At 70.2% G+C, this 55,016-nt stretch carries 54 protein-coding genes (2 of these 54 only partly in view); 28 read left to right on the top strand and 26 right to left on the bottom strand.

The window, feature by feature from the left end:
- Nucleotides 1-1,111 carry the 5' portion of a type I polyketide synthase gene (locus MCBMB27_RS02375; RefSeq protein ID WP_170861887.1) on the bottom strand. The gene continues 6,332 nt to the left of window position 1, outside the view, so 1,111 of the gene's 7,443 nt are visible here — the first part of the coding sequence; it begins with the start codon at nt 1,109-1,111; its stop codon lies off the left edge, out of view.
- A 368-nt stretch (nt 1,112-1,479) separates the two neighbouring features.
- Entirely contained in the window at nt 1,480-2,823 is a 1,344-nt protein-coding gene (locus tag MCBMB27_RS02380) for a UDP-glucose dehydrogenase family protein (RefSeq protein WP_043351052.1), read from the bottom strand.
- A 311-nt stretch (nt 2,824-3,134) separates the two neighbouring features.
- On the opposite strand from MCBMB27_RS02380, the gene argB reads away from it, so the two are divergent.
- The 3 genes from argB (at nt 3,135) to rplS (ending at nt 5,511) form a co-directional block, all read left to right on the top strand.
- On the top strand, nt 3,135-4,028 hold the full coding sequence (gene argB / locus MCBMB27_RS02385; RefSeq protein ID WP_043351054.1) for an acetylglutamate kinase: 894 nt from the start codon (nt 3,135-3,137) through the stop codon (nt 4,026-4,028).
- Between the two features lie 188 nt (nt 4,029-4,216).
- On the top strand, nt 4,217-4,978 hold the full coding sequence (locus tag MCBMB27_RS02390) for a pyrimidine 5'-nucleotidase (protein ID WP_043351056.1): 762 nt from the start codon (nt 4,217-4,219) through the stop codon (nt 4,976-4,978).
- A 131-nt stretch (nt 4,979-5,109) separates the two neighbouring features.
- Nucleotides 5,110-5,511 (top strand): 50S ribosomal protein L19, encoded by a 402-nt coding sequence (gene rplS, locus MCBMB27_RS02395; RefSeq protein ID WP_043351057.1) that lies wholly within the window; start codon nt 5,110-5,112, stop codon nt 5,509-5,511.
- Nucleotides 5,512-5,626: 115 nt separating this feature from the next.
- Here rplS and MCBMB27_RS02400 read toward each other — a convergent pair whose 3' ends face one another.
- The 3 genes from MCBMB27_RS02400 to MCBMB27_RS02410 form a co-directional block, all read right to left on the bottom strand.
- A complete protein-coding gene (locus MCBMB27_RS02400; RefSeq protein WP_236952871.1) occupies nt 5,627-7,213 on the bottom strand; it encodes a methyl-accepting chemotaxis protein in 1,587 nt (528 codons plus the stop codon).
- A gap of 496 nt (nt 7,214-7,709) precedes the next feature.
- The gene (locus tag MCBMB27_RS02405) at nt 7,710-8,093 is read right to left on the bottom strand and encodes a RidA family protein (RefSeq protein WP_043353789.1); all 384 of its coding nucleotides are present in this window, start codon (nt 8,091-8,093) and stop codon (nt 7,710-7,712) included.
- A complete protein-coding gene (locus tag MCBMB27_RS02410) occupies nt 8,090-9,304 on the bottom strand; it encodes a lytic murein transglycosylase (protein ID WP_091955384.1) in 1,215 nt (404 codons plus the stop codon). Before MCBMB27_RS02410 ends, MCBMB27_RS02405 begins: the two co-directional genes overlap by 4 nt.
- 171 nt (nt 9,305-9,475) lie before the next feature.
- On the opposite strand from MCBMB27_RS02410, the gene MCBMB27_RS02415 reads away from it, so the two are divergent.
- Nucleotides 9,476-9,817, top strand: a complete 342-nt coding sequence (locus MCBMB27_RS02415) for a carboxymuconolactone decarboxylase family protein (RefSeq protein WP_078947260.1) — start codon at nt 9,476-9,478, stop codon at nt 9,815-9,817.
- Nucleotides 9,818-9,867: 50 nt separating this feature from the next.
- Here the strand turns inward: MCBMB27_RS02415 and MCBMB27_RS02420 are convergent, their stop codons facing one another.
- Complete coding sequence (locus MCBMB27_RS02420; RefSeq protein ID WP_075379779.1) at nt 9,868-10,521, bottom strand: TetR/AcrR family transcriptional regulator; 654 nt, start codon at nt 10,519-10,521, stop codon at nt 9,868-9,870.
- 94 nt (nt 10,522-10,615) lie between these two features.
- Between MCBMB27_RS02420 and MCBMB27_RS02425 the strand changes: the two genes are divergently transcribed.
- Complete coding sequence (locus MCBMB27_RS02425; protein ID WP_043350544.1) at nt 10,616-11,287, top strand: O-methyltransferase; 672 nt, start codon at nt 10,616-10,618, stop codon at nt 11,285-11,287.
- A 73-nt stretch (nt 11,288-11,360) separates the two neighbouring features.
- Here MCBMB27_RS02425 and leuD read toward each other — a convergent pair whose 3' ends face one another.
- Entirely contained in the window at nt 11,361-11,963 is a 603-nt protein-coding gene (gene leuD, locus MCBMB27_RS02430; RefSeq protein WP_043350546.1) for a 3-isopropylmalate dehydratase small subunit, read from the bottom strand.
- A 69-nt stretch (nt 11,964-12,032) separates the two neighbouring features.
- Nucleotides 12,033-12,764, bottom strand: a complete 732-nt coding sequence (locus MCBMB27_RS02435) for a HisA/HisF-related TIM barrel protein (RefSeq protein WP_083683324.1) — start codon at nt 12,762-12,764, stop codon at nt 12,033-12,035.
- A 9-nt stretch (nt 12,765-12,773) separates the two neighbouring features.
- Between MCBMB27_RS02435 and MCBMB27_RS02440 the strand changes: the two genes are divergently transcribed.
- The 4 genes from MCBMB27_RS02440 to MCBMB27_RS02455 are packed head-to-tail and all read left to right on the top strand — an operon-like array spanning nt 12,774 to nt 15,481.
- Nucleotides 12,774-13,823, top strand: coding sequence for a hydantoinase/oxoprolinase family protein (locus MCBMB27_RS02440; protein WP_075379780.1), 1,050 nt, complete (start codon nt 12,774-12,776; stop codon nt 13,821-13,823).
- Nucleotides 13,820-14,020, top strand: coding sequence for a hypothetical protein (locus MCBMB27_RS02445; RefSeq protein WP_043350558.1), 201 nt, complete (start codon nt 13,820-13,822; stop codon nt 14,018-14,020). The genes MCBMB27_RS02440 and MCBMB27_RS02445 overlap by 4 nt, the downstream gene beginning before the upstream one ends.
- A 23-nt stretch (nt 14,021-14,043) precedes the next feature.
- Nucleotides 14,044-14,826 carry a hypothetical protein gene (locus MCBMB27_RS02450; RefSeq protein ID WP_075379781.1) on the top strand — a complete coding sequence of 261 codons (783 nt, stop codon included), beginning with the start codon at nt 14,044-14,046 and terminating at the stop codon, nt 14,824-14,826.
- Between the two features lie 34 nt (nt 14,827-14,860).
- Nucleotides 14,861-15,481: a GNAT family N-acetyltransferase gene (locus tag MCBMB27_RS02455; RefSeq protein WP_075379782.1), complete on the top strand. Its 621-nt coding sequence runs from the start codon at nt 14,861-14,863 to the stop codon at nt 15,479-15,481.
- Between the two features lie 78 nt (nt 15,482-15,559).
- On the opposite strand, the gene hpnH is transcribed toward MCBMB27_RS02455, so the two are convergent.
- Complete coding sequence (gene hpnH / locus MCBMB27_RS02460; RefSeq protein ID WP_043386340.1) at nt 15,560-16,723, bottom strand: adenosyl-hopene transferase HpnH; 1,164 nt, start codon at nt 16,721-16,723, stop codon at nt 15,560-15,562.
- Between the two features lie 620 nt (nt 16,724-17,343).
- Here hpnH and MCBMB27_RS02465 point away from each other — a divergent pair.
- The gene (locus MCBMB27_RS02465) at nt 17,344-20,010 is read left to right on the top strand and encodes an MMPL family transporter (protein WP_043386381.1); all 2,667 of its coding nucleotides are present in this window, start codon (nt 17,344-17,346) and stop codon (nt 20,008-20,010) included.
- A gap of 48 nt (nt 20,011-20,058) precedes the next feature.
- Here MCBMB27_RS02465 and MCBMB27_RS02470 read toward each other — a convergent pair whose 3' ends face one another.
- The 6 genes from MCBMB27_RS02470 to MCBMB27_RS02495 all read right to left on the bottom strand — a co-directional run bounded on the left by MCBMB27_RS02470 (nt 20,059) and on the right by MCBMB27_RS02495 (nt 26,473).
- Nucleotides 20,059-20,934 (bottom strand): bifunctional helix-turn-helix transcriptional regulator/GNAT family N-acetyltransferase, encoded by an 876-nt coding sequence (locus tag MCBMB27_RS02470; protein WP_075379783.1) that lies wholly within the window; start codon nt 20,932-20,934, stop codon nt 20,059-20,061.
- A 32-nt stretch (nt 20,935-20,966) separates the two neighbouring features.
- Entirely contained in the window at nt 20,967-21,809 is an 843-nt protein-coding gene (gene hpnK / locus MCBMB27_RS02475; protein ID WP_075379784.1) for a hopanoid biosynthesis-associated protein HpnK, read from the bottom strand.
- 120 nt (nt 21,810-21,929) lie between these two features.
- Nucleotides 21,930-23,363, bottom strand: coding sequence for a hopanoid biosynthesis associated radical SAM protein HpnJ (gene hpnJ, locus MCBMB27_RS02480; protein WP_043386333.1), 1,434 nt, complete (start codon nt 23,361-23,363; stop codon nt 21,930-21,932).
- Nucleotides 23,364-23,420: 57 nt separating this feature from the next.
- On the bottom strand, nt 23,421-24,629 hold the full coding sequence (gene hpnI, locus MCBMB27_RS02485; protein ID WP_043350573.1) for a bacteriohopanetetrol glucosamine biosynthesis glycosyltransferase HpnI: 1,209 nt from the start codon (nt 24,627-24,629) through the stop codon (nt 23,421-23,423).
- An 87-nt stretch (nt 24,630-24,716) separates the two neighbouring features.
- Nucleotides 24,717-25,370, bottom strand: a complete 654-nt coding sequence (locus MCBMB27_RS02490; RefSeq protein WP_043350575.1) for an MlaC/ttg2D family ABC transporter substrate-binding protein — start codon at nt 25,368-25,370, stop codon at nt 24,717-24,719.
- On the bottom strand, nt 25,361-26,473 hold the full coding sequence (locus MCBMB27_RS02495) for a flippase-like domain-containing protein (protein ID WP_043350577.1): 1,113 nt from the start codon (nt 26,471-26,473) through the stop codon (nt 25,361-25,363). Before MCBMB27_RS02495 ends, MCBMB27_RS02490 begins: the two co-directional genes overlap by 10 nt.
- A gap of 209 nt (nt 26,474-26,682) precedes the next feature.
- Here MCBMB27_RS02495 and MCBMB27_RS02500 point away from each other — a divergent pair, with 209 nt between their 5' ends.
- On the top strand, nt 26,683-27,858 hold the full coding sequence (locus MCBMB27_RS02500) for an amidinotransferase (RefSeq protein ID WP_043350578.1): 1,176 nt from the start codon (nt 26,683-26,685) through the stop codon (nt 27,856-27,858).
- Nucleotides 27,859-28,046: 188 nt separating this feature from the next.
- On the opposite strand, the gene MCBMB27_RS02505 is transcribed toward MCBMB27_RS02500, so the two are convergent.
- A complete protein-coding gene (locus MCBMB27_RS02505; protein ID WP_075379785.1) occupies nt 28,047-29,057 on the bottom strand; it encodes an alpha/beta fold hydrolase in 1,011 nt (336 codons plus the stop codon).
- Nucleotides 29,058-29,230: 173 nt separating this feature from the next.
- On the opposite strand from MCBMB27_RS02505, the gene MCBMB27_RS02510 reads away from it, so the two are divergent.
- Entirely contained in the window at nt 29,231-29,719 is a 489-nt protein-coding gene (locus MCBMB27_RS02510; protein ID WP_075379786.1) for a hypothetical protein, read from the top strand.
- 10 nt (nt 29,720-29,729) lie between these two features.
- Nucleotides 29,730-30,584, top strand: a complete 855-nt coding sequence (kdsA, locus tag MCBMB27_RS02515) for a 3-deoxy-8-phosphooctulonate synthase (RefSeq protein WP_043756093.1) — start codon at nt 29,730-29,732, stop codon at nt 30,582-30,584.
- 5 nt (nt 30,585-30,589) lie between these two features.
- Here kdsA and MCBMB27_RS02520 read toward each other — a convergent pair whose 3' ends face one another.
- Nucleotides 30,590-31,264: a class I SAM-dependent methyltransferase gene (locus MCBMB27_RS02520; protein WP_075379787.1), complete on the bottom strand. Its 675-nt coding sequence runs from the start codon at nt 31,262-31,264 to the stop codon at nt 30,590-30,592.
- Between the two features lie 333 nt (nt 31,265-31,597).
- Here MCBMB27_RS02520 and MCBMB27_RS02525 point away from each other — a divergent pair, with 333 nt between their 5' ends.
- Complete coding sequence (locus MCBMB27_RS02525; RefSeq protein ID WP_043756095.1) at nt 31,598-31,936, top strand: hypothetical protein; 339 nt, start codon at nt 31,598-31,600, stop codon at nt 31,934-31,936.
- Nucleotides 31,937-32,000: 64 nt separating this feature from the next.
- Here MCBMB27_RS02525 and queF read toward each other — a convergent pair whose 3' ends face one another.
- Complete coding sequence (gene queF / locus MCBMB27_RS02530; RefSeq protein WP_043386379.1) at nt 32,001-32,453, bottom strand: preQ(1) synthase; 453 nt, start codon at nt 32,451-32,453, stop codon at nt 32,001-32,003.
- A 194-nt stretch (nt 32,454-32,647) separates the two neighbouring features.
- On the opposite strand from queF, the gene eno reads away from it, so the two are divergent.
- Nucleotides 32,648-33,937 (top strand): phosphopyruvate hydratase, encoded by a 1,290-nt coding sequence (gene eno, locus MCBMB27_RS02535; protein ID WP_075379788.1) that lies wholly within the window; start codon nt 32,648-32,650, stop codon nt 33,935-33,937.
- Between the two features lie 104 nt (nt 33,938-34,041).
- Nucleotides 34,042-34,338 carry a DUF3574 domain-containing protein gene (locus tag MCBMB27_RS30445; protein WP_257787424.1) on the top strand — a complete coding sequence of 99 codons (297 nt, stop codon included), beginning with the start codon at nt 34,042-34,044 and terminating at the stop codon, nt 34,336-34,338.
- A gap of 56 nt (nt 34,339-34,394) precedes the next feature.
- On the opposite strand, the gene MCBMB27_RS02545 is transcribed toward MCBMB27_RS30445, so the two are convergent.
- Nucleotides 34,395-35,597 carry an adenylate/guanylate cyclase domain-containing protein gene (locus MCBMB27_RS02545; protein WP_075379789.1) on the bottom strand — a complete coding sequence of 401 codons (1,203 nt, stop codon included), beginning with the start codon at nt 35,595-35,597 and terminating at the stop codon, nt 34,395-34,397.
- Between the two features lie 95 nt (nt 35,598-35,692).
- Here MCBMB27_RS02545 and MCBMB27_RS02550 point away from each other — a divergent pair, with 95 nt between their 5' ends.
- The 7 genes from MCBMB27_RS02550 (at nt 35,693) to lpdA (ending at nt 42,559) form a co-directional block, all read left to right on the top strand.
- Nucleotides 35,693-36,004 (top strand): FtsB family cell division protein, encoded by a 312-nt coding sequence (locus MCBMB27_RS02550; RefSeq protein WP_043356265.1) that lies wholly within the window; start codon nt 35,693-35,695, stop codon nt 36,002-36,004.
- 137 nt (nt 36,005-36,141) lie between these two features.
- On the top strand, nt 36,142-37,215 hold the full coding sequence (gene pdhA / locus MCBMB27_RS02555; protein ID WP_043356263.1) for a pyruvate dehydrogenase (acetyl-transferring) E1 component subunit alpha: 1,074 nt from the start codon (nt 36,142-36,144) through the stop codon (nt 37,213-37,215).
- Nucleotides 37,216-37,273: 58 nt separating this feature from the next.
- Nucleotides 37,274-38,716: a pyruvate dehydrogenase complex E1 component subunit beta gene (locus MCBMB27_RS02560; protein WP_043356260.1), complete on the top strand. Its 1,443-nt coding sequence runs from the start codon at nt 37,274-37,276 to the stop codon at nt 38,714-38,716.
- 70 nt (nt 38,717-38,786) lie between these two features.
- Nucleotides 38,787-39,074 carry a DUF5076 domain-containing protein gene (locus MCBMB27_RS02565; RefSeq protein WP_043356258.1) on the top strand — a complete coding sequence of 96 codons (288 nt, stop codon included), beginning with the start codon at nt 38,787-38,789 and terminating at the stop codon, nt 39,072-39,074.
- 15 nt (nt 39,075-39,089) lie between these two features.
- Nucleotides 39,090-39,683 carry a Uma2 family endonuclease gene (locus tag MCBMB27_RS02570; protein WP_075379790.1) on the top strand — a complete coding sequence of 198 codons (594 nt, stop codon included), beginning with the start codon at nt 39,090-39,092 and terminating at the stop codon, nt 39,681-39,683.
- A 4-nt stretch (nt 39,684-39,687) separates the two neighbouring features.
- Nucleotides 39,688-41,106, top strand: a complete 1,419-nt coding sequence (locus tag MCBMB27_RS02575; RefSeq protein ID WP_053610583.1) for a pyruvate dehydrogenase complex dihydrolipoamide acetyltransferase — start codon at nt 39,688-39,690, stop codon at nt 41,104-41,106.
- A gap of 13 nt (nt 41,107-41,119) precedes the next feature.
- Nucleotides 41,120-42,559, top strand: a complete 1,440-nt coding sequence (lpdA, locus tag MCBMB27_RS02580) for a dihydrolipoyl dehydrogenase (protein ID WP_043756104.1) — start codon at nt 41,120-41,122, stop codon at nt 42,557-42,559.
- A gap of 67 nt (nt 42,560-42,626) precedes the next feature.
- Here the strand turns inward: lpdA and MCBMB27_RS02585 are convergent, their stop codons facing one another.
- Both MCBMB27_RS02585 and MCBMB27_RS02590 read right to left on the bottom strand, forming a co-directional pair.
- Nucleotides 42,627-42,830 carry a hypothetical protein gene (locus tag MCBMB27_RS02585; RefSeq protein ID WP_043356243.1) on the bottom strand — a complete coding sequence of 68 codons (204 nt, stop codon included), beginning with the start codon at nt 42,828-42,830 and terminating at the stop codon, nt 42,627-42,629.
- Between the two features lie 133 nt (nt 42,831-42,963).
- A complete protein-coding gene (locus tag MCBMB27_RS02590; protein WP_051045078.1) occupies nt 42,964-43,182 on the bottom strand; it encodes a hypothetical protein in 219 nt (72 codons plus the stop codon).
- Nucleotides 43,183-43,391: 209 nt separating this feature from the next.
- Here MCBMB27_RS02590 and MCBMB27_RS02595 point away from each other — a divergent pair, with 209 nt between their 5' ends.
- Both MCBMB27_RS02595 and MCBMB27_RS02600 read left to right on the top strand, forming a co-directional pair.
- Complete coding sequence (locus tag MCBMB27_RS02595) at nt 43,392-44,408, top strand: threo-3-hydroxy-L-aspartate ammonia-lyase (protein ID WP_043386375.1); 1,017 nt, start codon at nt 43,392-43,394, stop codon at nt 44,406-44,408.
- A gap of 122 nt (nt 44,409-44,530) precedes the next feature.
- Nucleotides 44,531-44,908, top strand: coding sequence for a HesB/IscA family protein (locus MCBMB27_RS02600; protein WP_043356239.1), 378 nt, complete (start codon nt 44,531-44,533; stop codon nt 44,906-44,908).
- Nucleotides 44,909-45,020: 112 nt separating this feature from the next.
- On the opposite strand, the gene MCBMB27_RS02605 is transcribed toward MCBMB27_RS02600, so the two are convergent.
- The 3 genes from MCBMB27_RS02605 to MCBMB27_RS30450 form a co-directional block, all read right to left on the bottom strand.
- Nucleotides 45,021-46,079 (bottom strand): GGDEF domain-containing protein, encoded by a 1,059-nt coding sequence (locus MCBMB27_RS02605; RefSeq protein WP_043356236.1) that lies wholly within the window; start codon nt 46,077-46,079, stop codon nt 45,021-45,023.
- A 101-nt stretch (nt 46,080-46,180) separates the two neighbouring features.
- Nucleotides 46,181-47,773, bottom strand: a complete 1,593-nt coding sequence (locus MCBMB27_RS02610) for a DEAD/DEAH box helicase (RefSeq protein ID WP_043756109.1) — start codon at nt 47,771-47,773, stop codon at nt 46,181-46,183.
- Between the two features lie 209 nt (nt 47,774-47,982).
- Entirely contained in the window at nt 47,983-48,210 is a 228-nt protein-coding gene (locus tag MCBMB27_RS30450; RefSeq protein WP_236952872.1) for a hypothetical protein, read from the bottom strand.
- A 623-nt stretch (nt 48,211-48,833) separates the two neighbouring features.
- On the opposite strand from MCBMB27_RS30450, the gene MCBMB27_RS02620 reads away from it, so the two are divergent.
- Nucleotides 48,834-49,700, top strand: a complete 867-nt coding sequence (locus MCBMB27_RS02620; RefSeq protein WP_043349412.1) for an outer membrane protein — start codon at nt 48,834-48,836, stop codon at nt 49,698-49,700.
- 228 nt (nt 49,701-49,928) lie between these two features.
- On the top strand, nt 49,929-50,420 hold the full coding sequence (locus MCBMB27_RS02625) for a PRC-barrel domain-containing protein (RefSeq protein ID WP_075379792.1): 492 nt from the start codon (nt 49,929-49,931) through the stop codon (nt 50,418-50,420).
- A gap of 45 nt (nt 50,421-50,465) precedes the next feature.
- On the opposite strand, the gene parE is transcribed toward MCBMB27_RS02625, so the two are convergent.
- Complete coding sequence (gene parE / locus MCBMB27_RS02630; RefSeq protein WP_043349421.1) at nt 50,466-52,538, bottom strand: DNA topoisomerase IV subunit B; 2,073 nt, start codon at nt 52,536-52,538, stop codon at nt 50,466-50,468.
- A 359-nt stretch (nt 52,539-52,897) separates the two neighbouring features.
- On the opposite strand from parE, the gene MCBMB27_RS02635 reads away from it, so the two are divergent.
- Entirely contained in the window at nt 52,898-53,086 is a 189-nt protein-coding gene (locus MCBMB27_RS02635) for a hypothetical protein (protein ID WP_043349406.1), read from the top strand.
- A 180-nt stretch (nt 53,087-53,266) separates the two neighbouring features.
- Here the strand turns inward: MCBMB27_RS02635 and topA are convergent, their stop codons facing one another.
- Nucleotides 53,267-55,016, bottom strand: the 3' portion of a protein-coding gene (gene topA, locus MCBMB27_RS02640; RefSeq protein WP_075379793.1) for a type I DNA topoisomerase. 935 nt of this gene lie beyond the right edge of the window; only the last 1,750 of its 2,685 coding nucleotides appear in the window; the start codon falls outside the window, past its right edge; its stop codon occupies nt 53,267-53,269.

Genomic DNA, 55,016 nt, shown 5'->3' on the forward strand with positions numbered 1-55,016 from the left:
GCACGAGGTCGTGCTCCAGCGCCAGCGTCGCCTTCATCAGGCCGGCAAGGCCCGAGACAGGCTCGGTGTGGCCGATATTGGTCTTGATCGAGCCGATCGGCAGCGGCGCCTGCCGGCCGCGGCCGAGCTTCGAGCCGATGGCCGAGGCCTCGATCGGATCGCCCACCGGCGTGCCGGTGCCGTGCGCCTCCATGAAGGCGAGGTCGTCGAGACCGATCTCGGCCTCGCGGTAGACCTTCTCCAAGAGGGCGCCCTGGGCGTAGCCCGAGGGCAGCGAGATGCCGGTGGTGCGCCCGTCGGAATTGATGCCCGAGGCCGCCACCACGGCGCGGACCGTGGCGCCGTTGCGCCGCGCGGCCTCGGCCGATTGCAACACGAACACCACGCCGCCCTCCGAGCGCACGTAGCCGTCGGCGTTCTTCGAGAACGCCTGGCACAGGCCGGTGCGCGAGAGCATCTGCGCGGTGGAGAAGCAGATGAAGTTGAACGGGCTCGCCAGCACGTTGACGCCCGCGACGACGGCGGTGTCCACCCGGCCCGACCGGATCGCCTGGACGGCGTTGTCGAAGGCGACGAGGGAGGACGAGCAGGCCGTGTCGACCGTGAAGCTCGGGCCCTTCAGGTCGAAGATGTAGGAGATGCGGTTCGAGATGATCGAGAGCGTGTTGCCGGTGGCCGCATAGGCGTCGCCCGACGGCGCGTCGAGGATGCGCAGGTTGCCGTAATCGAGCGACGAGGCGCCGACGAACACGCCGATATTGCTGCCGGCCACGCTGGACGGGCGCAGGCCCGCATCCTCCAGAGCCTCCCAGGTCAGTTCCAGCAGCATCCGCTGCTGCGGATCCATCTGCTCCGCCTCGCGGGGCGAGATGCCGAACACCGCAGGGTCGAACGACCACACGTCGTCGATGACACCGGCGGCCCAGGTGTAGCTCTTGCCGCGCTCATGGGCGCGCGGGTGCGCGAACCGCTCCAGGGAGAACCGGTCGGCCGGCACCTTGCTGACGGCGCAGCGCCCCTCGGACAGGAGTGACCACAGCCCGTCGACGCTGGGGGCTCCGGGCAGTCGGCATGCGCGTCCGACGATCGCAATGTCTGTACGTTGTGTCACGTTCGGTTCGCACACGCTCGTTATCGGAAGTCGGCTCGGCTCTCGACGAGTGAGTACCCTCTCACCCCTTACTGTGGCACCATTGCGGTGTCCAACCAGCCCCAACGCGAGGTCATCCCTCTGCGGCGAAATTGCCAGAGGCTGTGACATGTATTCATCAGCGGCTTATCCAATCCCTGCGCCCAAAACGCCAAGATTGAACCGCTGGACCGCCTGTCGAGACGCGAACTCGACCACGAGAAAGCCACAGTTGCCCCTCGGGGGCGGCAGCCCGTCTAGCGGCATCGGGCCCGATTCCGGAAGAAATCTTCGCGCGCCGGCGCAGATCCCGCACAGGAATTCAGGCCCGTCGGTCGCCACCGCGATGATCAAGACCCGTTCCGCGCGACGCTCTCCTTGGTTCGTCCGACGCCGCAATAGGTGAAACCGTGTCGCGCCGCGCTCGCGGGGTCGTAGATGTTGCGCAGGTCGATCAGCACGGGGGCCGATCCGTCGGAGGACATGATCTGACGCAGCCGGTCGAGGTCCAGCGCCCGGAACGCGTTCCACTCGGTGACGATCACCAGGGCGTCCGCACCCTCCGCGCAGGCATAGGCGTTCTCGGCGTAATCCACAGCCGGCATCAGGATCCGGGCCTGCTCCATGCCCTCCGGATCGTAGGCGCGCACCTTCGCCCCCGCATCCTGAAGCCCGGCGATGATCGCCAGCGAGGGCGCATCGCGCATGTCGTCGGTGTTCGGCTTGAAGGTCAGGCCGAGCAGCGCCACCGTCTTGCCGCGTACGCTGCCGCCGCAGGCCTTGATCACCTTGCGGGCCATGGCGCGCTTGCGCTGGTCGTTGACCGCCACCACCGTCTCGACCATCCGCAGCGGGGTGCCGGCATCCTGGGCGGTCTTGACCAGCGCCAGCGTGTCCTTGGGAAAGCACGAGCCGCCGTAGCCCGGCCCGGCATGCAGGAACTTCGACCCGATCCGGTTGTCCAACCCGATGCCGCGGGCCACCGCCTGAACGTCGGCGCCGACCGCCTCGCACAGGTCCGCGATCTCGTTGATGAAGGTGATCTTGGCCGCCAGGAACGCGTTCGCCGCGTATTTGGTCAGTTCGGCGGTGCGCCGCGCGGTGACCATGATCGGGGCCTGATTGAGATAGAGCGGCCGGTAGACCTCGCGCATCACGGCCTCTGCCCGCGCCTCCTCGGCGCCGACCACGATGCGGTCGGGACGCTTGAAGTCGGCGATGGCCGCGCCCTCGCGCAGGAACTCGGGATTGGACACCACCGCGACGTCCGCGCCGGCATTGGTCTCGCGGATGATGCGCTCGACCTCGTCGCCGGTGCCCACCGGCACGGTCGACTTCGTCACCACCACGGTGAAGCCCGAGAGCGCCCCGGCGATCTCCCGGGCGGCATCGAACACGAAGCTCAGGTCGGCGAAACCGTCGCCGCGGCGGGACGGCGTGCCCACCGCGATGAACACCGCGTCGGCCTCGGCCACGGCCTCCCGCATCGATGTGCTGAATGCGAGCCGGCCCTGGCGGACATTCTCGGTCACCAGCGCGTCGAGGCCGGGCTCGTAGATCGGCATGCGGCCGGCATTCAGGCTCGCGATCTTGTCGGGATCCCGGTCGATGCAGACGACCGCGTGGCCGAAATCGGCGAGGCATGCCCCGGAGACCAGGCCGACATACCCGGCCCCAATCATCGCAATCCGCATCGGGCCCTCCCGGCAGCTCGCCCAGCGGCTTGCTGCGATGCAACATGATCCCGGCCGCCAGACGATGCAAGCCGGGCCAGCCTGGATCAGGTCCAGTCTGTCACGGGAATGCAACACCCGCGAAGGATGACTGTAGTTTGACAGCCACCGGGGCGCCGCGCGCCGGCGGCCGCGCCGCGCGCCGCCGATCCGCGAATGGAGGCGGGGCGGCTTCGCAGCGCGGACGGCTTCCTGTAGAAGCGCCACCGCCCGAAGGGGAGGCCGCAGATCCGCCCCCGAGGACCCGACCCAAGGATCGGCGAAGGACCGCGATGACCGAATTGCCCAACGTGCACGTGCGTGCCGAGGTCCTGGCTCAGGCGCTGCCCCACATGCAGCGCTACGACCAGGAGATCGTGGTCATCAAGTACGGCGGCCACGCCATGGGCGACCGGGCCGCGGCCGAGGATTTCGCCGAGGACATCGTCCTCCTGGAACAGTCCGGGCTGAAGCCGATCGTCGTGCACGGCGGCGGGCCGCAGATCGGCAAGATGCTCGACCGGCTCGGCATCCAGTCTGAGTTCCGCGGCGGCCTGCGCGTCACCGACGAGGCCACCGTCGAGGTGGTCGAGATGGTCCTGGCGGGCCTGATCAACAAGCAGATCGTCGGCTGGATCTCCGCCGAGGGCGGCCGGGCGGTCGGCCTGTGCGGCAAGGACGGCAACATGGTCCGGGCCAAGCGGGCCATGAAGACCGTCGTCGATCCCGAGAGCCACGTGGAGCAGACCGTCGATCTAGGCCTCGTCGGCGAGCCGGATCACGTCGAGCGCGGCGTCCTCGACGCGGTGCTGAAGGCCGAGCTGATCCCGGTCCTGGCGCCCGTCGCCTACGGCGCTGACGGCCAGACCTACAACGTCAACGCCGACACCTTCGCGGGGGCGATCGCCGGGGCGCTTCGGGCCAAGCGCCTGCTGCTGCTCACGGACGTGCCGGGCGTGCTCGACAAGGACAAGAAGCTGATCCCGGAACTCACCGTGGAGGATTGCCGGCGCCTGATCGCGGACGGCACCATCACGGGCGGGATGATCCCGAAGATCGAGACCTGCATGTATGCGCTCGAGCGCGGTGTCGAGGCGGTGGTCATCCTCGACGGCAAGGTCAACCATGCGGTGCTCCTCGAGCTGTTCACCGATTACGGCGCCGGCACCCTGATCCGTCGGGGCTGAGAATCGGACCGACCCGCACCGCGCCGCCTCCCGGCGCGGTGCCGCCCGCATCGGTGGCGGCAACATCTGCGCCCGCCGCGCATTGTCGTACCCCGCCCACCAGACCAGCCCCGGACAAGCATCAAACTTGCGAGCTTGACCGTTCCGGTCCACAGATTCCGTGGGTATCAGCAACCTGAGGGGTTCCGGTGCACCACCCCGGCAAGGCCCAGTTCACCACCCCCGCGGCGCGCGGCTTCGCCGACGTCGACACCTGGGTGTTCGACCTCGACAATACCCTTTACCCGAGCGATGCCGCGGTCTGGCCGAAGGTCGACGAGCGCATCACCCTGTACGTGATGCAGCTCTACGGACTCGACGGGATCTCGGCGCGCGCGCTGCAGAAGCATTTCTATCACCGCTACGGCACGACGCTGTCGGCGCTGATGGTGGAGGCGGGCGTCGATCCCCACGATTTCCTCGACTTCGCCCACGACATCGACCACTCGTCGATCAAGCTCGACAAGAGCCTCGGCGACGCGATCGAGCGGCTGCCCGGGCGCAAGCTGATCCTGACCAACGGGTCGCGCCGGCACGCCGAGACCGTCGCCGCCAAGCTCGGCATCCTCGATCATTTCGAGGACGTGTTCGACATCGCCGCCGCCGACTTCGTCCCGAAGCCGGAACGCACGACTTACGAGCGGTTCCTGGAGAAGCACGCCGTCGAGCCGACCCGCGCGGCCCTGTTCGAGGACATCGCCCGGAACCTCGCGGTGCCGCACGACCTCGGCATGGCCACCGTGCTGGTGGTGCCGAGGGTCACCGATCCCTATCGCGAGGCCTTCGAGCAGGAGGCGGTGCGCGAGCCGCATATCGACCACATCACGGACGACCTCGCCGCCTTCCTGGCCGCCTGCGTGCTGCCCGAGGCCGAGGCGGCGCGAGAGCCGGTCGACCGGGACCGTCGCTGAACCGCGTCCAACGGCAATCGACAAGCCGGCAACGATCCTGTAGAGAGCCGCCCAACTCACAACAGGATCGCCGAAATCCTGGCGCCGATCGCCCATGAGGGGCGAAGCGGCGCGACGGCCGGAGCTATGCCATGAACATCATCGAGCAGCTGGAGCGCGAGGAAGTCGCGCGCCTCGCCAAGACCATCCCGGATTTCGAGCCGGGCGATACGCTGATCGTCAACGTCCGCGTGAAGGAAGGCGAGCGCACCCGCGTTCAGGCCTACGAGGGCGTCTGCATCGCCCGCTCGGGCGGCGGCCTCAACGAGAGCTTCACGGTCCGCAAGATCTCCTACGGCGAGGGCGTGGAGCGCGTCTTCCCGGTGCACTCGCCGATGATCGATTCGATCAAGGTGGCCCGTCGCGGCAAGGTGCGTCGCGCCAAGCTGTACTACCTGCGCGACCGCCGCGGGAAGTCGGCCCGCATCGTCGAGCGCACCGACCGCTACAAGACCAAGGACGCCCCGGCCGCCGCGCCCACCGCCGCCGAGTAAGCTGTCCGAATCGCTCCGCAGGCCGGAGCGATCGCCCGGTTTCAGACCGGCCCGGCTCAGCCGGGCCGGTTTTTTCTTGGCCGGCCGCCCCGTCCCGGCCGCCGATACGATCCGCTCAGGCGGCCCGGATCCCGTCCAGGAACCGGCGGATCTCGGCGGCGAGTTGCTCGGACCTGCGCGACATGTCGATCGCGGCGTCGAGAACGCGCTCGGCCGCCCCGCCCGTCTCCTCGGCGCCCTGCGAGACGTCGGCGATGTTGCCGGTGACCGCCTCGGTGGCCGCCGCGGCGCGCCCGACGCTGCGCACGATCTCTTCGGTTGTCGCGCCCTGCTGCTCGATCGCCGCAGCGACCGTGGCGGCGAGGGTGCTGACCTCCCCCATGGTGCGGCCGATCCCCTGGATCGCCTCCACGGCCTGGCAGGTCGACGCCTGGACCGCGCCGATCCGTAGGGCGATCTCCTCGGTGGCGGTGGCGGTCTGCTGGGCCAGCGCCTTGACCTCGGCCGCCACGACGGCGAAGCCCCGGCCCGCCTCGCCGGCCCGGGCCGCCTCGATCGTGGCGTTGAGGGCCAGGAGGTTGGTCTGACGGGCGATGCCGGCAATCATGCTGGCGACGGCACCGATCTGCTCGGCCCCGTTCGCGAGGTCGCCCACGAGGGCGTCGGTGCGCTGCGCTTCGGTCGCGGCCTGCGCCGTCTTGGCCGAGGATTGCGCCATCTGTCCGGAGATGTCCTGGATGGTGACCGCCATCTCCTCGGTGGCGGCGGCGACGCTCTGCACGCTCCCGGCGGTCTCATGCGCGGCCCCCGCCACATGCGTGGCCCGGACACTCGTGCGGGAGGCCCGCCGTGCCATGGCCTCGGCGGTCGCCTGCATCTGCGCAGCGGCCGCGGAGACGCCCGTCATGAGGGCCCCGGCATCGGCCTCGAACGCCCGGGTGAGCACGTCGAGCCTCTGCACGTGCTGGGCCTTGGCCGCCGCTTCCTGCGCCGCCGTCCGATCCATCTCGGCCTTGACGATCAGCGCTTGGCGGAAGACCTCCACGGTTCGGGCCATCTGCCCGATCTCATCCGTCCGATCGAGCCCGGGAATCGAGCCCGTCACGTCGCCCTGGGCGAGGGCCTGCATCCGGCGGCCGAGCCGGTCGAGCGGACGCGTGATGCCGCGCCCGATCAGGACCGAGCCGAGCACGCCGAGGGCGCCGACCCCGAGAAGCAGGCCGCTTGCCGCCAGAGCGAGCGACAGGAAAGCGTCCTTGATGTCGTCGGTATAGGTCCCGGCCGCGATCATGATGTTCCAGGGCGTGAACCTGACGGCGCGTGTGGTCTTCAGGTACAGACCCTCGCGGCCGGGTCGCGGATACTGATACGTCGTCAGGGCCGTGTCGGAGGTCTTCAGCAGATCGATCAGCGTCCCGGCCACGCGCACCCCGTTGACCCGGGCGTCCAGCTGGTTGCTGCCGACAAGCCTGCGGTCGGGAACCGCCAGAGCCGTACCGTCCATCGCGTAGATGGCGACGTAGTTCGTGCCGTTGTCGAAGCGCATGGCCATGGCCGTCTCGGCAAGTTCCGCCAGGGCGGCTTCGCGAGTCAGGGCGCCGCTTCTGACCCGGGACTCAAGGTTTTGTGCGTAGGTGGTGAACAGCTCCGTGATCGCGCGCAGGGATTGAAGCCGCTCGGACAGCATTTCCTCGTAATACAATCGCAATCCGCCAGCGCCAATGGCTGAAACGATCAATACGGTGAGTACAATTTGCGCTATCATACGACGAAACAGACTTACGCTGAAAAATCGAATGCGCATAATAAATTCCCGCAGATCGCCAAATCCAGCGATACCGCGGCATGATCTGATAAATTCGATTGCTCATGTCAACAGAAGCGCGCAGATCAAGATCATGGCCTACAAGTTGAACGACCGAGATCTGCAGATGAGGCGACGATGCCGTTGCTTTTGACATGGCGCATGCCGGCCGCACGGATGGGCTGCCGCCAGCGACGACAGAACCTGAGATCGCCCCGGCGAACCGCACCTGCACCCCAGCAATGGACGGGTCGAATGCCCCCGGCACCCGGGACGGGCGCGGCCGCAATGCGGGCGCGGCGGAGATGATCGGGTCGGAGGATCGGATGGCGCTGCGGCCCGGCGGAACGGCATGCGGGGGCCGCTCGCCGTCGTCGGCGCGATCGGGGCGCCGCTACCGGGTCCGCGCGGTGACCTCGATCTCGACGCGCATCTCGGGGCGTAGAAGACCCGCCACGACCAGGATCGTGGCGGCCGGCCGGACATCGGCCAGCACCCGGCCGCAGACCGCCAGCACGGCCTCGGCGTCGTCCCGGTCGATGACGTAATAGGTGGCGCGCACGATGCCGGCGAGATCTGTTCCGGCCTCCGCGAGCACCGAGCGGATCGTGCGCCAGCAGGCCTCGGCCTGCGCGGCGGCCCCCTCGGGCATGGTCATCGTGGCGTAGTCGTAGCCGGTCGTCCCGGACAGGTAGACGGTGTCCCCGTCGACCACCGCCCGGGAGTAGCCGTAGTCCCGCTCGAACGGGGAGCCCGACGTGATCAGCCGCCGTCTCACCCGCCGCGCAGCGCCTCCAGCACCTTGCCGCCGGGACGGCCCGTGGGCGTCATCCCGAGCCGGCGCTCCACGTCCTTGATGGCATCGCGCGTCTTCTGGCCGACCTTGCCGTCCGGCTCACCGACATCGTAGCCGCGGGCGGCCAGCCGGGTCTGGAGATCGCGCCGCTCGGCCCGGGACAGAGGCGGGTCGTCGGTCGGCCAAGCGGCCTGGACGCCGGGCTTACCGCGCAGCCGGTCGGAGAGGACCGCGATGGCGAGACCGTACGACTCGGCGGCGTTGTAGGAGTAGATCGCGTCGAAGTTCTTGGTCACCAGGAAGGCCGGGCCGTCGATGCCGGCGGGTGCGATGATCCCGGCCGGGCCCTCGCCCGAGAGCGGGCGCCCGTCCACGCGGGTCACGCCGAGCGAGGCCCAGTGGGCGACCGGTTTCTTGTTCTTGCGTCCGGCGGCTCCGACGTTGAAGCCCCGGGGCAGCTTCACCTCGTAACCCCAGACCTGGCCGTTCTGCCACTTCGCGACGTGCAGGAAGTTGGCGGTGGACCCGACGGCGTCGGCCACCGAATCGACCACGTCGCGCCGTCCGTCGCCATCGCCGTCAACGGCGAGGCGGTGATAGGTGGTGGGCATGAACTGGGTCTGGCCGAAGGCGCCCGCCCAGGAGCCGGTGAGCCGCTCCGGCGCGATGTCGCCGCGCTCGATGATTCGGAGCGTGGCGATCAGCTCGCCGCGGAAGAAGTCCCGGCGGCGGTTGTTCGAGCAGGCCAGCGTCGCCAGCGACTGGACCAGCGGCATCTTGCCGAGGTTCTTGCCGAAATTCGACTCGACGCCCCAGACCGCCGCGATCGTGTAGCGGTCGACCCCGTAGCGCGCCTCGGCCTGGGCCAGGGCCGCCGCGTGCTGGCGCATGGCGGCCCGCCCGTCCTCGACCCGCTCGTCGTCGACCAGCGCCGCCATGTAGTCCCAGATCGGCGTCTTGAACTCGGGCTGCGCCTGAGACAGCTCGATCACCTTGTCGTCGTAACTGATGCCGCTCGTGGCGGACCGGAAGGTCTGCGCCGAGACGCCCGCCGCGGCGGCCTGCCCTTGGATGCCGGCGAGGCAGCTGTCGAAATCGGCCCGTGCGGGCAGGACTGCCAGCGGCACGACCGCGATCCCGGCGAGCAGCCCGAGCGCGCGCGCTTTCCTCGGTCCCGTCGGGTGCTTCGGCATGCTGGCGATCCTCACGATGCGGGGCGGAGTCTGGGCGCGGATTCAGGCGACATGTGGGTTAACGAAGGGTGAGGAAATCCGCGTCGTCTTGACCACCGCGCCTACCAATCGATAGGTTGGCTCGGAGCCCGCCAGCGAGCGGCGGGCCCTCCAAGGCGGGAGACGAAACGCATGATGAAGGATTGGAATCAGTACGGCGCCGAGCTGGTGAGCACGCTCGGGCGCATCGGCGCGGTGAGCCCGGACCTGCTCAAGGCTCATGACCAGCTCGCCGCGGCGGCGCCGACCGAGCGCAAGCTCGACGCGAAGACCCGCGAGCTGATCGCCCTCGCGGTGGCGGTGACGACCCGGTGCGACGGCTGTATCGCCGTCCATTCCGAGGCCGCCCGTAAGGCCGGGGCGAGCAAGGAGGAGGTCGTGGAGGCGCTGGGCGTCGCGGTGGCGCTGAATGCCGGTGCCGCCCTGGTCTACACCGCCCGGGCTTTCGAGGCCTTCACCGGCGAGAACGGCTGAGGCGGCGAACCGCGTCGATCCCGGGCCCTCGCGCGGGCCCGGTGCCGGCTTCAAGACGAGGCGCCCGCCCGGCCCAGGCTCCGCAGGCGGTCCAGGTAGGCGCACAGCATGTCGGCCAGCGCGCCGGCGGAGGCTTCCATGGCGGCCTGCGTCCGCGCCGCCTCCGAGATGCGCTCACCGACCTCGCCGAGGGTCATCGCGATGATCGCGCCCGCGACCTGCAGATCCGCCTCGGGAACCGCCGGAAGCGCCTCGCGCAGGAAGTCGCGAAACGCCTGCGTGCCGGCCAGCTGCGGCTCCGCGGCCTCGGGCGCATCGCGATAGGCCGGGGCGGCTGCGTCGAGGGCCCGTCGCATCGCCGCCTCCACGCATTCCGAGCGCACGAAGGCGTGGACCGCGGCGCGCAGCCGATCGCCCGGCATCGTCGCGCGATCCTGCAAAATGCCGGCGAGGAGAGCCGTCGTGTCCCGCCATTCGTCGCTCTGCAGCTGGAACAGGATCGCCGCCTTGTTGGGGAAGTACTGGTAGAGCGAGCCGATGCTGACGCCGGCGCGCTCGGCGACCCGCGCCGTCGTGAACCGCTCCGCCCCGACCTCCGCCAGAACCTGAGTGGCCGCCTCCAGGATGGCTGCGACGAGGTCGCTGGAGCGCGCCTGCCGGGGCTGCTTTCGCTTGGAAATTCCGAGACTTGGCCGATCGGGCATGACGTGTGACTCGGAACGCGAATAGGCGCGGGCAGGGGGCGCCGGTATTCTGCGTCGTGTTCAGTCGAGCACGCAAGACGGAAAGCAAATCGCCATGTCACGCTCAGCTTCTACTCTCGCCGAGCCGCGTATCGCGTCCTTGTTGGACAGTCTCTTCACGCAATCAGAGGCCTCCTCACCCGTGAGCGCCATCGGCGATCTCTCGGCGGACGAGCGGACGCGCCTCATGGGCAGCCGAACCGGCTACCGAGACTTCTACAGCCGGCTCAAGGACATGCCCCTCGCGGTCTCACGGGAGACCGGCCGGCTGCTCTACATGCTCGCCCGGACCCGCCGTGCGCGGACGATCGTCGAGTTCGGCACCTCCTTCGGCCTCTCGACCCTGCACCTCGCCGCGGCCCTGCGCGACAATGGCGGCGGCCGGCTGATCACCTGCGAGTTCGAGCCGTCCAAGGTGGTGCGGGCGCGGGCGAACCTGATGGAGGCCGGGCTGGCGGATCTCGTGGAGTTCCGCGAGGGCGATGCCCTGCAGACCCTCGGCCTCGACCTGCCCGACTCGGTCGACCTGCTGCTCCTCGACGGGGCGAAGGGGCTCTATCCGGAGGTTCTCAGCCTCGTGGAGAGCCGCCTCGGACCGGGCGCCCTGGTGGTCGCCGACAACGCGGACCACAGTCCGGACTACCTGGCGCGCGTGCGCGCGCCGAGCCGCGGCTACCTGTCGGTGCCGTTCGCCGAGGACGTCGAGCTGTCGATGCGGCTCGGGTGAGGCAGGGCCCGGTATCCGGGCCGGACCGGCGGCCGCCTCAGCGCGACCGCCGTCGGGACACTCAGCGGGCCGCTCAGGCCCATTCGCGCTGGGCGAGCTTCTGCTCGTAGGCATCGATCGACGCGGCGCGCGCCAGCGTCAGGCCGATCTCGTCGAGGCCGTTCAGCAGGTTGTGCTTGCGGCCCTCGTCGATGTCGAAATGCAGGGTGCCGCCGTCCGGCCCCCGGATGGTCTGCGCCGCCAGATCGATCGACAGGGTGGCGTTCGCGCCGCGCTCGGCATCCTCGAACAGCTTCTCCAGGTCCTCGGGGGACACGACGATCGCCAGGATGCCGTTCTTGGCGCAGTTGTTGAAGAAGATGTCCGCGAAACTCGTGGAGATCACGCAGCGGATACCGAAATCGGCCAGCGCCCAGGGCGCGTGCTCCCGGGACGAGCCGCAGCCGAAATTGTCCCCGCACACCAGGATCTTGCTGTTCCGGTAGGCGGGCTGGTTGAGGATGAAGTCCGGGTTCTCGGAGCCGTCCTCGCGGTATCGCATCTCGGCGAACAGGCTCTTGCCGAGCCCGGTCCGCCGGATCGTCTTCAGGTATTTGGCCGGGATGATCCGGTCGGTATCGACGTTGATCGTCCGCAGGGGCGCCGCGACGCCCTCCAGGGTCGTGAACTTTTCCATCGTCTGACGGCTCGTGTCGGTGGTCTCTCTGTCGCGCGGTTTAGCAGCCGCAGGCCCGGGCCGGAAGCATCACGCGAGGTCGGGTGCCGTCGCCCGGGACAGGGTGCCGTCGTGGAGGGCGGAGGCGACCAAAGCCCCGGCGATCCCGGCCGCCCGCAGCGCCCGCAGGTCGTCCGGGCCGCGCACGCCGCCCGCCGCGTAGAGGCGGCGATCCGGCGCCCGCACCCGCAGGGCCCCCAGGGCCGCGAGGTCCGGGCCGGCCCCGGCCCCGACCTGCGCCAGCGTCATGGCGATCACCTCCGGCGGCCAGAGCGACGGATCGTCGTGGAGCGCCGCCGGGCCGAGCCGCTCCGCCCCGCGGGTGTCGAGGGAGAACACCGCCCGGTCGCCGAGCCGCGTCACGAGGCCGGCATCCGCCTGGCTCTCGCTGCCGATCACCGGGCGCCCGAGGCCGGCGGCCAGGAACGCCGCGACGCCCGCAGGCTCGGCGAAGCCGGCATCGATCCACAGGGCGATTCCCGGGCAGGCACGGGCGATCGCCTCCAGGGCGCGGAGGTCGGGCGCGGCGCGATCGATGATCGCGTCGAGGTCGGCGACGTAGAGGATCCCGGCGGGCCACGCATCGACCAGCCCGCGGGCCACCGCGGCCGGCGCCGAGCCCTTTGCCAAGGGCGTCTCGATCGGGGCATAGGAGGAGCGCTCACCCCGGCGCGCCCGCACCACGCGGCCGCCCCGGAGATCGAGCACCGGGATCACCGCGAAGCCGGGGCGCCCGATCCTGTGGTCCATCGAGGCGCTCATCGCGGTCCCATGCGCTCATCAAACCCAATGACGATCGGGTGGGACCTCGGCGGGGTCCACGTCAAGGTCGCCCTGGTGGAGGACGGCCGCGTCGTGGCCGCCGCCCAGGTGCCGTGCCCGCTCTGGCAGGGCCTGCCGGCCCTCGACCGGGCGCTGGAGGCCGCCCCCGACTGGGCCCGCGGCGCGGCCCTGCACGCCGTGACCATGACGGGCGAACTGACCGATTGCTTCGCCGACCGGCGCGACGGCGTCGCGGCCCTGTCCGGATGGGCCGAATCGCACCTCGCCGGAACCGTGCGGATCTATGCCGGCCGATCCGGCTTCGTCGCCCCGGAGGCGGCCGCCTCCCTGTCGGCGGACGTGGCCTCGGCCAACTGGCACGCCACCGCGGCCCTCGCCGGCCGGGTCGTCCCGGACGCGCTCCTGATCGATATCGGCTCGACCACCGCCGACCTGATTCCCATCGTGGGCGGGCGGCCGGCCGCGACCGGCTACAGCGATGCCGAGCGGCTGGAGACCGGCGAGCTCGTCTATACCGGCGCGGTGCGCACGCCGGTGATCGCGCTATCCGGCCACGCCCCCTTCGCGGGCCGCCGGACCCGGCTGATGACCGAGACCTTCGCCCACATGGCGGACGTCTACCGCATCCTCGGCCTGCTCCCCGAAGGCGCCGACCAGCAGCCGAGCGGCGACCGCAAGGGCAAGACGGTCGCCGAGAGCGAGACCCGGCTCGCCCGGATCGTCGGGCGCGACCGGGCGGAGGCGCCCGCCTCGGCCTGGACGGCGCTCGCCGCCCACTTCGCCGAGGCGCAGCTGCGCCTGCTCCACGACGCGGCGGCGGAGCTCCTCAGCCGGCCCGATCTCGGCGCGGACGCGCCCCTCGTCCTGTGCGGCGCCGGCGCCTTCGTGGGCGCCCGCCTCGCGGAGCGGCTCGGCCGGCCGGCGACGCCGCTGGTGGCGCTGCTGGCGGCCCGGATCGCCGGCGCGCGCGACGGGATCTCGACCTGTGGACCGGCGGTGGCGGTCGGCCTCATCGCCGCGGAGGAGGCAGTCGCATGAGTGCAATCAAGATCCTGGCCCGGATCCTGACGGCCCGGGTGGGGCCGCATATCGAATTGGCCGTGGAGACGGAATCCGGGGAGGTTCTGAAGGTGCTCGCCACCGAGGACCAGATCGACCGGCTGGTCGACGAGCTGGACGACATCCTCAACTCGCCGGCCGACCCGGAGGATGACGGGCCGCCCCAGGCGGCCTGACGCCGCGGGCCGCTCGGATCGCCATGAGCCGGATCGCCGCCAAGATCATCGTCACGCCGACGCTGATGTGGGCCGTCTCGGCCGCGGCGCGGCGGTGGGGCAGCCTCGTCGGCGGCCTGCTCTCGGGGCTACCGCTCACCTCGGCGCCGATCTCGATCTACCTCGCCGCCGAGCAGGGCGAGCGTTTCGCCGCCGACGCCGCGATCGGCTCGGTGGAGGGTCTGGGCGCGGTCACGGCCAGCTATCTCGCCTACGCCGTCTCCGCGCCACGGATGGGGATCCTCGCCGCCATCCTCCTCGCTCTGTCGGCCTTCATCCTCGGCGGCGCCCTGCTGCACGGACTCCTCCAGCCCGGCCTGTGGCTCGCCACGGCGATCGACCTGCCGGCGATGGCGCTGGTGGTCGCCCTGTGCCGGCCGCGCGTGGGGACCGAGGCGCCGGTCCGCCGGTCGCGCCCGCCGCGCTGGGACATGCCGGCCCGGCTCGCCGCCGCCACGGCCCTTGTCCTGCTGGTCTCGACGCTGGCGCCGCATCTCGGCTCCGGCCTGAGCGGCGTCCTGGCGCCGATCCCGATCATCTCCTGGCCGCTGATCGTCTTCGCCCGGGTTCAGGACGGTGTCGGCGCCGCCCTCGACGTGGTGCGCGGCAGCGCCCAGGGCGCGTTCGGCGTGCTCGCCTTCTATGTCTGCGTGCACCTGCTGCTCGGGCGAATCGACCCGGTCGCGGCCTACGCCGTGTCCATCGCGGTCTCGGCGCTCTGCGTGCTGCCGTGGCTCGTCGCGCGGCGCCGCCCACGGGCCGCGTGACCGAGCCGCGCCGACGCGACAGCGGAGGAGATTCATGCTGCCGGATACGGGGATCCCGACCCTCACCCCGGGCTACGCGGCGGTGCCGCCGGGCCATCTCGCCACCATCGTCACCAGCCTGGAGATGCTCCGCCCGCCGCCCCCGCGTCCCGGACGGCCGTTCCCGCCGGGGCTCGCCCTCGAGCCCCTGGCGCGCACCGACCCGGAGACCTACCGGACCCTGTTCCGGGAGGTCGGCGCCGACTGGCTCTGGTTCTCGCGGCTCACACTGGCGGACGGGGCGCTGGCGGCGATCCTGGCCGACGGGGACGTCGAGATCTTCGCGCTCCGGCGGGACGGGCGGAACGTCGGCATGCTGGAACTCGATTTCCGCAGGCCCGGCACCTGCGAGCTGGTCTTTCTCGGACTGACCGGGGATGCGGTCGGAACCGGGATCGGCCGCACGCTGATGAACGCGGCGATCGGCCGGGCCTGGGCGCGTCCGATCACGCGGTTCTGGGTGCATACCTGCACCCTGGACCATCCCGGCGCGCTCGCCTTCTACCGGCGCTCGGGCTTCGTCCCCTTCGCGGTCCATGTCGAGGTCGCGCCCGATCCGCGGCTCGACGGGACCCTGCCGCGCACCTGCGCTTCGCACGTGCCGCGGCTCGGCTGACGCATTGCGGGGATCCGGAAACCAAAAGACCCGCGGCCTCGCGGCCGCGGGTCTCGTGTCGTCAATCGTTCGGGCCGGTCAGGCGGCGGTGCGCTTGCGGGCTTCCTGCTTCGTGTCGACGCCGGCCGCTTTGATCTCGGACAGCTTCTGCGCGACGTTGCGCGAGAACACGAACTCGGCCGGGCGCTGGTTCTCCAGGCTGACCTCGGGGGCCATCGCGCCGTCGGTCTTGATGCCGCGGATCGCGTGCACCAGCGGCTTCCAGGGCTTGCGGACCGAATCGACCACCGAAGAGGCCTCGTAGCCCGAGTGGACCATGCAGTCGGCGCACTTCTCGTAGTTGCCGGTGCCGTAGGAATCCCAGTCGGTGGTCTCCATCAGCTCCTTGAAGGTCGCCGCGTAGCCCTCGCCGAGCAGGTAGCAGGGCTTCTGCCAGCCGAACACGGTGCGGGTCGGGTTGCCCCACGGGGTGCAATGGTAGGTCTGGTTGCCGGCCAGGAAGTCGAGGAACAGGCCCGACTGCTGGAAGGTCCACTTCTCGCGGCCCTTCTCCTTGCCGTGCCGGAACACGCCGCGGAACAGGTCCTTCGTCGCCTTGCGGTTCAGGAAGTGCTTCTGGTCGGGGGCGCGCTCGTAGGCGTAGCCGGGGGAGACGGTGATGCCGTCGATGCCCATCCGGGTCACGCTGTCGAAGAAGTCGGCGATCTTCTCCGGCTGGGAATTGTTGAAGAAGGTGCAGTTGATGGTGACGCGGAAGCCCATCTCCTTGGCCTTCGCGATCGCCGCCACGGCCTTGTCGTAGACGCCGCGCTGGCACACCGACTGGTCGTGCATCTCCTTGTCGCCGTCCAGATGGATCGACCACGTGAAGTACGGGCTCGGCTTGTACTCCTTGATCTTCTTCTCGAGGAGCAGCGCGTTCGTGCAGACGATCGCGAACTTCTTCTGGGCGATGATGCCCTCGACGATCTGCGGCAGATCCTTGTGCAGGAGCGGCTCGCCGCCGGCGATCACCACCACCGGAGCGCCACACTCGCGCACCGATTCGAGGGCGTCGGCGACCGGCAGGCGCTTGTTCAGGATCTCGTCCGGATAGTCGATCTTGCCGCAGCCGGCGCAGGCCAGGTTACAGCGGAACAGCGGTTCCATCATCATCACAAGCGGGTAGCGCTTGCGGCCCGTGAGGTGCTGCTTCAGGATGTAGCCGCCGATCTTCGCGACGTACCGGAGGGGGATACCCAAGATTGCGGCTCCTTACTTCGTCGACCCCGGGGCATTGGGGTGCTTAACGCGAAAAAATCTCGAATTCCAGCGATCTAGCTTGGAACTAATCTGAAACGACCCCGTTTCGGCGAGGTCATGACATCTTATCCTGCTCCTGACGCAACGGCGCCACACGCACCGCTCCCGCGGGATCCGTGGGCGGAGACGTCCGATCGTTGAGGACAGCACGTGCATTGCGTCGGCAATACGACCGGAATCCCAAGATTCTGGTGGCCGCGCCAGGATCGCCGTGCGCTAGCGCACACGGACAGGCGCGGGACGCGCGCCACAGCGGCCGCGTTGCAATCTGGCATCGCCCTCTTTACTGAGCCTCGTGGCCGCGATGCAAGTCCCGGCCCGCGGCGGGTGACCCGACCGCGGACCGCATCATCGGGCGGAGTCGGGTCCTGGACGCGCACGGCGTGGCCAGAACGGGCAGTGCGGCGTTCCTCGAACCCGATGCGCACCCGACCGGATCGCGGCGCGATCGGCCGGCGGAGACCGGGGCCCGTCCGTGTCGGTGGGCGGGGTCTGGACCGGACGAATGACAGGAGCCGGTCGCGCATGGGGCGCGTCCGATGCGAACAGGCAGGGTGCTCGTGATCGAAAGTCTCGTCGCGTTCTCGGTGCGGTATCGGTGGATCGTGATCGCCTTCACGGCGTTCGTCACGGTCGCGAGCCTCGGGGTCGCGGCACACCTGTTCCGAATCAACACGGATGTCGAGCGGCTGATCGACCCGAAGGAGCCGTGGCGGCAGGACGAGATCAATTTCGAGAAGGCGTTCCCGCAGCGCAGCAACACGATCGTCGCGGTGATCAACGGCGAGACGCCCGAGGAGACCGAGGAGGCGGCCGCCAACCTCGCCAAGGCGCTGACCGCCCACAAGAACCTGATCGAGACGGTCTACCGGCCCGATGGCGGCCCGTTCTTCAACAAGAACGGCCTGCTGCTGATGTCGCAGGCGGACCTCGATAAGACCCTCGAAGCGCTGACCCAGCAGCAGGGCCTGCTCGGGCCGCTCGCCGCCGATCCGTCCCTGCGGGGCGTGATGCGGGTGCTGACGCTGGGCGCCCGCGGCGTGAAGACCGGCGACGCCAAGCTCGAGGATCTCGAGAAGCCCATGGGGCAGATCGACGACACGCTGCAGAAGGTGCTGGCCGGCAAGCCGGCGCGGATGTCGTGGCAGGAGCTGCTGTCGGGGGGCCAGACCAGCGTCACCGACAAGATGAAGTTCGTGGTGATCCAGCCGGTCCTCGACTTCAACGCCCTGGAGCCCGGCTACCAGGCGACCAAGCTGATCCGCAACGTCGCGAAGGATCTGGGGATCGACGGGCAGAACGGCCTGCGCATGCGCCTGACCGGCACGGTGGCGGTGGCGGACGAGGAGTTCGCGACGCTGTCGGAGGATGCGGGCCTCAACAACAGCATCATCGTCGGCGCGATCGTGCTGTTCCTGTGGCTGGCCCTGCGCTCGGGCAAGCTCGTCGGCGCGGTGATCATCACCACCTTTGCGGGTCTCGTGGTCACGGCCGCCCTGGGCCTCGTTATGGTGAAGGAGCTGAACCCGATCTCGGTGGCCTTCGCGGCCCTGTTCGTCGGGCTCGGCATCGATTTCGGCATCCAGTTCTCGGTGCGCTACCGGGCGGACCGCTACGAGCAGCCGACCCTGGAGAGCGCGATCCGCGCCGCCGCCCGCGGGGTCGGCTGGTCTCTGACGCTCGCCGCGGTGTCGCTGGTCGCGGGCTTCTTCGCCTTCCTGCCCACGGCCTTCCGGGGCGTGTCTGAGCTCGGCCTGATCGCCGGCGTTGGCATGGTCGTGGCCTTCCTGTTCTCCCTGACGCTGCTGCCCGCGCTGATCGCGGTGTTCAAGCCCGTGGGCGAGAAGGCGGCGGTGCAGACCAACTGGCTCGTCGGCGTCGATCCGTGGATCATCCAGCACCGCAAGCCGATCCTGATCGGCGTCGGCCTCGTGACCCTGGCCGGGGCGCCTCTGCTCTGGCACCTGCCGTTCGACTCGAACCCGATGCACCTGCGCAGCCCCAAGACGCAGTCCATCGCGACCTATCTGGACCTGATCAAAAATCCCGAGACCAGCCCGAACTTCATCGACGTGCTGGCGCCGAGCGTCGACGCAGTCCCGGCGTTGTCGAAGACGCTTCTGGCCCTTCCGGTCACCGCCTCGGTCAACAGCATCGACACGTTCGTCCCGCGCGACCAGGACAAGAAGCTGGCCCAGGTCGCCGATACGGCCCAGCTCCTCGACCCGGTGCTCAATCCCGGCCGCCGGCCGCCGCCGCCGACCGACGCCGACAACGTCAAGGCGCTCAAGGACGCCGCCGCGGCGCTCAACGGCCTCTCGACCGACGCCAAGGGTGACGCGAAGGGCGCCCAGGAGGCCAAGCGCCTCGCCGGCACCCTCGACAAGCTCGCCGCCGGCCCGGTGCAGATGCGCGAGGCGGCTTCGGTGGCGCTGACCAAGGACCTCGTGCCGCTGCTGGCGCGCCTGCGCGACCTGCTGCATCCCGAGAAGATCACGCTGGAGAACCTGCCGCCGCAGCTCAAGGCCGACTGGGTGGCGGCGGACGGGCGTGCGCGCATCGAGGTCCACCCCAAGGGTGATTCGAACGACGACACGGTGCTGCGCCGCTTCTCGGACGAGGTCCTGAAGGTCGCCCCGCACGCCACCGGTGCGCCCGTGGCCACGACGCAGTCGAGCTACACGATCCTGGGCGCCTTCGTGCAGGCGGCGGTGACGGCCTTCGTGCTGATCTTCGTCATCCTGTCGGTCGCCCTGCGGAAACCCTGGGACGTGGCGATGACCCTCGGTCCGCTGGTGATCGCGACCCTCTGGACGCTCATGGCGATGCGCATCGTCGGCATGCCGCTGAACTTCGCCAACATCATCGCCCTGCCGCTGATGCTCGCGGTCGGCGTGGCGTTCCACATCTACTACGTGATCGCGTGGCGGGCGGGCGTGACCGACATGCTCGCCTCCAGCCTGACCCGGGCGATCTTCTTCTCCGCGCTGACCACCGGCAGCGCCTTCGGATCGCTGGTCCTGTCGAGCCATCCGGGCACGGCGAGCATGGGCAAGCTGCTGGCGCTGTCGCTGTTCTTCACCCTGGTGGCGGCGTTCTTCGTCGTGCCGGCAACCCTCGGTGAGCCGCCGGCGCAGCCCGACGATGACCGTCCGGAAGCCGAGAAGGCGGCCGGCGCGGCCCTGCGCAAGACCGCCCCGCACCAGGATCCGGTGCCGGCCAAATAGGACGGGCCGAGTCGCGCCGGCCGGTCGCGGCCGGCGCTACGGAAGGCCTCAGAGGGCCTTCTCGAAGAAATGGTCCGGGTAGGGGTCGTCGTTGAACCGGTCGATCTCCACCCAGCCCGATCGCCGGTAGAGCGTCAGGGCCTCGGGGAGGGCACTGTTGGTGTCGAGCCGCAGCGTCCGGATCCCGAGGTCGCGAGCGGCCACCTCGGCCGCCTGCATCAGCCGCTTGGCAAGGCCCAGCCCGCGGGCCGCGGGATCGATCCAGAGCCGCTTGATCTCCGCGACCGCGCCGCCGCTCCCCTTGAGCCCGACGCATCCGACCGGCAGGCCGTCGCCGCTCGCGAGCAGGAACACGCCGCGTGGGCGCATCATGGCGGCAACCTCGGGATCGCACGACCGCGCGACGTCGAACCCGCCGGCGAATCGGCTGGCCAGCTCGGCGTAGTAGGCGTCGAGGCAGGCGCGGGACGCTGCGCCGGTCGGATCAGTCTCCGTGATGGCGATGGCGTCGTGGCCGAGAACCAGGGCGACCCGGTCCATGGCGTGCAGGAGCGCGTCCATCTGCGGCGCACGCTCCAGCAGGGCGACGGCGCGGGCATCCGACAGCGCCTCGTAGGCCGCGAACTCGCTCCGCCCGGCCTCGGTCAGCGACGCGATCCGGCGACGGGCATCCGCGGGATGCGGCGCCGTCGCGACCAGTCCTTCTTCCTCCAGGCCCCGCAGGAGACGGCTCATCAGGCCGGAATCGAGGCCGAGATAGGTGCGGATCGCGCCGACCTCCGTGCGCCCGGCCCCGATCGCGTTCAGGACGCGCGCGGCCCCCAGGGGACGGCCCCGGCCGAGGAACGAGGAATCGAGCGCCCCGACCTCGGCGGTGACGGCACGGGCGAACCGGCGGACACGGGCGATCTCGGCGGGCGTCATTTTATCTGACTAAAGTCAGATATCGGCGCTGGTCAAGTGAGGAAGTCGGAGAAGCCGCCGCGGATCGCGCCCGAGGCTTCGGCTGCCGCGCGGGAGGCGGGGGCGGTCAGCGCATCGCGCTCGTCGGCATAGCGGTAGCCCGGCGCCTCGCCCGGGAAGCCGCCGCCGGTGGCCGGATGGGTGTAGAGTTCGGTCAGGCCGTCGGGGAGCTGGGTCAGCAGCGCCGCGACGCGCACCGGTGTCATGGCGCCGGACCAGGCCAGGCCGAGGGTGCGGTCGGGGATCAGCAGCCCGGCCTGACGGGCGCGCACGGCGAGCAGCGCCGCCCAGGGGGCGATGTCGAGGGCGGCCCGCGGCCGCGCTCCGGGCTCGGCGCGGCGCAGGATCTCCCGCGGCTCCCGGGGCACCCGCAGGGCGCGCATGCCGAAGTCGCGGCCGATGCGCAGCACCGCGCCCGCGATCAGCGGATGGACGTGGAAATGCTTGTGGGCGTTGACATGGTCGAGCGGCAGGCCGGTCGCCCGGTAGGCCTCGAACTGGGCGCGGATCTCAGCCGCGAGCTGCCGCCGGGCGGCGGGCTTGCGGGCGAAGTCGAGGCCGAGGCGCCCCATGTCGGCGCGCATCAGACCGGCCGCGTCGGTCAGGTCGGGCAGGTCCGCGGGGGGGAGGGTGGGCCGCGCCTCGACGAGGACGAGGTGCAGCCCGACCCGCAGGGACGGCATCCGCCGGGCCCGCGCCACCGCGTCGGCGGCGGCCGGCGCCGAGACCATCAGGCTCGCCGCCGTGAGGATCCCGTCGCGATGGGCCTGCTCGACGGCCTCGTTGACCTCGGGGCTCAGCCCGAAATCGTCCGCGGTGACGACCAGACGCTTCACGCAAACCTCGTAACGGGTGTCGAGAGGGCGTGCCCTCTCGCGGGTCCAGGGCGGAGCCCTGGGTAGGGGGCGGGGCTCTGCCCCGCTCCCCGCCGGGGCCGAAGGCCCCGGACCCATGACTTACGCCGCCTTGGCGGTGCCCTGACGCTCCTTGAGGAAGCGGTAGAACTCGACGCCCTCGCGCAGGCGGCGCTTCATCATGTCGGGCGAGCGCACCATCTCGCTCACGATCGAGGCGATCTTCGGCGCCCGGAAGTAGAACTTCTTGTAGAACTCCTCGACCGAGGTGAAGATCTCGGTGTGCGAGAGGTGCGGGTAGTGCAGCGGCGCGACCTGCACGCCGTTCTCGTCGACGAGTTCGGCGTTCTCGATGTCGAGCCAGCCGTTCTCCACCGCCTGCTTGTACAGGAAGGTGCCTGGGTAGGGCGCGGCCAGGGAGACCTGGATCGTGTGCGGGTTGATCCGCTTGGCGAAGGCGATCGTCTCTTGGATCGTCTCCTTGGTCTCGCCCGGCAGGCCGAGGATGAAGGTGCCGTGGATGGCGATGCCCAGGTCGTGGCAATCCTTGGTGAACTTCTCGGCGACCTCGACCCGCATGCCCTTCTTGATGTTGTGCAGGATGGTCTGGTTGCCGGACTCGTAGCCGACCAGCAGCAGGCGCAGGCCGTTCTCCTTGAGCACCTTCAGGGTCTCGCGCGGCACGTTCGCCTTGGCGTTGCACGACCACGTGACGCCGAGCTTGCCGAGCTCGCGGGCGATCTCCTCGGCGCGCGGGAGGTTGTCGGTGAAGGTGTCGTCGTCGAAGAAGAACTCCTTGGTCTGCGGGAACTCCTTCAGGCAGTACTTGATCTCCTCGATCACGTGGGCGACCGAGCGGGTGCGGTAGGTGTGGCCGCCGACCGTCTGCGGCCAGAGGCAGAAGGTGCAGCGGCTCTTGCAGCCCCGGCCGGAGTAGAACGAGATGTAGGGGTGCTTCAGGTAGCCGATGAAGTACTTCTCCATCTCCAGGTCGCGCTTGTAGACGCTGGTGACGAAGGGCAGCTGGTCCATGTCGGTCATGATCTCGCGGTCCTCGTTATGGACCACGACACCGTTGGCGTCGCGATAGGACAGGCCCTTGATCTCCGACATCGGGACGCCCTCGGCGACTTCCTTGACGGTGAAGTCGAACTCGTTGCGGGCGCAGAAATCGACCACCGGGGCCTGGGCCATGGCGCCGGCGGCGTCGACCGCGACCTTGGCGCCGATCAGGCCGGCGATCAGCTTCGGGTTGGCGGCCTTCAGCGCCTCGATCGTCTTCACGTCGGACTTGAACGACGGCACCGAGGTGTGGAGCACGACGAGGTCGAAATCGTTGGCCTGGGCCACGATCTCGGGAAGCTTGATGTTGTGCGGCGGCGCGTCGATCAGCTTCGAATTCGGCACCAGGGCGGCCGGCTGGGCCAGCCAGGTCGGGTACCAGAACGACTTGATCTCGCGCTTGGCTTGATAGCGGGAGCCGGCACCGCCGTCGAAACCGTCGAAGGTGGGGGCCTGGAGGAAGAGCGTGCGCATGGGGTTCAAGGCCTCAGGGCAATGCCGGGGGGAGGGGGAAGGAAGCGAAAGCCGGGATCAGCGGGTGGGCGCGCCGGCATCGCGGCCGAGTTCGGCGTCCGGGATCAGGGTGCCATCCGCAACCACGTGATAATCGTGACCTTTCCATGTCACCGCCCCCGACACGAAGGCCCAGGAGAAGTTCAGGAAGGAGAGGATGTCGCGGATCGGCAACAGTCCGTAGGGGTGCGGAGCCAAGCCGAAGGCACGCTCCAGTTGCCGACAGAGCAGGACCCGACTCGCCAGCGCCGCAGCGGCGACCCAGAGCGCGCCGGTGCCGGCGCCGGGCAGGAGGGCGCCCAGCAAGGCGAGGGGGAAGGCGTGGGTGACGATCGAGCCGGCATAGCCGGCCGGATCGACGGTGCGGATGGTGCGGTTCCAGCGCAGCTCGTGCCGCCACAGGCCGGCGAGGTCGGTGTCGACGCTGGTATGGCCGATAGTGAAGCTGGGGATCGCCACACGGCCGCCGAGGCCGCGCAGGGCGGCGCCGATGGCGTAATCGTCCGCGAGATCGTTGCGGAAGGTGCGGAAGCCCCCCACCGCCTCGAGGCTCGCCCGGGTGAAGGCCACCGTGGAGCCGAAGCAGGGCTTCGCCAATCCGAGGCTCAGGCCCATCACCACGTTGGGCAGGAACTGCGTGTCGATCGCGAGCGTCGAGAGCTGGTCGTAGAGGCCGCGATAAGCGGGCACGCCGTGATACAGGCAGGTGACGCCGGTGACGCCGTCCTGCGACAGCTCCGCCACGAGGCGCTCCAGATAGTCGGGGCCGACCACCATGTCGCTGTCGGCCAACACCACCACGTCGTGGGCGATGGCCTCGGCCATGTTGATCAGGTTCGAGACCTTCCGGTTCGAGCCGTGCTGGCGACTGTCGATCACGAGGTCGATGCGGGCATCGGGATAGGCCTGCTGCAGCCGCTCCACCACGCCGATCGCCGGATCGGTGGTCCTCTGGACGCCGAACAGGATCTGGACCGGCCCGGCATAGTCCTGGCGCAGCACGGTCTCGAGATTCGCGTAGAGGTTCGGCTCGAGACCGCAGAGCGGCTTGAGGACGGTCACGGAAGGCCGGGCCGCGCCGCCGGCAAGCACCGGGGGGCGGCGCGCCGCGTAGCGGCCGGCGCAGACGGCGGCGGCCAAGCCGTAGACGCAGCCCGCCGCCGCCAGGATCAGGCAGAGCAGCGAAAGCCACGAGAGGCCGAGCAGCGCCAGCGAAGAGACATCCATCCGGTCGGATCCGTGCGGTCGTCCGGCCGCCTCAGGCGGCGAAGGCCGCGAACGGCCGGTTCAGGTCGGCACTGGCAGAGACGACGCTCACGGCGTCGGCTTCGCGGCGAGCATGCCGTCGGCCCGCGCCCGGAGGAACTTCACGACGCCGTCGGCCCCCCCGGATTTCAGCGGCGCCGACAGGGCGTTGCGCTGCGCGGCGATCTCGCTGACATCGCCGTTGAGCAGCACGTCCTGGATGCGGTTGTCGGCGTTGACCACGAAGTCCACGGCGGAATCGTCGCCATCCGCCGCGGTGACGCGGGTCGGCACCACGCGCTGGGCGCCGCGCTCCTCGATCTTCGGGGTCACCTCGAACTTGCCGCCGGCGGCGCGGGCCAGCCGGTTGGCGTAGGTGACGGTCAGGCTGCGCTTGAAGGCGTCGATCACCGCCGCCTGCTGCTCCGGGGTGAAGCTCGACCATTTCGAGCCCACGGCGATGCGGGTCATGGCGGGAAAATCGAACGCCTTCTCGATCGCCGGCCCGACGGCCTCGACCCGCGCCGGCAGGGGGCTCGGGCCATCCTTCAGCGCCGCCGCGAAGGCGGCGTAGAGGTCGCGCACGGTCTGAACGGCGGCCTCGTCGGCAGCCCAGGCGGGACCCGCGGCGAGCAGGGGCAGGGCCAAGGGAACGGTGATCGAGGGAACGGTGCTCAAGGGAGCGGCGACGAGGGCGGCCGCGAGCCGGCGGGTCAGGCGCACTTCTTCAACTCCTCGCCGTCACCGAGCCGCGATCCCATGCGCGGCGGGGCGTAGCTGTAGAACGGCCCCAGCGTCGCGGGCGGCGCGATCCTCTTGGCCTTGCGTCCGGCCTCCGGCACCGGCTCGCGCTCCTCCTCCTCGGGCGCCTCGGACCGGAGCTTGGACTCGATCCGGTGCCAGAGCAGGAGGCTCGGGAGCCCGACGCCGAGATCGGCGAAGCGCTTGACCAGGGAGAGGGCGAGCGCCGCCTCGGCCGGGATATCGAACAGGCCGCACAGGGCGATCAGGCCGCCCTCCTGCGCGCCGAGGGCACCGGGCACCGCGAAGGCCGCGCCGCGCACCGCCTGGGCGAGGCTCTCGATCATCAGCGCCTGCGCGAAATCGATGGGATAGCCCATGAAGCGCAGGCAGACGTAGACCTCCAGCGTTCCGATCACCCAGCCGGCGAGGTGCACCGCCAGAGCCAGCGCGAAACGCCCGTGGTTGCCGTAGAGCCGGCGCAGGCTGTCGTAGAGCTGGTCGATCGCGCCGAAGGCGCGCCATTCGCGCCCCGAGGCGAAGCGGCTGAGCAGCCCCTGGATCAGGCGGTGCCCGGCCCGCCGCTGGATCAGGTAGAAGGCGCCGAGGGCCGGGACCGCCAGGGCCAGGCCGCCCTCGACCGTGTGGGCGATCGGGCCGTCGCCGGAGATCAGGACCAGCAGGGCGAGGCCGACCACGGTGAACAGGAGCTGTGTCAGCGCCTGGGTCATCAGATCGACGAACATGCTGGCGCCCGCGAGCGCGCCGGGGACGTTGCGCTTCGACAGGAGGCGCGCGCCGACGAAGTCGCCGCCGACGGTGGCAACGGGCAGCAGCGTGTTGATGCCCTCACGGACGAAGCGGAGGGACACGCAGTCGGCGAGCTTGGCCGCGGCCCGCGGAAAGACCACGTACCAGCCGAGACCCGCCCAGGCGACGGCCACGATGCGGGCGAGCACCACCAGGGCGGCGCCCCAGCCGGCGCTCACGACGGCGGCCGACACATCCTCCAGTCCGGAGGACATGAACAGGCCGACGACCGTGCACAGACCGGCGATCGAGGCCAGGGTCGTGAGGCGCTTCATTGTCGTCTTTCAAGCTCGCAAAAGGCTTGATGCGGGAAATCGGTCACGGTCGCGGCAGAAATAGGTCCGTCGGCCCGGGAACGTTTCTGTCACGTTGCAGCACGGATTAGCGGTGTCTATCACCCGTTTGACACACCGGGTGCCAAAGCGGCGCGGGGCTTGAGCGCCTACGCAGAAGGCCGCGGCACGTCGCAGAAGGGGCACACGTCATGGAGCGCGAATCACCGATCACGGCCCTCGAGGCCGTGACCGACGAAACGCATGCCGGCGGCCTTACGGGCAGAATGGAACCGGGTGTCCCGGCCCCCCAGTCCCCGGTCATGGCCTGGAACGAGTGGGATCCGCTGGAGGAGGTGATCGTCGGCTCTCTCGACGGCGCCACGATCCCGACCCATCACCTCACGGTGATCTTCAACCTGCCGCGCGCCGCGCAGCCGTTCTACCGGCTGGCGAGCGGGTGGAAGTATCCGAAGTTCATGAAGAAGCTCGCCCAGGCCGAGCTCGACAACTTCATCACCATCCTGGCCGGCGAGGGCGTGAAGGTCCGCCGCCCGGACGCGGTGGACTTCTCCAAGAAGTTCAAGGCCCCGCGCTGGTCCTCCCGGGGCTTCTGCGTGGCCTGCCCGCGCGACCCGTATCTCGTCATCGGCGACGAGATCATCGAGAGCCCGATGTGCTGGCGCTCGCGCTACTTCGAGGGCGACGCCTACCGGTCGCTGTTCAAGGAATACTTCCGCGCCGGCGCCCGCTGGACCTCGGCCCCGCGGCCGCAGCTCACGGACGACCTCTACAACTACGATTACCGGGTGCCGAACCTGAAGGCCGGCGAGCCCATGCAGTTCACGGTGAACGAGTTCGAGCCGGTCTTCGACGCCGCCGACTTCGTGCGCTGCGGCCGCGACCTGTTCGTCACCCGCTCCAACGTGACGAACCTGATGGGCATCGAGTGGCTGCGCCGCCACCTCGGCCCGGGCTTCCGCATCCACGAGATCGAGAGCCGCTGCCCGCAGCCGATGCACATCGACTCGTCGTTCATGCCTCTGGCCCCCGGCAAGGTGCTGGTGAACCCAGACTACGTCGACGTCGAGAAGCTGCCGGCCGTGCTCAAGAAGTGGGACGTGCTGATCGCCCCGCGCCCCGACCCGGTCGAGGGCTTCATGAGCAAGATCTCGATGTGCTCGCCCTGGACCTCGATCAACGTCCTGGCGATCACCGAGAAGAAGATCGTCGTCGACCAGAGCCAGCCGACGCTGATCAAGGCTCTGAAGGATTGGGGCTTCGACCCGATCCCGGCGCCGTTCCTCAGCTACGGCCCGTTCGGCGGCTCGTTCCACTGCGCGACCCTCGACGTCCGCCGCCGCGGCGTGCTGAAGTCGTACTTCTAGGACCGGTCCGCGCCGACGACCGTCATCGCCGGTCGTCGGCGATCGCCGGAGATCCGAACCACGCCCCGCATCCTGAGGCGGCGGGCGATCAACGATCGCTCGGCAACCCAGGATGAGATCAAGGACGGGATGGGCCGGTCGAGCACGCCGTCAGATGCATCCGCGCCGGTACACGGACGACCGGACTTTCACGGCGCGGACATCCCCTTGATCAGCGCCGCGTTGAATCCCTCGGGGTCGGACATCTGCGGCGCGTGGCCCAGGGCCGGGAACTCCACGAGCCTGGCCCCCGGGATCGCCTGGGCGGCCGCCTTGCCGAGCTCCGGGTAGTTCCCGAGCCGGCCCCGCACCTCCGGCGGGGCGAGGTCCTTGCCGATCGCCGTGTTGTCCTTCTGGCCGATCATCAGCAGGGTCGGCACCGCGATCTGCGGGAACCGGTAGACCACCGGCTCGGTGACGATCATGTCGTAGAGGAGCGCCGAGTCCCAGGCGACCGCCTCCTTGCCGGGGCCGCCGTTGAGACCCGCCAGCATCGTCACCCAGGGCTCGTAGCGGGGCTCCCACTGGCCGGCGTAGTAGGTCGCCGTCTCGTAGGCCCGGATCGACTCCGCCGTCACCTTCAGTTCGCGCTCGTACCAGTGCTCCACCGAGGTCGGCGGCACGCCCTTGGCGGCCCAGTCCTCCAGGCCGATCGGGTTGACCAGCACGAGCTGCTCCACTGCCTTGGGGTAGAGCAGGGCGTAATGGGCGGCCAGCATGCCGCCCGTGGAATGGCCGACCAGGACCGGGCGCTCGATCCCGAGCTTGGCCAGGAGGGCGTGGGTGTTCTCGGCGAGCTGCCGGAAGGTGAACTGGTAGGCCGCCGGCTTGCTCGACTTGCAGAAGCCGATCTGGTCCGGCGCGATCACCCGGTACCCGGCGGCGCTGAGCGCGCGGATCTGGCTCTCCCAGGTGGCCGCGCAGAAGTTCTTGCCGTGCAGCAGCACGGCTGTCCGGCCGTTCGGCGTCGCCGGTCGGACGTCGAGATAGGCCATCTGCAGCGGCTGGCGCTGCGAGGTGAACAGGAACCGCTCCACCGGGAACGGGTAGGCGAAGCCCTCGAGCTCCGGCCCGTAGGTCGGCTGCGGTTGCGGCTCCGCGGAGACGCCGCCGGGCAGCGCCAGGGCCAGGAGGGCGGAGGCGAGGACGGTTCGAAGCATGGCCGCGACGGAGCCTGATCTGCGAGCGGCGTGCGGCGCCGCGCCGCCCGCTCAGATCGGACATCCGGGATGCCCTGTCCATGCGCAGTCGGCATTTGTCGCGCCGCGGCTACGCGGCTCGGGCAACCCGCGCTATCTGGTGCAACCCGATCTGTCCTGCCGCGGATTTCCCCATGCTGCGCCTCTCCGCTCTGACTGTCCTCGTCGGCGTGTTCAGTCTCGGATCCGCGCCAGCCCGCGCCGCGGACGCCTGCGACGCGCTCGCCGCGACGGTGATCCGCGCGACCGGAGCCTCCCTGGCCGGTCGGACGGGCCCCGTCGCGGTATTCCGGGCGCAGGATGCCGAGCGGATGAGCCTCGATTGCCGCGCCCCCGCCAGGCTCACCGTGGCGTCCCTCGATCGCGAGCCGCCCCCGGGCTACTTCATCCTGATCGGCCGCGCGGCGCGGGCGCTGGCCGGGGCTGACGCCGCCTCGGCCGAGGTTCTGGCGCTCAACCTCCACCAGGCCAGCCTTCTGGCGCAGGCCCCGCGCCGGGGCGGCATCGGCCCGATCCTGATGCTGTGCGAGACCGGGCCCCGGACCGATGGCCTGCGGGACGACCTCACCGTCTGCCGGATGGCCCACAGGCCCGGGCTTTCGCGGATCCGCCGCGCGGGCTAGACCGGCGCGCATGTCGCAGATCGAGACACCCGGCCCCGTCGTCCAAGTCGGCGGCGTCCGCTTCGCCAACCACCTGCCGCTGACGCTGATCGCCGGCCCATGCCAGCTCGAAGGGCGCCAGCACGCCCTGGAGATCGCCGCCGCCCTCAAGGAGATGGCCGCGGGCCTCGGCGTCGGTCTCGTGTTCAAGACCTCCTTCGACAAGGCCAACCGCACCTCCGGCAGCGCCGCCCGGGGCATCGGCCTCGACGGGGCGCTCCCGGTCTTCGCCGAGATCCGCGAAACCCTCGGGCTGCCGGTGCTGACCGACGTGCACGCCGCCGAGCAATGCGCCCCCGCCGCCGAGGCGGTGGACGTGCTCCAGATCCCCGCCTTCCTGTGCCGCCAGACCGATCTGCTGCTGGCCGCGGCCGCGACCGGCCGGGCGGTCAACATCAAGAAGGGTCAGTTCCTGGCGCCCTGGGACATGAAGCACGTCGCCGCCAAGGTGACGGAGGCCGGCAATCCCAACGTCATCGTCACCGAGCGCGGCGCCTCCTTCGGCTACAACACCCTGGTCTCGGACATGCGCAGCCTGCCGATCATGGCGCAGGTCACGCAGGGCGCGCCGGTGGTGTTCGACGCCACCCACTCGGTGCAGCAGCCCGGCGGCCAGGGGGCGAGTTCCGGCGGCCAGCGGGAATTCGTCGCCGTCCTCGCCCGCGCCGCCGTGGCGGTGGGCGTGGCGGGCGTGTTCATCGAGACGCATCCCGACCCGGACCGGGCCCCCTCGGACGGCCCCAACATGGTGGCGCTGAAGGACCTGCCGGCGCTGCTCGAGGAACTCCTCGCCTTCGACCGCCTCGCCAAGCGCCGGACCGCCTGAGCGGCTCAGGCGGCCTCCGGCTCCAGCACGTGGATCCGCAGGGGCTGGACGAGGCCGAACCGCCCGTCCGCCTCGCGCGCGGCCGCCTTGTGGAAAGCCTCCGCGATCACGGGGCGCCGGTCCCGGATGGTCGCGGCGCGGGCCGGGTCCACGGCGCTGACGCGGGCGAGGAAGGCGTCGAGGGAGTCAAAGTGCTCCCGCCGCTCGACGGTCACGTCGCGGTGGCACGCGTAGGCGCGGCGGGCCAGGGCGTCGGCGATGGCCGCCTGGGCCGCGGCCCGGACCGCCGTCTCGTCCTCGATCGGCCGCAGGGCGTCGAAGAAGCTGCCCTCCGCCAGGGGCTCCACCACGACGAGCCGGCCGCCCGGGACCAGCACGCGCGCCGCCTCGGCGAGGGCGGGCGCCGGGTCCGGCACGTGGTGCAGGGCGTTCAGCATCACGGCGCCGTCGAAGCCGGCATCGGGGAAGGGCAGGGCCTCGCCGGTCGCGGACTCGAAGTGCGCCTCCGGCACGGTCTCCCGCGCCCGGGCGAGCGCCGCCCCACCGGGGTCGATGCCGGTGACCGCCGCGCCGGCGTCAACCAGCCGGCGCGCGAGCGCCCCGGGCCCGCAGCCGATGTCGAGGATCCGCTTGCCGGGCAGGGGCGCGAAGCTGTCGCGGATCAGGGTCCAGGCATCCATCGTCGGTCCTCCGGACGGAGCCGTAGCACGACCGCCCCGGAGGAGGGCGGATTTCCGCCGCCGGGCCCGGCCGATCGCCAATGCGCCGCCCTCGAGCCCCGGCCGCCACCGTCGCCGGCCGCGGCCGCGCCAGGCTCTTCGCAAGAGTTCGGGCGTGCTCCACAGGCGAACGCTCAAGCTTGACCGCAATCACGGCGGCGCGAGCGCCGATGAACAACGGTTCAGGATCCCGACTCTGTGCGCATACGCACCAAAACTCCGGGCGAGATCTGGAACGGTATCGGGGCGACAACGTTATCGGGCATGTTCGATCGAGGATCGAGAAGGAACACTATGCGCAAGATCGGTATCATCGCCACCGCCGCCGCCATGGCCATTGGCAGCGTCGCCGCCACGACGGGCGCCGAGGCGCGTCCGTGGGGCTACCACGGCGGTTACGGCGGCTACGGCCACGGCTACTACCGCGGCCGCCGCGGCATCGGCACCGGTGCCGCCATCGGCCTCGGCATCGCCGGCCTCGCCGCCGGTGCGATCGCCGCCGGCGCGGCCCGCGACAGCTACTACGGCGGTGGCTACGGCTACGCCCCGTCCTACGGCTACGGCTACGCCCCGGTCTACGGCGGCTACGGCTACGCGGCTCCGGGCTACGGCTACTACGGCTACGGCTACTGAGATCTGAGATCCGGATGGATCGGGGGCGACCGGCGCGAGCCGGTCGCCCTTTTCGTTTGGCCGGTCAGCGTCCGCGGTAGGGCGGCACACCCGGATCCGGCAGCCACGCGTTCTTCGGCAGCTCGCCCGTCTGCCAGAACACGTCGATCGGGATGCCGCCGCGGGGATACCAGAAGCCGCCGATGCGCAGGTAGCGCGGCTCCAGGAGGTCGCGCAGCCGCTTGCCGATCGCCACGGTGCAATCCTCGTGGAACGCGCCGTGGTTGCGGAATGAGCCGAGGTAGAGCTTCAGCGACTTCGACTCCACGAGCCAGTCGCCGGGCACGTAGTCGATCACCAAGATCGCGAAATCCGGCTGCCCGGTGACCGGGCAGATCGAGGTGAATTCGGGCGCGGTGAACCGGGCGACGTAGTCGGTGTCCGCGTGCGGGTTCGGGACCCGGTCGAGTCGCGCCTCCTCGGGGGAGGTGGGGAAAGGCGTCGGCTGGCCGAGCTGGAGGTCGTTGGCGGAGGTCATGGCGGGCATATAAAGCCTGTCGGCGCCGCGCGCATCTGTCTGATCCGCGACGCTTTCCCGGGTGGACCGGGCTGTGCGCCGCCCGTCCCGACGCTTGCCGCCGGCCGCCGCTTGACGGATAAGCCGCCGCGATGCGCCGCACCCTCTGATTTGGGCGCGGCCACCGACCCGCGGCCCCCGCGAGAGGACGTTCCATGACCGCGATCACCAATATCAGCGCCCGCGAGATTCTCGACAGCCGCGGCAACCCCACGGTCGAAGTCGACGTCATCCTGGAGGACGGCTCCTTCGGCCGCGCCGCGGTGCCGTCGGGCGCCTCCACCGGCGCCCACGAGGCCGTGGAGCTGCGCGACGGCGACAAGAATCGGTTCCTCGGCAAGGGCGTCCTCAAGGCGGTCGAGGCGGCCCAGACCGAGATCCTCGACGCGATCGGCGGCATGGAGGCCGAGGATCAGGTCGCGGTCGACGAGGCGATGATCGAGCTCGACGGCACGCCCAACAAGGCGCGGCTCGGCGCCAACGCGATCCTGGGCGTCTCGCTGGCGGTGGCCAAGGCCGCGGCCGAGGCGTCCGGCCTGCCGCTCTACCGCTACGTCGGCGGCGTGCAGGGCCGGGTGCTGCCGGTGCCGATGATGAACATCATCAACGGCGGGGCGCATGCCGACAACCCGATCGACTTCCAGGAATTCATGATCATGCCGGTGGGCGCCGATTCGCTCGCCGAGGCCGTGCGCATGGGCTCCGAGGTGTTCCACACCCTCAAGGGCAAGCTGAAGAAGGCCGGCCACAACACCAATGTCGGCGACGAAGGCGGCTTCGCTCCGAACCTGCCGTCCGCCGAAGCCGCTCTCGACTTCGTGATGGAGGCGATCAGCGCCGCCGGCTTCAAGCCCGGCCAGGACATGGCCCTGGCGCTCGACTGCGCCGCCACCGAGTTCTTCAAGGACGGCGCCTACGCCTACGAGGGCGAGGGGAAGACCCGCACCATCGAGGCGCAGGTCGATTACCTCGCGCAGCTCGTCGCCACCTACCCGATCGTCTCCATCGAGGACGGCATGTCGGAGGACGACTGGGCCGGCTGGAAGCTCCTGACCGACAAGATCGGCGCGCAGTGCCAGCTCGTGGGCGACGACCTGTTCGTCACCAACGTCGAGCGCCTGTCCCGCGGCATCGCGGAGGACACGGCCAACTCGATCCTGATCAAGGTCAACCAGATCGGCTCGCTCACCGAGACCCTGGCGGCGGTCGATATGGCCCAGCGCGCCGGCTACACCGCGGTGATGTCGCACCGCTCCGGCGAGACCGAGGATTCGACCATCGCCGACCTCGCGGTCGCCACCAATTGCGGGCAGATCAAGACCGGCTCGCTCGCCCGCTCGGACAGACTGGCCAAGTACAACCAGCTGATCCGCATCGAGGAAGGCCTGGGCCCGCAGGCGCTCTATGCCGGCCCGGCGGCGCTCAAGCAGCTCGCCCGGCGCTGATCCGGCGGATCCTGCTGACCGGCCTGCTCGCCCTCGGAGCGGCCGGCCCGGCCTGTGCCGACCCGCTCTGCGACGGCGCACGTCCGACGCTCAGCGCGCAACTGCTGTTCGGCCTGTCGCGGCCGGATGGCGGCCTCATCCCGCAGCGGGCCTTCGACCGGTTCCTGGCCGAGCGGATCACCCCCCGCTTCCCGGACGGGCTGACGGTGTTCTCCGGCCGGGGCCAGTGGCGCGGGCCGGACGGACGGCGCGTGCATGAGGCTGCCCGCATCGTCCTCATCGTCACCGCGGCGACGCCCGAGGCGGTCGCGGCCCTGCGCAGCATCAAGGAAGAGTACCGGGAGCACTTCGCCCAGGGCGCCGTCGGGCTGGTGCTGCAGCGGAGCTGTGCGCTGTTCTGAGGGCGGCGGCAGGACGGGGGGAGGCCGGTCTTCCGGGCCCCGCAGCCTGCGCCGCCTCAGGCCGACGCGGCATCGGACGGCTCCGCCGGCACGGTCCAGACCCGCATCGGCCGCGACAGGCCCCGCAACTCGATCGTCCCGACAGGCTCCAGCCGCCGGGCGCACCGCTCGGCGAAGGAATCCGAGACCAGGAGCGCATGGCCGAGGGCCGCGCACTGGCTCTCGATCCGGCTGGCCTCGTTGACCGCCCGCCCGATGATCGTGAAGTCGAGGCGCCGCTCGGTCCCGACATTGCCGTAGATGACCGTCCCGAAATGCACGACGCACTCGGCCGGCAGCTCCGGCAGACCCGCGGCGCGACGGCGGTCGTTGAGCGCCGCGTTGGCGGCGAGCCCCTCGGTCGCGGCATCCAGGGCGCCGCCGCAGACCGGGCAGGGGAGGGTGTCGGCGTCCGGCACCGGGAAGATGGCCAGGAACCCGTCACCCAGGAATTTCAGGATCTCGCCGCCGTGCCGCGCCACCGGGTCGCCCAGCGCGTCGAAATGCTCGTTGAGCCACGTGACCATGTCGGCCGGATCGACCCGGTCGGCCAGCGCCGTGAAGCCGCGCAGGTCCGTCAGCAGGATGGCGGCCGGAATGGCCCGCCCCTCGCCGCGCCGGATCTGGCCGTCGAGCACCCGCTCGGCGGTGGAACGGCCGAGATAGGTCGCCGACACCTCCCGGAACGTGTGGGCCAAGCTCATCTTGGCGATCGCCAGCGTCAGGAACGGCAGGACGTCGGCGATGGCCGACAGGTGCGCCGCGGTGAAGCCGCCGGCGCCGCGGGTGCAGAACGAGACCGCGATGCCGCGCAGCGCGGTGCCGGGCGCAAACTCGACGATGTGCAGCACGTAATCGACGCCGCCCTGTGCCCCGAGGGCCTTCAGGACCGGAAAGTCCGTTTCCAGCTCGGGCGCGTCGAGGCGCCAGCGGCCGAAGCTCTCGCCCTTCTCCACCAGCGCGTAGACGGGGCTCAGGAGCCAGTCGCTCTCCTCGTCGGCACCGTGGGCGTTGGCCACGAAGGACAGCCCCTCGCCCGCGTGCCAGTTCAGGCTGACGCCGCGCAGGGTCGGGTCGAGGGCCGGGGCCATGACGCTGACCCGCCAGACGGGGATGCCCGCACCGACCAGCGCCTCGCAGAAACCGGAGAGCAGGCTGTCGTGGTCGTCGGTCGCCGTTGCGTGCGCGGCGACCCAGCGTCCCAGATGCGTCAGGTCCATCCCTCAGCCTCGCCCCTGTCCGTGCCGATCGCGCCCCGACCCTGTCGCGGCACGATCGCAAAGAACCATTAACCTTTCCGCGCGAGGGTCGCGCCATGGTCGTGCGCCGCCGAGTCAGAATGGTTGTGTTGCCGCTGGGTCTCTGGACCCTGTCGGCGCTCGTGGTCGGCTATTTCGTATGGCAGGCCGAGAGCGGCAACCGCGGACTCGAAGCCAAGAAGGCGCTGAAAATCCGCGCCTACGGCCTCAATCAGGAACTCGCCGCCGTGCGGGCCGAGCGCGCCACCTGGGAGCACCGGGTCGCGCTGCTGAAGAGCGACCAGATCGACCGCGACCTCCTGGAGGAACGGGCGCGGATCGTGCTCGGCCGGGTCCACGCCAACGACGTGGTTATCATCACGCCCTGATCGCCGCCGGGCCCCGTGAGTCCGCCCCGAAAGTCCTCTGACAAGAGCGGCTTCCTGTCAGAGCGGCAGCCCTCGCTTTCCAATCCTCGCTGTCCTACACCCCCACCACGTCGCGTGGAATCACGGGGAGAGCGCCGATGGACGCCGCCAAGGAGCCTGCCAAGGACGCTTCGTCCTCCCAATCGCAGGCCGCGAGCCCTCAGGCGGCCGAGGCGCACAAGCCGGCGCCCAACATGCCGCAATTCACCCGGGACGAGGATCTCCACGCCTACCACGAGATGCTGCTGATCCGGCGCTTCGAGGAGAAGGCCGGCCAGCTCTACGGCATGGGCCTGATCGGCGGCTTCTGCCACCTCTATATCGGCCAGGAGGCCGTGGTGATCGGCATGCAGATGGCCTCGGTCGAGGGCGACCAGGTCATCACCGGCTACCGCGACCACGGCCACATGCTGGCCTGCGGCATGGACCCGAAGGGCGTCATGGCCGAGCTGACAGGCCGCCGCGGCGGCTACAGCCGCGGCAAGGGCGGCTCGATGCACATGTTCAGCCGCGAGAAGCAGTTCTTCGGCGGTCACGGGATCGTCGGCGCACAGGTCTCGCTGGGCACGGGCCTCGCCTTCGCCGACCATTACCGGGAGAACGGCAAGGTCAGCCTGACCTATATGGGCGACGGCGCGGCCAACCAGGGCCAGGTCTACGAGAGCTTCAACATGGCGGCGCTCTGGAAGCTGCCGGTCGTCTACGTCATCGAGAACAACCGCTACGCCATGGGCACCTCGGTGGCCCGGGCCTCGGCGCAGACGGACTTCTCGAAGCGCGGCCTCTCCTTCGGCATCCCGGGCGAACAGGTCGACGGCATGGACGTGCGCACCGTCCGCGAGGCCGCCACCCGGGCGATCGAGCACGCCCGCAGCGGCCAGGGGCCCTACATCCTGGAGATGCAGACCTACCGCTATCGCGGCCACTCCATGTCCGATCCGGCCAAGTACCGGACCAAGGACGAGGTCTCGAAGATGCGCGACGAGCACGACCCGATCGAGATGGTGCGCAAGCGCCTGCTCGAGCTGCACGGCGTGCCCGAAGCCGAGCTGAAGGCCACCGACGCCAAGGTCCGCGAGACGGTGAACGCCTCGGCCGAGTTCGCCACCAACGATCCCGAGCCGGATCCGTCCGAGCTGTGGACCGACATCCTGCTGGACGCGCACGCCTGAGCGCGTCGCCGACGACGCTGGCCGCCCCCCAAACGAGACGACGACCGCAGAGCTGAGCATGGCGACCGACATCCTGATGCCCGCCCTCTCGCCCACCATGGAGGAGGGCAAGCTCGCCAAGTGGCTGAAGAAGGAGGGCGACCCGATCAAGTCCGGCGACGTGCTGGCCGAGATCGAGACCGACAAGGCCACCATGGAGGTGGAGGCGATCGACGAGGGCGTGCTCGCCAAGATCCTGATCGCGGAGGGCACCGAGGGCGTCGCGGTCAACACGCCGATCGCCGTCATCGCCGGCGAGGGCGAGGATCCGGCGAGCGTCCAGTCCGGCGGCGGGGCGAAGCCCAACGGCGCCGGCGGCCATCCGGCGCCGACGCCCGACATGCAGGCCGAGGGCATGGCCGACAAGCCCGCGCCCGCCGCCAAGACCGGCGACGACGCCCCGAAGGCGCCGGCGGCACCCGCCGTCATCACCAACAAGGCCCGAGAGCCGGTGATGGAGGAGTTCCCGGCCGACACGCCGATGGTCACCCAGACGGTCCGCGAGGCCCTGCGCGACGCCATGGCCGAGGAGATGCGCCGCGACGGCGACGTCTTCGTCATGGGCGAGGAGGTCGCCGAGTATCAGGGCGCCTACAAGGTCACCCAGAACCTGCTGCAGGAATTCGGACCGAAGCGCGTGGTCGACACCCCGATCACCGAGCACGGCTTCGCCGGCATCGGCGTCGGCGCGGCGCTCGCCGGGCTGAAGCCGATCGTGGAGTTCATGACCTTTAACTTCGCCATGCAGGCGATCGACCAGATCATCAACTCGGCGGCCAAGACCCTGTACATGTCCGGCGGCCAGCTCGGCTGCCCGATCGTGTTCCGCGGCCCGAACGGCGCGGCCGCCCGCGTCGCCGCCCAGCACAGCCACGACTACGCCGCGTGGTACTCCAACGTGCCGGGCCTCAAGGTGATCGCGCCCTACACGGCCTCCGACGCCAAGGGCCTGCTCAAGGCCGCGATCCGCGACCCGAACCCGGTGATCTTCCTCGAGAACGAGATCCTGTACGGGCAGTCCTTCCCGGTGCCGCAGCTCGACGACTTCGTGCTGCCGATCGGCAAGGCGCGGATCCACCGCACCGGCAGCGACGTGACCATCGTGTCCTTCGCGATCGGCATGACCTACGCCCTCAAGGCCGCGCAGGCCCTGGCCGAGCAGGGCATCGAGGCGGAGGTGATCGACCTGCGCACGATCCGCCCGATGGACACCGAGACGGTGGTGGAATCGGTGAAGAAGACCGGCCGCTGCATCACCGTCGAGGAGGGCTTCCCGCAATCCGGCGTCGGCGCCGAGATCGTGGCGCGCCTGATGGTCGACGCCTTCGATTTCCTGGACGCGCCGGTCCTGCGCATCACCGGCAAGGACGTGCCGATGCCCTACGCGGCCAATCTGGAGAAGCTGGCGCTGCCGAATGTGGCGGAGGTGGTCGAGGCCGCCAAGAGCGTCTGCTACAAGTGACGGGCGCGCGGGCGGGGCGCATGTCCCCGCCTCCGTCCCGGCAGGGGGCCCAAGGAACAGCCGGCGCGCCATGAGCCAAGATTCGAGCAGCGACTTCGCCGAACTCGCCATCCCGCCCGACGCCCTCGAACAGGGCGGCATCGAGGTGCTGCGCGCCGCCGTGGTCGACGGCGCGGTGAGCGTGGCCCTCCGCCGCTCCTTCGACGACCCGGCCACCTGGGGCCGGCTCCTAGCCGATCTCGCCCGGCAGGCAGCCCGCGCCTACGCGCTGGAGACCGACATGTCGGAGGAGGAGGCGGTCGAGCGCATCCGCGCGGGCTGGGAGGCCGAGGGGCTCGACCCCGGCGGCCTCAACTAGCGATGGCTGCCGACCATGGCTGAGGCGGCTGTCCGGCAGGCGACCTACGCGGATCTGGAGGCTGTCCCCGCGCATCTCGTCGCCGAGATCATCGACGGTGTGCTGGAGACGCATCCGCGGCCGCGGCCCCGGCACGCGATGGCCGCGTCCGATTTGTCCACCTTGCTGGGCACCCCGTTCCGTTATGGACGCGGCGGACCCGGCGGCTGGATTTTCATGATTGAACCGGAACTCCACCTGGGTGCCCATGTCGTGGTGCCGGATCTGGCGGCTTGGCGCCGGGAGCGGGTGCCGACCGACTTGGAAGCGGCCCACATCGAGATCGCGCCGGACTCGGTCTGCGAGATCCTCTCGCCCTCCACGGTCCGCCTCGATCGCGGGCGCAAGCGCCGCATCTATGCGGAGGCCAAGATCGGTCACCTCTGGCTGCTCGATCCAGCCGCGGGCGTGCTCGAAGGCTTCGCCCTCGCGGACGGGCGCTGGGTGCTCCTCGCCACGGTCCAGCGCGGCGAGAGCGTGGCCCTTCCACCCTTCGACGCCGTCCCGTTCCCCCTCGACGACCTCTTTCCCTTCGACGATCCGGCCGCCCCGGCCTTGCCCGAGACCTGATGCCATGCCGATCAACGTGCTGATGCCCGCGCTCTCCCCGACCATGGAGAAGGGCAACCTCGCCAAGTGGCTCAAGAAGGAGGGCGACGCGGTCAAGTCCGGCGACGTGCTGGCCGAGATCGAGACCGACAAGGCCACCATGGAGGTGGAGGCCATCGACGAGGGCGTGCTCGCCAAGATCCTCGTGCCCGAGGGCACCGCGGACGTTCCGGTCAACGACCTGATCGCCATCATCGCCGCCGAGGGCGAGGACGTGTCGGCGGCCGCCGCCGGCGGTGCGCCGAAGGCGGCCTCCAACGGAGCGGCCAAGCCTGACGCCAAGCCTGAGCCGAAGGCCGACGCCTCGGCGGCCAACCAGAACACCACGCCCGGCGGCGGCCACATGGGGTACGAGCGGGTGAACGCGGCGCCGGAAGGCGCGCAGCCCGGCGGGGCGCCGCAGGCCAGCACGGGCGGACGGGTCTTCGCTTCGCCGCTCGCCCGGCGGATCGCCAAGCAGGAGGGTGTCGATCTCGGCGCCGTCCAGGGCAGCGGCCCGCACGGCCGCATCATCGCCCGGGACGTCCAGGCCGCGAAGGCCTCCGGGGCCACCCAGGCGCCCGCCGCCCCCCAGGCCGCCGAGGCGCCGAAGGCGGCCACCCCCGCCCCGAAGGCCGCCGCCGCGGGCGGCGCGCCGGCCGGCCTCACGACCGATCAGGTCAAGGGCTTCTACGCCAAGGATGCCTACGAGGAGGTGCCCCTCGACGGCATGCGCAAGACCATCGCCAAGCGCCTCACCGAGGCGATGCAGGTCGCCCCGCACTTCTACCTGACGGTGGATTGCGAGCTCGACGCGCTGATGAAGCTGCGCGAGACGCTGAACGGCTCCGCGGCCAAGGACAAGGACGGCAAGCCCGCCTTCAAGCTCTCGGTGAACGACTTCGTCATCAAGGCGATGGGCCTCGCGTTGACCCGGGTGCCGGCCGCCAACGCGGTCTGGGCCGAGGACCGGATCCTGCGCTTCAAGCACGCCGAGGTCGGCGTCGCGGTCGCCATCGACGGCGGGCTGTTCACCCCGGTGATCCGCCGGGCGGACGAGAAGACGCTCTCGACCATCTCCAACGAGATGAAGGACTTCGCCGCCCGCGCCCGCGCCAAGAAGCTGAAGCCCGAGGAGTACCAGGGCGGCGTCACCTCGGTGTCGAACCTCGGCATGTTCGGCATCAAGCACTTCACCGCGGTGATCAACCCGCCGCAATCGAGCATCCTGGCGGTGGGCGCCGGCGAGAAGCGCGTCGTCGTGAAGGACGGGGCGCCGGCCGTGGTCCAGGTCATGACCTGCACCCTGTCCTGCGACCACCGCGTCCTCGACGGCGCGCTCGGCGCGGAGCTGGTCTCGGCCTTCAAGGGGCTGATCGAGAACCCGATGGGCATGCTGGTCTGAGCCGGAGCACACGATGTCCGACACCTACGACGTCCTCATCATCGGCGCCGGGCCCGGCGGCTACGTCACGGCGATCCGCGCGGCGCAGCTCGGGTTCAAGACCGCCGTGGTCGACCGCGAGCATCTCGGCGGCATCTGCCTGAACTGGGGCTGCATCCCCACCAAGGCGCTGCTGCGCTCGGCCGAGATCTACCACTACTTCCAGCACGCCGGTGATTACGGGCTGACGGCGGAAAAGGTCGGGTTCGACACCGCGGCCATCGTGAAGCGCTCCCGCGGCGTCTCGGGCCGGCTCAACGGCGGCGTCGGCATGCTGCTCAAGAAGAACAAGGTCGACGTGATCTGGGGCGAGGCCGCGGTCGACAGCGCCGCACAGGGCAACCAGCCCGGCCAGGTCACCGTGACGGAAACCAAGCGCGCCGAGGCGCCGAAGGGCGCCAAGGGGGCCGGCACCTACAAAGCCAAGCACATCATCGTGGCGACCGGCGCGCGTCCGCGCGCGATACCCGGCATCGAGCCCGACAAGAAGCTGATCTGGACCTATTACGAGGCCATGGTCCCCGAGACGATGCCCAAGAGCCTGCTGGTGATGGGCTCGGGCGCCATCGGCATCGAGTTCGCCTCGTTCTACCGGACCATGGGCGCCGAGGTGACCGTGGTGGAGCTGCTGCCGCAGATCCTCCCCGTGGAGGATGCCGAGATCGCAGGCCTCGCCCGCAAGCGCTTCGAGAAGCAGGGGATCAAGATCCTCACCGGCGCCAAGGTCACGAAGGTCGAGAAGGGCGCCGATTCCATCACGGCGACCATCGAGGGCGGCGACGGGAAGTCACAAACGATCACGGCCGAAAAACTGATCTCGGCGGTGGGCGTCGTCGGCAACATCGAGAAGATCGGCCTCGAGAAGCTCGGGGTGAAGATCGACCGTGGGATCGTGGTGACGGACGGGCTCGGTCGCACCAACGTGCCCGGCCTCTACGCGATCGGCGACGTCGCCGGCCCGCCGATGCTCGCCCACAAGGCGGAGCACGAGGGCGTCATCTGCATCGAGACGATCAAGGGCCTGCACACCCACCCGATGGACAAGGCCAAGATCCCGGGCTGCACCTATTGCCAGCCGCAGATCGCCAGCGTCGGCCTGACCGAGGCCAAGGCCAAGGAGCAGGGTTTTGCGGTGAAGGTCGGCCGCTTCCCCTTCGCGGGCAACGGCAAGGCGATCGCGCTGGGCGAGCCGGACGGGCTGATCAAGACCGTGTTCGATGCCAAGACCGGCCAGCTGCTCGGCGCCCACATGGTCGGCGCCGAGGTGACCGAGCTGATCCAGGGCTACGTGGTGGCGATGAACCTGGAGAGCACCGAGGAGGAGCTGATGCACACGGTGTTCCCGCACCCGACGCTCAGCGAGATGATGCACGAGAGCGTGCTCGACGCCTACGGCAAGGTGATTCACACCTGATCCGGCAGTGGGAAGCCGGGCTCGGGTCGGGCTCCGGTCCGGCCCAGGCCGGGCCGGCACGGGCCCGTCAGTCCGAACCGGGCGCCGCCGCGCGCGTCAGGCTCACCAGCTGAAACAGGAGGATCACCGCGACCGTCGCCGTACTGCCGCCGACGGGGATCAGGAGCAGCGCCGCGATGGGATCGAGCCCCCGGACGAGCAGCAGCGTGATGCAGCTGCCGAGCACGGACGCGAGGGTCATCCGGAAGATGCAGCATTCGGAAGGTTGCATGGTCCCTCCAGTCGAGCGTCCACGGGAATGTGGTAGCGCGCGGCGGTTCGGCAACCATAAATAGATAAAACTCAAAAACAAATGCTGAGGTTGCGCAAGGCGATCGCGATCCGCGCCGACACCGGAACGCCCGTCAGCGGCGCAGCCGATCCACCGGCTCGGCCTGATCCGGCGAGGGGACGTAAGCGCACCACTCGCAGATGCCGCGCTCGGCGCCGCGCTGTGCGTTGCGCTGCGAACAGAGCGGGCAGACGAGCAGGATCAGCCGCCGACCGGATTGCAGGGCCAGCCCCCGGCCCCGGAATGTGACCTCGGTCGCCGCATCGCCGGAGGCCTGATCCCGGGCGCTCATGACGCCACCCCGCCGACCGCCGGCCGGATCGCAGGTCTGCACATGGTCTCGATCCGCATGGCGATGCCGCCCCCCAGCGTTCCTGCCAAGACGTCGCTGCGGGGATAAGCGGCGAAAGGCCGAATGGCTCCGCTTCCGCATGTGGACCGGGCCGGATGCGCACGGACCGAAACGGCCCTATGACGTCCGGCACGACCGGCGCAGGAGCGATGCGAAACGCGATGCAGGACACGATGCAGGGCGACCCCATCGACGCGGCCGGCGGCCTTCCCACCTTCGCCGACGTGGCCCGCGCCGCGGAGCGGATCGCCGGGGCCGCCCATCGCACGCCGGTCCTGACCTCGCGCACCGCGGACGCGATGACCGGCGGCCGGCTGTTCTTCAAGGCGGAGAACCTGCAACGGGCCGGCGCCTTCAAGTTCCGCGGGGCCTACAACGCGATCAGCGCCCTTCCAGAGGCGGCCCGCGCCCGCGGGGTGATCACGTATTCCTCCGGCAACCACGCCCAGGCGATCGCGCTGGCGAGCCGGTTGCTCGGCGCCCCCGCCACCATCATCATGCCGGGCGACGCCCCCGCCGCGAAGATCGCCGCCACGCGCGGCTACGGCGCCGAGGTGGTCCTGTACGACCGCTACAGCCAGGATCGCGAGGCGCTCGGCCGGGAGATCGCGCAGGCCCGCGGCCTGACGCTGATCCCTCCCTTCAATCATCCCGACGTCATCGCCGGGCAGGGGACCCTGGCTCAGGAGCTGATCGAGACGGTCGGCCCCCTCGACATGCTGGTGGCCTGCCTGGGCGGCGGCGGCCAGCTCGCGGGCTGCGCGCTGGCCGCGGCGGAGCTGTCGCCGGGCTGCCGGGTGATCGGCGTCGAGCCGGAGGCGGGCAATGACGGGCAGCGCTCGTTCCGCGAGGGCCGGATCGTCACGATTCCCGTGCCCCGCACCATCGCCGACGGGGCGCAGTCGACGGCGCTGGGCGACCTCACTTTCGCGATCATCCGCGCGGGGGTGTCCGACATCCTCACCGTCACCGACGCGCAGCTCGTCGAGACCATGCGGTTCTTCGCCAGCCGGATGAAGCTCGTGGTCGAGCCGACCGGCTGCCTCGCGGCGGCGGCGGTGCTCCACGGGCTCGTGGACGTGACGGACAAGCGCGTCGGCGTGGTGATCAGCGGCGGCAACGTCGATCTGGCGGCCTTCGCGCGGCTCACCGGCGAGTCGGCCTGAGGCGTCGATTGCCGGGCCGGTGTGCTCCCGCCGCGGTGGACCGGCCCCGACCCAATGCTTATCTTGTGGCTGCCAGAATGCGCGTCCCCGGGCCTTGAACCCGGATGGGCGGGAGGATGACAATGTCCACGAGCTTCAAGGTTCTGTCGCTGACCGATCGGGCTGCCGATCGGATCAAGGCGATCATGGCGGAGGCCGACCGGCCGATCGCCGGTCTGCGCGTCGGTGTCCGGAACGGCGGCTGCGCCGGGATGTCGTACACGATGGAATATGCCGAGGCGGTCAAGCCCGGCGAGGACGTGGTCGAGGATCGCGGCGTGCGCGTCTTCGTCGATCCGAAGGCGGTGCTGTTCCTGCTCGGCACGGAGATGGACTTCACCACCACCAAGCTGGCGTCGCAGTTCGTGTTCAACAACCCGAACCAGACCTCGGCCTGCGGTTGCGGAGAATCCGTGGCGATCACGCCGGTCTCGGCGGACCGCCTGTCCGCGCCGGCCTGAGGCTCCCGCTCACCGTCGGCGCGGGGAGCGCGGCGGCCCGGCCGCGCCCCCGGCGCGGAGGGTCTCCCGCTCCCGAAGCGCTCCGCCGCGGGCGGGCGCCGTCGCGGCGCCCCTAGGCCACCTGCGACAGCGACTCGGCCGCATCGTCCAGGAAGCGGTTCCGGCCCGCGCGCTTGGCCGCGAACATGCACAGGTCGGCCCGCTCCATCAGCGAGGCCGGCGTATCCCCCGGGCACAGCACCGCGACCCCCAGGGAGATGGTGATCTTGCCGAGCGACTCGCCGGTCGAGCGCTTGACCAGTTCGCGCCCCATCACGCTGGTGCGGACCGTCTCGGCCACCCGCTTGGCCACGGTGCGGTCGGCTCCGGGGAGGATGATACCGAACTCCTCGCCGCCGAACCGGGCGAGCTGCGCCTGCTTCCCGGCATTCTCGCGCATCACGATCGCCACGAGCCGCAGGACCTGGTCGCCCGTGAGGTGACCGTACAGGTCGTTGAAGCGCTTGAAGAAATCGATGTCGAGGATGATCAGGCTCATGGGATCGGTGCGCGCCCGCGCCGAATCCATGGCCGCCTTCAGCGTCTCCTCGAAATGCTTGCGGTTCGCCAGCCCGGTCAGGGCGTCGGTCAGGCTCTCGCGCCGGCTCGCATCGAGCTTCTCGCGCAGCGTCTCGATCTCGCTGCGCGTCTCGCGCATGCGGGCCTCGAGGATCCGGTTGTTGGCGGCGACTTCCCGGGTCGTGGCGGCCAGGGTCGCCACGATCTCGCCGAACCGCGCCCGGCTCGGGAGGCCCTGGGAGAGATCCTGGGCGACGCCGCGCAGCGATTCGCTGTACTGCGCCGTCGAGCCCAGGGAGAGGTCCAGGATCTCGGTGACCGCCGCGATCTCGCTCAGGACCACGCGGCTGACGTCGTCGGTGGTGCTCGCGAGGCGCCGCCCGTCGAGATAGGTCTCGTGCAGATCGTCGATGTCGCTCTCGGTGAGGCAGCCGTTCTGGGTGGTGAGGCGCTTCACAGCATCGGCGAGGAGCGGCAGCTCGCCCGACACGTAGGCATACCAGACCGCGTAGGCGCGCGGCGTCGCGGAGGGGCCGTAGTCGCGGATCAGGTCATGGCTGCGCTTCGCCAATGCGAAGCTGCGATCGCGGTCCGAATAGGTCTCCTGGCTCATCCGTATCCCGTGGTCCCGGGCGATCGGCGCGCATGCGCCGCGACCCTGACTTGATATACGGCAGTCTGGTAGCCGGACTGTTAAGCTCGAAAAGACCCTTGTTACCTTTCTTTCTTCGCCAACACTGGTCGAAGTAGAAATGCCGGGACGTGGGAACCCAAACCGACGGGCGTATCACCGTCCGCATCGTTCCGGCGCCCGCGCTCCTCGCGCCCGGCCGCGCCGGCGCGCGCCGTCGTGCGTCCCGCAGCACGGCTCTCCGGGCGAGCCTCTTGGCGCCCCTCCTGCCGACTCTCTTGACGACTCTCCTGGCGTGCCTCCGGACGCTGCGCGGCCGCCGCACCGCGACCGGTGCGTGCCCGCGGACGCTCCTCCCGGGCCTCCTCGGCCTCGCCGGCGCTCCGGATCTCCTTGGCGTCGCCGCGACTGGCGTCGCCGCTCCTCGCGCGACCGCCCCGGGCAGCACCGCCCTTGTCGCCGGCCTTCGCGGAGCGCGCGCCGCGGCGGCCCTCGCCCGACCGGCCGCGGTGACGCGTCCCGGTGTCGCCGGACGGCTCGGCCACCGTCGACAGATCGCCGTCCAGCCAGGGGATCGGCTGGCCGATCAGCGCCTCGATGGCGCCGAGGGAGCGCGTGTCCTCGGGGGCGACAAGCGTATAGGCCGTGCCGCTCCGGCCCGCGCGGCCGGTGCGGCCGATCCGGTGGACGTAATCCTCGGGGTGATGCGGCACGTCGAAGTTGAAGACGTGGCTCACGGCGGGGATATCGAGGCCGCGCGCCGCCACGTCGCTGGCGACGAGCAGGGCGGTCTCGCCGTTGCGGAACGCGTCCAGGGCGGCGGTCCGCGCCCGCTGATCCATGTCACCGTGGAGGGCGGCGGCGTCGAAGCCGTGGCTGACCAGGGACTTCTGGAGCAGGGCGACGTCACGCTTGCGGTTGCAGAAGATGATCCCGTTCTTGAGTTCCGCCTCGCCGCGGATCAGGTCGCGCAAGCGCTCGCGCTTGGCATGCCCCTCGGCGCCGGTTGCGACCAGGCGCTGGGTGATCGTCGTGGCCGTGGAGGCGGGACGGGCGACCTCGACCCGCTGGGGGTTGTGCAGGAACATGTCCGCCAGCCGCTCGATCTCCGGCGGCATGGTCGCGGAGAAGAACAGGGTCTGCCGGGTGAACGGCACCATCTTCACGATGCGCTCGATATCGGGGATGAACCCCATGTCGAGCATGCGGTCGGCCTCGTCGATGACGAGCAGCTCGACGCCGGTGAGCAGGAGCTTGCCGCGCTCGAAATGGTCGAGGAGGCGACCGGGTGTCGCGATCAGCACGTCCGTGCCGCGCATCAGCTTGGCGTCCTGGTCGGCGAAGGACACGCCACCGATGATCAGGGCGACGTTGAGCTTGTGGTTGGTGCCGTAGCGGTCGAAATTCTCGACCACCTGCGCCGCCAGTTCGCGGGTCGGTTCCAGGATCAGGGTCCGGGGCATCCGGGCCCGGGCGCGTCCGTTCTCCAGGAGCGTCAGCATCGGCAGCGTGAACGCCGCCGTCTTGCCGGTTCCCGTCTGGGCGATGCCGAGGACGTCGCGACGCGCCAGCACGTGGGGAATGGCCTCGGCCTGGATCGGCGTCGGCTCGGTATAACCCGCCGCTTCGACGGCGTTCAGGACTTTGTCACTCAGTCCCAGGTCGGAAAAAGGCATCTGCGTTCAGGAACCGTTGCGCGCCCGGCCGGCGCGAAGGACACCGTCGCGGCAACGGCTGGGAAAGGCTCGCGCGGGGCGATCGGGCGCTCCCGGGGCCGCGGGGCGCATCACGCATGTCAGTTAGGGCCCTGGCGCGACTTGTCAATCTCGCAATGGTGATGGCGCCCGCCGACGCACAGGGGATCGGGCGCCGAAACGGGCCTCGATCAGGGCCGGAGACGGTCGGATGCGGGCACGAGGCAGGGATCCAGGCGGGTGGACCGGGCGAATTCCGATGCCGCGAGGGCGCCGGTCGTCTGCGGGTCCGCGATCCCCGGATGGGCCGGTCCCGCCACGGCGGCGACCGCGGCGGCCGTCGGTGCCGCATCGGGCCGGCTGAGCCGGGCGAGCTGATAGGCGGCAACCACCGTGAGGAGCCCGACGAGTCCCGCCATGCGCAGGGTCCAGGACAGGGGCCCGGCGGCCCGCCTCGGCCGCGCAGGATGCGATGCCGGGCGGGGAAAGCTCGCCGGAAGACCGGCCGTCCCCTCCGGAGTTCGGCGCCTGCCGAAGGTTCTCCGGCTCCGTTCGTCGTGGCTGAGCATGGATGGACGGCTGTCTCCACCGGGCGAGGCGGCCGGCCGCGATGCGGGAGCCGGCAGGAAGCCGGTCGCGGGTGCTCGAGAGGGTCGGCCCGCCCGCAGCGACGGACCATCGGCGGATACGGTTAACCAATCGCTTACGACCGCGCGCACCCTCTCGCCAAAGTTGTGCCGGAATAAAACGGCCGCCCTGCATGCAACCGGCGAGACCTCGGACGCTATCACGGCACCCGTTGAGGCGTGCCCGAATATGCACGTCGCGCAAGACAGCTAGTCTTCCGAGCCTTTTCAGCTGTCCGCGTACAGTCTCGACGGGCAAGCGAGCCGGCTGCTTGGGAGACGGTCGGTTAGTCTTCATCTTTCGTTGACGGGATGTCCCTAGTCTGAGGATGCTTGTTGCAGGAAAGCGACAGACCCGCCATCCGAGAGCGCCTAGAAGGCTGCCGGCTCAAGCTAACCCCAGGACCGACACCACCATGAAGAAGCTCCTCCTCGCATCCACCGTCCTCGCCGGCTTGACCGCAACGGCGTCCGCCGCCGACCTGCCGCGCCGCGCTGCGCCGCCGCCGGTGTTCACGCCGGTGCCGGTGTTCACCTGGACCGGCTTCTACGTCGGTGTGAACGCCGGCTACGGCTTCGACGCCAACAGCCGCAACACCACCAGCTACGCCCTGCCGGGCGGCTCGCTGATCAACTCCCCCGGCACCTCGGGCGTCGTCAGCGTCAACAACCGCAACAACAACGACGGCTTCTCGGGCGGCGCCCAGATCGGCTACAACTACCAGTTCACGCCGGGCTCGGGCGTGGTGATCGGCTTCGAGGCCGACGCCCAGTACGTCGACTTCGCCCGCCGCGCCAACGCCACCCAGAACTACAGCTTCCTGGGCTTCCCCGGCGTCGCCTTCTCCAACCCGCCCGCCTTCGTCGCCACCAGCGGCAACGGCCTCGACTACTTCGGCACCGTCCGCGGCCGCCTCGGCTACGCCTTCGACCGCACCCTCGTGTACGGCACCGGCGGCTTCGCCTACGGATCCGGCCAGGACGACCAGAACTTCTCCGGCAACCGCTTCCGCGACAGCTTCCGCACCGGCTGGGCCGCCGGCGGCGGCGTCGAGTACGCCCTGCCCACCGACTCCTTCCTGAACTTCTTCCGCTCCTCGGCCGTCACCCTGAAGGTCGAAGGCCTGTACGTCAGCCTCGACCGCCAGAAGAACTCCGCCGGCGGCGTCTTCTACGGCAACCTCCTGCCCCCGAACGGCACCGCCTACCTCAACGGCGCCGCCGCCAAGACCGAGTTCGCCGTCGTCCGCGCCGGCCTGAACTACAAGTTCGGCTCGTACTAAGATCGAACGTCGGAGCCGGCTCGACCGGCTCCGCGCAACGGAAGAGCTCGGCCGCAAGGCCGGGCCCTTTCGCGTTTCAGGGTCGTGCCGCCGGACCGGTCGGGTGCGACAGGGAGCGCCGGAACCGCGCGTGCCACCCGCGATTGAGACCGCGGCGCCTCATGGGGACCAAGCGGGGATCGGGACGGGAACCCCGCGACGGGTCCGGGCGCACCGGAGCGATCAGCCATGCGAAGCCGAATCCTTCTCCTGTCGCTCGCGGCCCTGGCTCTGGCGGGAGCGCCTGCACGTGCCCAGGATGCCTCCGTGATCGGCAAGGATACGGTCCTGCCGGGCACGGGGCCGGGGACCTCGACGGACGGCCAGGGCGTCGGGCGGCTGATGGCGGCGGCGAATGCCGAGGGCGCCGCCAAGCGTCAGGGGCTCAAGCCTGTGGCCTTCCTGGCCTCCAAGATGATCGGCGTGACGGTGCGCAACGCGGCAGGCGACAGCGTCGGCAAGATCGACGACCTGCTGATCACCGATGGCGGGACCCTCAAGGCCGTTGTGATCGATGTCGGCGGCTTCCTCGGCCTCGGCAGCAAGGTGATCGCCGTGGAGCCTGGTGCCCTGGTGCTGCGGCCGGGAGGGGAGCGGTTCTCGGCGGTCCTCAACATGAGCACCGACACGGTGTCGGCGGCCCAGCCCTTCGACCCGGCCAAGGCGGTTACCAAGCCCTGACGGTCCGGGCGGCCGGCGCGGTGGAAACCGCGTCGGCGCGACGGTTCAGATGTCGAGGTCGGCCCCCTCGGCGAAGGCCGCGCGCTCGCTGATGAAGGCGAAGCGGGCCTCGGGCTTGTTGCCCATCAGCCGCTCGACCGTATCGCCGGTCGATTCCCGGGCCTCGTCCAGGACCGCGACGCGCAGCAACGTGCGCTTCTTCGGGTCCATGGTGGTCTCCTTGAGCTGGGCCGGCATCATCTCGCCGAGGCCCTTGAACCGGCCGATCTCGACCTTGCCGGCCTTGAACACCGTCTTGATGATCCGCTCCCGGTCGGCGTCGTCCCGGGCATAGGCCACCTTGGAGCCCTGCTGCAGCCGGTAGAGCGGCGGGATCGCGAGGTAGAGATGCCCGCGGTCGATGAGCTTGGGCATCTGGCGGTAGAAGAAGGTGATCAGCAGCGAGGCGATGTGGGCGCCGTCGACGTCGGCGTCCGTCATGATGATCACCTTGTCGTAGCGCAGGTCGGCCTCGCGGAAGGCCGCGCCGGTGCCGCAGCCGAGCGCCAGGGTGAGGTCGGAGATCAGCTGGTTGGCGCCGAGCTTGTCCCGGCTCGCCGAGGCGACGTTGAGGATCTTGCCGCGCAAGGGCAGGATCGCCTGGGTTGCCCGGTCGCGGGCCTGCTTGGCGGAGCCGCCGGCCGAATCGCCCTCGACGATGAAGATCTCCGAGCCCGCGGTGCCGGCGGCCGAGCAATCGGCGAGCTTGCCGGGCAGGCGGAGCTTGCGGGTGGCGCTCTTGCGGGCGACCTCCTTCTCCTGGCGGCGGCGCAGGCGCTCCTCGGCCCGGTCGATCACCCAGTCGAGCAGCTTGTTGGCCTGGGCCGGGGAGGCGGCGAGCCAATGGTCGAAGGCGTCGCGCACCGCCGTCTCGACGATGCGCTGGGCCTCCACGGTGGCGAGCTTGTCCTTGGTCTGGCCCTGGAACTCGGGCTCGCGGATGAAGACCGAGAGCATGGACGCGCAGGTCGCCATGACGTCGTCGGTGGTCACCGCGGTCATGCGCTTGGCCTGGTTCACGCGCTCGGCGTGCTCGCGCAGGCCCCGGAGCAGGGCGACCCGCAGGCCGGCCTCGTGGGTGCCGCCCTCGGGCGTCGGGATGGTGTTGCAGTAGGAATGCGAGAACCCGTCCTCGGCGACCATCCAGGCCACCGCCCATTCCAGCGACCCGTGCGAGCCCGGCTTGGTGATCTTGCCGGAGAACATCGCGTCGGTGACCAGCTCCTTGCCGTCGATGTCGCGGGCGAGATAGTCGCGCAGGCCGTCGGGGAAGCGGTGCACGGCTTCCGCAGGTACGCCCTCCAGCCCCTCGAGGAGGGCGGGGGCGCAGCGCCAGCGGATCTCGACGCCGCCGAACAGGTAGGCCTTCGAACGCGCCATCTTGAACAGGCGGCGCGGGTCGAATTTCAGCGAGCCGAAGATCTGCGCGTCCGGGTGGAAGCGGACCCGGGTGCCGCGCCGGTTCTGCACCCGGCCGATCAGCTCCAGCGCGCCCTGCGCGTGGCCCCGCGAGAAGGTCTGGCGATACAGGGTCTGGTTGCGCGCCACCTCGACCTCGAGGAGGTCGGAGAGCGCGTTCACCACCGAGATGCCGACGCCGTGCAGGCCGCCCGAGGTCTCGTAGACCTTCGAGTCGAACTTACCGCCGGCATGCAGCGTGGTCATGATGACCTCGAGCGCCGACTTGCCGGGAAATTTCGGATGCGGGTCGACCGGGATGCCGCGGCCGTTGTCGGTGACCACGAGGGCACCGGTCTCCTCCAGCTCCACCTCGATGAAGCTGGCATGGCCGGCCACCGCCTCGTCCATGGAGTTGTCGATCACCTCGGCGAAGAGGTGGTGCAGCGCCCGCTCGTCGGTGCCGCCGATATACATGCCGGGGCGGCGCCGGACCGGCTCCAGCCCCTCCAGCACCTCGATGTCGGAGGCGGTGTAGCCGGAATCGGGCTCGGCCGCTGCGAGCGCCGTCACGGAGGCCGTGGCATCGAGGCGCCGTCGCGGCTCCGGCGCGCGAGAGGGGGCTGTCGAGGCGGCCGCCTTGCCGCCCGGTCCGAACAGGTCGCGGGCCGGATCGCTCACGCGCGGCCTCCGCGGGCGCGGCGCATCGGCCGGCTCGGATTCGCGCAGACGGGTCTTGGGTCGTGGAGCATGCGCCTTCATCCCCGCATGATAGCGGAACAAAACGTAAACATCAAAACCGTTCGCCCCCAGGCGACGCGGCCGCACCATCGCATGCTGCGGCGCCGCGAGCGAGGGCCGGAACCGCCCCGACCCCCGAGGGGGCCAGGCGGCCCGTCATCACGACGTTGCACAACGATGGGTTAAGGCTTTCCCGTGACCAGCCTGTTCGACCTCCGCAGGCCGCCGCCGGAACAGACCGGGACGATCGACGTTGACGGCGGAGATAAATCTTGACCGTGGTCAGGGAGCCGCAGCCCATGAGCGATGCCGCGATCGAGGCCCGCCGCCTCACGTTGATCCGCTTCGAGCACGCGGCCGGCGCCGCCTTCGGCTGCGACGACGACGCGGCCGGCGTGCCGCCCGGCCGGGCGCTCATGAATTCCACCACGATCGCGCTGGCGACCTTCGCGACGGCGCTCGCGGCAACCATCACCTACCTCGTCTGAACCGGGCGGCCGGACCCGGAAACCGGGACGTGCATCCCGTTCTCCGCGTCGGTCTGCCCCTGTCCCCCACCGCTGCCGGGAGAGCAGCGCAGGACCGCGTGCCCGCCCTGGACACGGACCGGCGCGGCTGACGCGCCTTGCACCCGGCGAGCGGGTGAAGGCCGCCTGGACCTGTCTGCGTCAGCCGGCGCCCGTCTTCTTGGCCGCGGTCTTCTTGGCGGCGGGCTTCTTCGCTGCCCTCTTCTTGGCCGCCGGCTTGGCGCCGCTCGCCGCGCGCGTCGCGGTCTTCCGGACAGCGCCCCGTTTCGCCGGCTTGCCGCCGCCCGAGGCACGCTTGGCGTTGACCAGGGCGATCCCCTCGTCGAGCGTCAGCGCCTCGGCGCTCATGGTCTTCGGCAGCGTGGCGTTCACCTCGCCGTCGGTGACGTAGGGGCCGTACTTGCCGGCCTTCACCACGAGGTCGCGCCCGCTCGCAGCGTCCGTGCCGAGCGGCCGGCCGGGATCGGCAGCCGGACGGCCGCGGCCGCCGCTCTGCTCCTTGGCGACGATCAGGTCGATGGCGCGGTTGCCGCCGATCTCCAGCACGTCGTCGTCCTTGCCGAGATTGGCGTAGGTCTTCCCATGCTGCACGTAGGGCCCGAACCGGCCGAGATTGGCCAGGATCGGCTCGCCGGTCTCGGGGTGGCGCGCCACCTCGCGGGGCAGCGCCAGCAGGGCCAGCGCCTTCTGCAGGTCGACCGCCGAGGGACTCAGCCCCTTCGGCAGGGAGGAACGCTTCGGCTTCTCCGCCCCCTTCTCGGTGGAGGCCTCACCGAGCTGCAGGAACGGCCCGAATCGGCCGTCGCGCAGCGTCACCGGCAGGCCGGTGGCGGGATCGTCGCCCAGCACCCGGACGCCCGGCTGGCCGCCCTCGGCCGAGGAGCCGTCCCCCTCGCCCTCGACGCCCGAGGCCGAGAGCTGGCGGGTGTACTTGCACTCGGGATAGTTCGAGCAGCCGATGAAGGCGCCGAACTTGCCGAGCTTCAGCGACAATTGTCCGGTCCCGCAGACCGTGCAGGTGCGCGGGTTCGAGCCGTCGCCCTTGTCGGGGAAGATGTGCGGCCCGAGGAGGCCGTTCAGCGCCTCCAGCACGTCGGTGACGCGCAGCTCCTTGGTCTCGCCGATCGCCGCGGAGAAATCGCGCCAGAAGTCGCGCAGCACCGCCCGCCAGTCGATCTCGGCATTGGAGACGCGGTCGAGCTGCTCCTCGAGGTCGGCGGTGAAATCGTACTCGACGTAGCGCCGGAAGAAGCTCTCCAGGAAGCCCGTGACGAGCCGCCCCTTGTCCTCCGGCTGCAGCCGCTTCTTCTCGATCTTGACGTATTCGCGGTCGCGCAGCGTCTGGAGCACCGCCGCGTAGGTCGACGGGCGGCCGATGCCGAGTTCCTCCATGCGCTTCACGAGGCTCGCCTCGGAATAGCGCGGCGGCGGCTCGGTGAAGTGCTGGGTCGAGCTGATCCGCTCGCGGGTGAGCGGGTCGCCGGCCTTCATGGGCGGCAGGCGGCGGCTCTCCTCGTCCTCCTCGTCGTCCTTGCCCTCCTGGTAGAGGGTTAGGAAGCCGTCGAACTTCACCACCTGGCCGGTGGCGCGCAGGTCGATCTGGCGGGGGCCGACCTTCGCCGTGACATCCACGGTGGTCCGCTCCAGCTCGGCCGATTCCATCTGGCTCGCCATGGTGCGGGTCCAGATGAGATCGTAGAGCCGGGCCTGCTCGGGCTCGAGGTGGCGCGCCACCATCTTGGGCAGGCGGCTCATGTCGGTGGGCCGCACCGCCTCGTGGGCCTCCTGGGCGTTCTTGGCCTTGACGCTGTACTTGCGCGGCACGTCGGGCACGTAGCGGTCGCCGAATTCCTTGCCGATGACCCGGCGGGCGTCCTGGATCGCCTCGGGC

Source organism: Methylobacterium phyllosphaerae, from assembly GCF_001936175.1.
Classification (GTDB): domain Bacteria; phylum Pseudomonadota; class Alphaproteobacteria; order Rhizobiales; family Beijerinckiaceae; genus Methylobacterium; species Methylobacterium fujisawaense.

Excerpts from the sequence above, each read along its gene's own strand:
- MCBMB27_RS02470 (WP_075379783.1), bottom strand. The coding sequence starts at position 20,934 with ATGACGCCCGCCGAGATCGCCCGTGTCCGCCGGTTCGCCCGTGCCGTC.
- MCBMB27_RS02585 (WP_043356243.1), bottom strand. The coding sequence starts at position 42,830 with ATGCAACCTTCCGAATGCTGCATCTTCCGGATGACCCTCGCGTCCGTG.
- MCBMB27_RS02595 (WP_043386375.1), top strand. The coding sequence starts at position 43,392 with ATGCGAAACGCGATGCAGGACACGATGCAGGGCGACCCCATCGACGCG.
- MCBMB27_RS02440 (WP_075379780.1), top strand. The coding sequence starts at position 12,774 with ATGCGCTCATCAAACCCAATGACGATCGGGTGGGACCTCGGCGGGGTC.
- kdsA (WP_043756093.1), top strand. The coding sequence starts at position 29,730 with ATGTCGCAGATCGAGACACCCGGCCCCGTCGTCCAAGTCGGCGGCGTC.
- lpdA (WP_043756104.1), top strand. The coding sequence starts at position 41,120 with ATGTCCGACACCTACGACGTCCTCATCATCGGCGCCGGGCCCGGCGGC.
- MCBMB27_RS02455 (WP_075379782.1), top strand. The coding sequence starts at position 14,861 with ATGCTGCCGGATACGGGGATCCCGACCCTCACCCCGGGCTACGCGGCG.
- leuD (WP_043350546.1), bottom strand. The coding sequence starts at position 11,963 with ATGGAAAAGTTCACGACCCTGGAGGGCGTCGCGGCGCCCCTGCGGACG.
- MCBMB27_RS30450 (WP_236952872.1), bottom strand. The coding sequence starts at position 48,210 with ATGGCGGGACTCGTCGGGCTCCTCACGGTGGTTGCCGCCTATCAGCTC.
- queF (WP_043386379.1), bottom strand. The coding sequence starts at position 32,453 with ATGACCTCCGCCAACGACCTCCAGCTCGGCCAGCCGACGCCTTTCCCC.
- hpnJ (WP_043386333.1), bottom strand. The coding sequence starts at position 23,363 with ATGCGCACGCTCTTCCTCCAGGCCCCCACCTTCGACGGTTTCGACGGC.
- MCBMB27_RS02635 (WP_043349406.1), top strand. The coding sequence starts at position 52,898 with ATGAGCGATGCCGCGATCGAGGCCCGCCGCCTCACGTTGATCCGCTTC.
- MCBMB27_RS02560 (WP_043356260.1), top strand. The coding sequence starts at position 37,274 with ATGGCGACCGACATCCTGATGCCCGCCCTCTCGCCCACCATGGAGGAG.
- MCBMB27_RS02525 (WP_043756095.1), top strand. The coding sequence starts at position 31,598 with ATGCGCAAGATCGGTATCATCGCCACCGCCGCCGCCATGGCCATTGGC.
- MCBMB27_RS02565 (WP_043356258.1), top strand. The coding sequence starts at position 38,787 with ATGAGCCAAGATTCGAGCAGCGACTTCGCCGAACTCGCCATCCCGCCC.
- argB (WP_043351054.1), top strand. The coding sequence starts at position 3,135 with ATGACCGAATTGCCCAACGTGCACGTGCGTGCCGAGGTCCTGGCTCAG.
- MCBMB27_RS02590 (WP_051045078.1), bottom strand. The coding sequence starts at position 43,182 with ATGAGCGCCCGGGATCAGGCCTCCGGCGATGCGGCGACCGAGGTCACA.
- MCBMB27_RS02410 (WP_091955384.1), bottom strand. The coding sequence starts at position 9,304 with ATGCCGAAGCACCCGACGGGACCGAGGAAAGCGCGCGCGCTCGGGCTG.
- MCBMB27_RS02620 (WP_043349412.1), top strand. The coding sequence starts at position 48,834 with ATGAAGAAGCTCCTCCTCGCATCCACCGTCCTCGCCGGCTTGACCGCA.
- MCBMB27_RS02505 (WP_075379785.1), bottom strand. The coding sequence starts at position 29,057 with ATGCTTCGAACCGTCCTCGCCTCCGCCCTCCTGGCCCTGGCGCTGCCC.
- MCBMB27_RS02550 (WP_043356265.1), top strand. The coding sequence starts at position 35,693 with ATGGTCGTGCGCCGCCGAGTCAGAATGGTTGTGTTGCCGCTGGGTCTC.
- MCBMB27_RS02610 (WP_043756109.1), bottom strand. The coding sequence starts at position 47,773 with ATGCCTTTTTCCGACCTGGGACTGAGTGACAAAGTCCTGAACGCCGTC.
- MCBMB27_RS02495 (WP_043350577.1), bottom strand. The coding sequence starts at position 26,473 with ATGAAGCGCCTCACGACCCTGGCCTCGATCGCCGGTCTGTGCACGGTC.
- MCBMB27_RS02605 (WP_043356236.1), bottom strand. The coding sequence starts at position 46,079 with ATGAGCCAGGAGACCTATTCGGACCGCGATCGCAGCTTCGCATTGGCG.
- hpnI (WP_043350573.1), bottom strand. The coding sequence starts at position 24,629 with ATGGATGTCTCTTCGCTGGCGCTGCTCGGCCTCTCGTGGCTTTCGCTG.
- MCBMB27_RS02600 (WP_043356239.1), top strand. The coding sequence starts at position 44,531 with ATGTCCACGAGCTTCAAGGTTCTGTCGCTGACCGATCGGGCTGCCGAT.
- MCBMB27_RS02450 (WP_075379781.1), top strand. The coding sequence starts at position 14,044 with ATGAGCCGGATCGCCGCCAAGATCATCGTCACGCCGACGCTGATGTGG.
- pdhA (WP_043356263.1), top strand. The coding sequence starts at position 36,142 with ATGGACGCCGCCAAGGAGCCTGCCAAGGACGCTTCGTCCTCCCAATCG.
- MCBMB27_RS02520 (WP_075379787.1), bottom strand. The coding sequence starts at position 31,264 with ATGGATGCCTGGACCCTGATCCGCGACAGCTTCGCGCCCCTGCCCGGC.
- MCBMB27_RS02570 (WP_075379790.1), top strand. The coding sequence starts at position 39,090 with ATGGCTGAGGCGGCTGTCCGGCAGGCGACCTACGCGGATCTGGAGGCT.
- MCBMB27_RS02435 (WP_083683324.1), bottom strand. The coding sequence starts at position 12,764 with ATGAGCGCCTCGATGGACCACAGGATCGGGCGCCCCGGCTTCGCGGTG.
- eno (WP_075379788.1), top strand. The coding sequence starts at position 32,648 with ATGACCGCGATCACCAATATCAGCGCCCGCGAGATTCTCGACAGCCGC.
- MCBMB27_RS02420 (WP_075379779.1), bottom strand. The coding sequence starts at position 10,521 with ATGCCCGATCGGCCAAGTCTCGGAATTTCCAAGCGAAAGCAGCCCCGG.
- MCBMB27_RS02380 (WP_043351052.1), bottom strand. The coding sequence starts at position 2,823 with ATGCGGATTGCGATGATTGGGGCCGGGTATGTCGGCCTGGTCTCCGGG.
- MCBMB27_RS02545 (WP_075379789.1), bottom strand. The coding sequence starts at position 35,597 with ATGGACCTGACGCATCTGGGACGCTGGGTCGCCGCGCACGCAACGGCG.
- MCBMB27_RS02425 (WP_043350544.1), top strand. The coding sequence starts at position 10,616 with ATGTCACGCTCAGCTTCTACTCTCGCCGAGCCGCGTATCGCGTCCTTG.
- rplS (WP_043351057.1), top strand. The coding sequence starts at position 5,110 with ATGAACATCATCGAGCAGCTGGAGCGCGAGGAAGTCGCGCGCCTCGCC.
- MCBMB27_RS02625 (WP_075379792.1), top strand. The coding sequence starts at position 49,929 with ATGCGAAGCCGAATCCTTCTCCTGTCGCTCGCGGCCCTGGCTCTGGCG.
- MCBMB27_RS02575 (WP_053610583.1), top strand. The coding sequence starts at position 39,688 with ATGCCGATCAACGTGCTGATGCCCGCGCTCTCCCCGACCATGGAGAAG.
- MCBMB27_RS02445 (WP_043350558.1), top strand. The coding sequence starts at position 13,820 with ATGAGTGCAATCAAGATCCTGGCCCGGATCCTGACGGCCCGGGTGGGG.
- MCBMB27_RS02510 (WP_075379786.1), top strand. The coding sequence starts at position 29,231 with ATGCTGCGCCTCTCCGCTCTGACTGTCCTCGTCGGCGTGTTCAGTCTC.
- MCBMB27_RS02415 (WP_078947260.1), top strand. The coding sequence starts at position 9,476 with ATGATGAAGGATTGGAATCAGTACGGCGCCGAGCTGGTGAGCACGCTC.
- MCBMB27_RS02500 (WP_043350578.1), top strand. The coding sequence starts at position 26,683 with ATGGAGCGCGAATCACCGATCACGGCCCTCGAGGCCGTGACCGACGAA.